This window comes from Neisseria sp. 19428wB4_WF04, from assembly GCF_015235335.1.
In the GTDB taxonomy this organism is placed as follows: Bacteria; Pseudomonadota; Gammaproteobacteria; order Burkholderiales; family Neisseriaceae; genus Neisseria; species Neisseria musculi.
In genome coordinates this window covers 1-40,664 of sequence record NZ_JADGLG010000018.1, presented here as the reverse complement: position 1 = coordinate 40,664, position 40,664 = coordinate 1, and the positions used below count along the sequence as shown (strand labels likewise).

At 55.3% G+C, this 40,664-nt stretch carries 40 protein-coding genes, 2 pseudogenes and 1 riboswitch; of the genes and pseudogenes, 19 read left to right on the top strand and 23 right to left on the bottom strand.

Annotated elements, in window-relative coordinates; translation table 11 throughout:
* Positions 1–165: 165 nt before the first annotated feature.
* The 8 genes and pseudogenes from IR141_RS05820 to IR141_RS05785 form a co-directional block, all read right to left on the bottom strand.
* Entirely contained in the window at positions 166–654 is a 489-nt protein-coding gene (locus IR141_RS05820; protein WP_135034703.1) for a peroxiredoxin, read from the bottom strand.
* A gap of 322 nt (positions 655–976) precedes the next feature.
* Entirely contained in the window at positions 977–1,408 is a 432-nt protein-coding gene (locus IR141_RS05815) for a thioesterase family protein (RefSeq protein ID WP_228068176.1), read from the bottom strand.
* Between the two features lie 19 nt (positions 1,409–1,427).
* Positions 1,428–1,787 carry a VacJ gene (locus IR141_RS05810; RefSeq protein WP_135034701.1) on the bottom strand — a complete coding sequence of 120 codons (360 nt, stop codon included), beginning with the start codon at positions 1,785–1,787 and terminating at the stop codon, positions 1,428–1,430.
* 410 nt (positions 1,788–2,197) lie between these two features.
* Positions 2,198–2,668: a 23S rRNA (pseudouridine(1915)-N(3))-methyltransferase RlmH gene (gene rlmH, locus IR141_RS05805; RefSeq protein ID WP_135034700.1), complete on the bottom strand. Its 471-nt coding sequence runs from the start codon at positions 2,666–2,668 to the stop codon at positions 2,198–2,200.
* 325 nt (positions 2,669–2,993) lie between these two features.
* Positions 2,994–3,212: a SlyX family protein gene (locus IR141_RS05800; RefSeq protein WP_135034699.1), complete on the bottom strand. Its 219-nt coding sequence runs from the start codon at positions 3,210–3,212 to the stop codon at positions 2,994–2,996.
* On the bottom strand, positions 3,212–4,558 hold the full coding sequence (locus IR141_RS05795) for a Na+/H+ antiporter family protein (RefSeq protein ID WP_135034698.1): 1,347 nt from the start codon (positions 4,556–4,558) through the stop codon (positions 3,212–3,214). The genes IR141_RS05800 and IR141_RS05795 overlap by 1 nt, the downstream gene beginning before the upstream one ends.
* Positions 4,559–4,922: 364 nt before the next feature.
* Positions 4,923–6,222 (bottom strand): annotated as a pseudogene (argA, locus tag IR141_RS05790) (amino-acid N-acetyltransferase).
* 22 nt (positions 6,223–6,244) lie between these two features.
* Positions 6,245–6,664 carry an MJ0042-type zinc finger domain-containing protein gene (locus tag IR141_RS05785; RefSeq protein WP_135034697.1) on the bottom strand — a complete coding sequence of 140 codons (420 nt, stop codon included), beginning with the start codon at positions 6,662–6,664 and terminating at the stop codon, positions 6,245–6,247.
* 208 nt (positions 6,665–6,872) lie between these two features.
* Between IR141_RS05785 and IR141_RS05780 the strand changes: the two genes are divergently transcribed.
* On the top strand, positions 6,873–8,408 hold the full coding sequence (locus tag IR141_RS05780) for an MFS transporter (protein ID WP_135034696.1): 1,536 nt from the start codon (positions 6,873–6,875) through the stop codon (positions 8,406–8,408).
* 239 nt (positions 8,409–8,647) lie between these two features.
* On the opposite strand, the gene IR141_RS05775 is transcribed toward IR141_RS05780, so the two are convergent.
* The 3 genes from IR141_RS05775 to clpS all read right to left on the bottom strand — a co-directional run bounded on the left by IR141_RS05775 (position 8,648) and on the right by clpS (position 11,957).
* Positions 8,648–8,833: a hypothetical protein gene (locus tag IR141_RS05775; protein WP_135034695.1), complete on the bottom strand. Its 186-nt coding sequence runs from the start codon at positions 8,831–8,833 to the stop codon at positions 8,648–8,650.
* Positions 8,834–9,356: 523 nt separating this feature from the next.
* Positions 9,357–11,642 (bottom strand): ATP-dependent Clp protease ATP-binding subunit ClpA, encoded by a 2,286-nt coding sequence (gene clpA, locus IR141_RS05770; protein WP_135034694.1) that lies wholly within the window; start codon positions 11,640–11,642, stop codon positions 9,357–9,359.
* Positions 11,643–11,957 (bottom strand): ATP-dependent Clp protease adapter ClpS, encoded by a 315-nt coding sequence (gene clpS, locus IR141_RS05765; protein WP_135034708.1) that lies wholly within the window; start codon positions 11,955–11,957, stop codon positions 11,643–11,645.
* 240 nt (positions 11,958–12,197) lie between these two features.
* Here clpS and IR141_RS05760 point away from each other — a divergent pair, with 240 nt between their 5' ends.
* The 5 genes from IR141_RS05760 to IR141_RS05740 all read left to right on the top strand — a co-directional run bounded on the left by IR141_RS05760 (position 12,198) and on the right by IR141_RS05740 (position 14,151).
* The gene (locus IR141_RS05760) at positions 12,198–12,401 is read left to right on the top strand and encodes a cold-shock protein (RefSeq protein ID WP_002217533.1); all 204 of its coding nucleotides are present in this window, start codon (positions 12,198–12,200) and stop codon (positions 12,399–12,401) included.
* 93 nt (positions 12,402–12,494) lie between these two features.
* A complete protein-coding gene (locus IR141_RS05755) occupies positions 12,495–12,704 on the top strand; it encodes a DUF1653 domain-containing protein (RefSeq protein WP_209304409.1) in 210 nt (69 codons plus the stop codon).
* 71 nt (positions 12,705–12,775) lie between these two features.
* Complete coding sequence (gene smpB / locus IR141_RS05750; protein ID WP_135034693.1) at positions 12,776–13,222, top strand: SsrA-binding protein SmpB; 447 nt, start codon at positions 12,776–12,778, stop codon at positions 13,220–13,222.
* A 60-nt stretch (positions 13,223–13,282) separates the two neighbouring features.
* Entirely contained in the window at positions 13,283–13,735 is a 453-nt protein-coding gene (locus tag IR141_RS05745; protein WP_135034692.1) for a hypothetical protein, read from the top strand.
* Positions 13,736–13,815: 80 nt separating this feature from the next.
* Complete coding sequence (locus IR141_RS05740; RefSeq protein ID WP_135034691.1) at positions 13,816–14,151, top strand: hypothetical protein; 336 nt, start codon at positions 13,816–13,818, stop codon at positions 14,149–14,151.
* Between the two features lie 414 nt (positions 14,152–14,565).
* Here the strand turns inward: IR141_RS05740 and IR141_RS05735 are convergent, their stop codons facing one another.
* Positions 14,566–16,734 carry a primosomal protein N' gene (locus IR141_RS05735; RefSeq protein WP_135034706.1) on the bottom strand — a complete coding sequence of 723 codons (2,169 nt, stop codon included), beginning with the start codon at positions 16,732–16,734 and terminating at the stop codon, positions 14,566–14,568.
* Positions 16,735–16,979: 245 nt separating this feature from the next.
* Here IR141_RS05735 and rarD point away from each other — a divergent pair, with 245 nt between their 5' ends.
* Positions 16,980–17,894: an EamA family transporter RarD gene (gene rarD, locus IR141_RS05730; protein ID WP_135034690.1), complete on the top strand. Its 915-nt coding sequence runs from the start codon at positions 16,980–16,982 to the stop codon at positions 17,892–17,894.
* A gap of 80 nt (positions 17,895–17,974) precedes the next feature.
* Here rarD and ribF read toward each other — a convergent pair whose 3' ends face one another.
* Both ribF and tal read right to left on the bottom strand, forming a co-directional pair.
* Positions 17,975–18,904: a bifunctional riboflavin kinase/FAD synthetase gene (gene ribF, locus IR141_RS05725; protein WP_135034689.1), complete on the bottom strand. Its 930-nt coding sequence runs from the start codon at positions 18,902–18,904 to the stop codon at positions 17,975–17,977.
* Positions 18,905–19,338: 434 nt separating this feature from the next.
* Complete coding sequence (gene tal, locus IR141_RS05720; protein ID WP_135034688.1) at positions 19,339–20,394, bottom strand: transaldolase; 1,056 nt, start codon at positions 20,392–20,394, stop codon at positions 19,339–19,341.
* Between the two features lie 82 nt (positions 20,395–20,476).
* Here tal and IR141_RS05715 point away from each other — a divergent pair, with 82 nt between their 5' ends.
* The 8 genes from IR141_RS05715 to raiA all read left to right on the top strand — a co-directional run bounded on the left by IR141_RS05715 (position 20,477) and on the right by raiA (position 27,544).
* Complete coding sequence (locus IR141_RS05715) at positions 20,477–21,451, top strand: SIS domain-containing protein (protein WP_135034687.1); 975 nt, start codon at positions 20,477–20,479, stop codon at positions 21,449–21,451.
* Between the two features lie 474 nt (positions 21,452–21,925).
* Positions 21,926–22,330, top strand: a complete 405-nt coding sequence (locus IR141_RS05710) for a hypothetical protein (RefSeq protein ID WP_135034686.1) — start codon at positions 21,926–21,928, stop codon at positions 22,328–22,330.
* A gap of 277 nt (positions 22,331–22,607) precedes the next feature.
* Positions 22,608–23,144 (top strand): HAD family hydrolase, encoded by a 537-nt coding sequence (locus IR141_RS05705; protein ID WP_135034685.1) that lies wholly within the window; start codon positions 22,608–22,610, stop codon positions 23,142–23,144.
* Positions 23,141–23,719, top strand: coding sequence for an LPS export ABC transporter periplasmic protein LptC (gene lptC, locus IR141_RS05700; RefSeq protein WP_135034684.1), 579 nt, complete (start codon positions 23,141–23,143; stop codon positions 23,717–23,719). Before IR141_RS05705 ends, lptC begins: the two co-directional genes overlap by 4 nt.
* A complete protein-coding gene (gene lptA, locus IR141_RS05695; RefSeq protein ID WP_135034683.1) occupies positions 23,700–24,239 on the top strand; it encodes a lipopolysaccharide transport periplasmic protein LptA in 540 nt (179 codons plus the stop codon). Before lptC ends, lptA begins: the two co-directional genes overlap by 20 nt.
* A 547-nt stretch (positions 24,240–24,786) precedes the next feature.
* Positions 24,787–25,515 carry an LPS export ABC transporter ATP-binding protein gene (gene lptB / locus IR141_RS05690; RefSeq protein WP_135034682.1) on the top strand — a complete coding sequence of 243 codons (729 nt, stop codon included), beginning with the start codon at positions 24,787–24,789 and terminating at the stop codon, positions 25,513–25,515.
* A gap of 183 nt (positions 25,516–25,698) precedes the next feature.
* Complete coding sequence (rpoN, locus tag IR141_RS05685) at positions 25,699–27,048, top strand: RNA polymerase factor sigma-54 (RefSeq protein ID WP_135034681.1); 1,350 nt, start codon at positions 25,699–25,701, stop codon at positions 27,046–27,048.
* A 178-nt stretch (positions 27,049–27,226) separates the two neighbouring features.
* Positions 27,227–27,544 (top strand): ribosome-associated translation inhibitor RaiA, encoded by a 318-nt coding sequence (gene raiA, locus IR141_RS05680; protein WP_135034680.1) that lies wholly within the window; start codon positions 27,227–27,229, stop codon positions 27,542–27,544.
* 492 nt (positions 27,545–28,036) lie between these two features.
* Here the strand turns inward: raiA and IR141_RS05675 are convergent, their stop codons facing one another.
* From IR141_RS05675 to IR141_RS05645, 7 genes are all read right to left on the bottom strand, one after another.
* Positions 28,037–30,919 (bottom strand): valine--tRNA ligase, encoded by a 2,883-nt coding sequence (locus tag IR141_RS05675; RefSeq protein WP_135034679.1) that lies wholly within the window; start codon positions 30,917–30,919, stop codon positions 28,037–28,039.
* 145 nt (positions 30,920–31,064) lie between these two features.
* Complete coding sequence (locus IR141_RS05670) at positions 31,065–31,361, bottom strand: DNA-binding transcriptional regulator (protein WP_054599660.1); 297 nt, start codon at positions 31,359–31,361, stop codon at positions 31,065–31,067.
* A 260-nt stretch (positions 31,362–31,621) separates the two neighbouring features.
* The gene (map, locus tag IR141_RS05665; RefSeq protein ID WP_245231728.1) at positions 31,622–32,398 is read right to left on the bottom strand and encodes a type I methionyl aminopeptidase; all 777 of its coding nucleotides are present in this window, start codon (positions 32,396–32,398) and stop codon (positions 31,622–31,624) included.
* 148 nt (positions 32,399–32,546) lie between these two features.
* Entirely contained in the window at positions 32,547–33,203 is a 657-nt protein-coding gene (locus IR141_RS05660; RefSeq protein ID WP_135034678.1) for a hypothetical protein, read from the bottom strand.
* A gap of 95 nt (positions 33,204–33,298) precedes the next feature.
* Positions 33,299–33,904, bottom strand: coding sequence for a BON domain-containing protein (locus tag IR141_RS05655; protein ID WP_135034677.1), 606 nt, complete (start codon positions 33,902–33,904; stop codon positions 33,299–33,301).
* 70 nt (positions 33,905–33,974) lie between these two features.
* Complete coding sequence (locus IR141_RS05650) at positions 33,975–34,568, bottom strand: phosphoheptose isomerase (protein ID WP_135034676.1); 594 nt, start codon at positions 34,566–34,568, stop codon at positions 33,975–33,977.
* 7 nt (positions 34,569–34,575) lie between these two features.
* Positions 34,576–34,923: a YraN family protein gene (locus tag IR141_RS05645; RefSeq protein WP_135034675.1), complete on the bottom strand. Its 348-nt coding sequence runs from the start codon at positions 34,921–34,923 to the stop codon at positions 34,576–34,578.
* Positions 34,924–34,984: 61 nt separating this feature from the next.
* Here IR141_RS05645 and rsmI point away from each other — a divergent pair, with 61 nt between their 5' ends.
* Entirely contained in the window at positions 34,985–35,854 is an 870-nt protein-coding gene (gene rsmI / locus IR141_RS05640) for a 16S rRNA (cytidine(1402)-2'-O)-methyltransferase (protein ID WP_135034704.1), read from the top strand.
* 651 nt (positions 35,855–36,505) lie between these two features.
* Here rsmI and IR141_RS05635 read toward each other — a convergent pair.
* Together IR141_RS05635 and IR141_RS05630 are read right to left on the bottom strand one after the other, a co-directional pair.
* A complete protein-coding gene (locus tag IR141_RS05635) occupies positions 36,506–37,909 on the bottom strand; it encodes an efflux transporter outer membrane subunit (RefSeq protein WP_135034674.1) in 1,404 nt (467 codons plus the stop codon).
* Positions 37,910–37,966: 57 nt separating this feature from the next.
* Positions 37,967–38,458 (bottom strand): MarR family winged helix-turn-helix transcriptional regulator, encoded by a 492-nt coding sequence (locus tag IR141_RS05630; RefSeq protein ID WP_135034673.1) that lies wholly within the window; start codon positions 38,456–38,458, stop codon positions 37,967–37,969.
* A gap of 560 nt (positions 38,459–39,018) precedes the next feature.
* A riboswitch (PreQ1 riboswitch) is annotated at positions 39,019–39,062 on the top strand.
* A 7-nt stretch (positions 39,063–39,069) separates the two neighbouring features.
* Here IR141_RS05630 and queF point away from each other — a divergent pair.
* The 3 genes and pseudogenes from queF to IR141_RS05615 all read left to right on the top strand — a co-directional run.
* Entirely contained in the window at positions 39,070–39,546 is a 477-nt protein-coding gene (gene queF / locus IR141_RS05625) for a preQ(1) synthase (protein ID WP_135034672.1), read from the top strand.
* Between the two features lie 156 nt (positions 39,547–39,702).
* The gene (locus IR141_RS05620; RefSeq protein WP_135034671.1) at positions 39,703–40,386 is read left to right on the top strand and encodes a 7-cyano-7-deazaguanine/7-aminomethyl-7-deazaguanine transporter; all 684 of its coding nucleotides are present in this window, start codon (positions 39,703–39,705) and stop codon (positions 40,384–40,386) included.
* A 79-nt stretch (positions 40,387–40,465) separates the two neighbouring features.
* Positions 40,466–40,664 (top strand): annotated as a pseudogene (locus tag IR141_RS05615) (IS1595 family transposase); the annotation flags it as partial.

Below are 40,664 nucleotides of genomic sequence, written 5' to 3'. Positions count from 1 at the left end.
TGGAGCGTCTGACTTATTGCTGCGATATTTTTGAGACGGGCAATGATTCTTACCGGATGAAACACCGCTCATAGGGTGGCTCAATTTTAGACCACAACTGTGGCTCAGTTTTGGAATGGAATTGACATTGTTGTTTGACGAAACTTGAAAATATCCGTTTCCGCTTTATTTCGCCAATTCGTTGTCGATTTCCCGGCGCAGGGCGGCGAAGTCGGGCTCGCCGACAAAGGTTTTCAGCAGCTCGCCTTGTTTATTGATAAAAAACGAAGTGGGTGCAACTTTTACGCCGAAGGCTTGGCCGGTTTTGCCTTCTGCATCATACATCACGGTAAACGGCAGCCGGCGCTCGGCAGCATAGTTTCTAACGCTTTCCAAAGGGTCGTAGGGCAGGGAAACGGCGATAATCTGGAAATCTTTGTTTTTATAATCGTTGGCCGTCTGAACCAGCTTGGGCATTTCGCTGACGCAGCCGGGGCATGAAGGGTACCAAAAGTTAACCAAGGTTACTTTGCCCGGCAGATCGGCATTGCTGATGGTTTTGCCGCTTAAATCAGGCAGGGAAAAGGCGGGAACGGGGCGGTTTTGCGGCCAAAGAATGAAAGCAAGCAGTGCCGCCACGATTAGGGCGGCTGCGGCGGTGAGGGTTTTTTTCATCAGAGCTTCCTTAAAGGGTGGGTTTGGGGCAGGCGGCAGTACAGTCGGAACGGCTGCGCCGGATTTCTGTTGCGGTGTAGTGCCTTTACCCACAGAGAGCGGTTCCGCAGCCCGGGGCGGCAGAGCCGGCTCCATACCATCTGTGCTGCCTGTATTGTGCCGTATGTCGGGAATGAAGTGAATCCTAAAGTGTATGCGGTGCATTTTCCATCGGAGCTGTGCCGGTAAGGGTAGCGGGCAGGTATATTTCCGATGCCGGGCGGCAGGCCGGAGGCGGTAAAGGTAAAACAGTATGGCGGGTGCAGCGATGCTGCTGCGGAAATTAAATGGTTTTGTTATCTGCACAGGCTTGGGCGGCGGGTTGTCGGTAAAGTTGCCGGGACAGCAGGGCAGCAAACTCAAACGGCAAGTCGGCCGCAGCGCCGCTTTCGGCGCAAACCGATGCCAGCGTAACGGCGGCTTGGGCGGCCGCCCGGCCGTTTTCGGCGCAGCGGGCGGTTTGCTCGAGCATCACTCTGCGTTCGGATGCGGCGCGTACGCGGGTGTCCACGGCCAGCGTTTGCCCTTCGCGGGCAGCGCGCAGATAGCGTATATCGATACGGGCAACCACCAGTATGATGCCCTCAGGCAGGGGCAGCAGGCGGTGCTGCCCGAAAAAATTCCAACGCGCTTCCTCAAAAAATTCGAGATAGCGCGCATTGTTCACATGGCCGTAGCCATCGAGATGATAGTTGCGTATGGGTATTCGGGTCATGGCAGAGGCCGTCTGAAATTCAATTGAGGGTGATGGGCTGGAAAATTTCTCGCCCCAGCGGCTCCTGCTCCAAATCGGTGAGTACGGTGGAGAGTTGGATGTCGAACCATTCATTGAAAATGCCGGAATCCAAATCGGGCCACAGGCTTTCGTCTTCACACCAGTCGGCCAGTTCGGCAGCGAAAAGCTGCTCGTGGCGGTTTTCGATTTCGTCCCACACTTCATCGGCGGTTTCGCAGGGGCGCACGAGATAGGAATTGGCATCGGCCTGCAAATCTTCGAGACGGATGTTTTCGGGGCTTTCGGGCAGTGATTGCAGCCAGTGCCAAAACGGCTCGAGGGGAATCAGCAAAAATACGCTGCGGTTTACTTCATACATGGCGGGTGTTCCTGCAAACAGACGGGGGAAATAATATAGCAAAGGGGGGCGAAAAGCTATAAGGCGGGCAGGCCTTTGCAAAATTCAAAAAGCATCGCAATGAGTTTGCCTGTCGTTATTGGCCGCGCAGGTTCGCTGCGCTGCCCCGCGCTGCCCCGCGCAGGCGTTGGTTGGATGCTAGGCTTTCAAGTATTTGTTTGAAATAAACTTTAATTTTTCATTCGGATTTCATCCTGCGTGGGAACGATGGTATTGAGCCTTTCAGACGGCATGGCGGTGTTTTTGCAAAAAACGCTGACAGCGGGGGTTTTTAGGCCGTCTGAAAGAGCCGGGGTTCGGCAGGAAACCGTTTTGCAGTGTTTCAGACGGCCGAACCGGCAGAATATGCTGCAAGGTGGCGGAAACAGCGGCTATCCGCGGTGATAGGGGTGGTTGTGCAGAATCGATACGGCGCGGTAGAGCTGCTCGGTGAGCAGCACGCGCACCATGCCGTGCGGCAGGGTGAGGCTGGAGAGGCGCAGCATCAGGCGCGCCTGTTGTTTGAGCCGGTCGGTTATGCCGTCTGCGCCGCCGATAACGAAGCAGACGTGTTCACCGTTGCGCTGCCAGTTTTCCAAATGCTCCGCCAGCCCTACCGATGTGGGGGCTTGACCGCGCTCATCGAGCACCACTAAAAACGCGCCGGCGGGTATGGCTTCGAGTATGCGTTTTTCTTCTGCAGTCATGCCTTGGGCGGCATTTACGCCGGCGCCGCGTTTTTCGGGTTTGATTTCTTTTAAGGTGTAGCAGATGTCGCGGCCGAAGCGTTTGGCGTATTCGCTGACGGCTTCATCGACCCAGCGCGGCATTTTGGTGCCGACAGCCAAAACGGTGATGTTCATAAAGGATAGCCTTTCTGCCCGGCAAAATCTTGTTTGGTTGCGGTCGGCTTGATGGGTGATGTTTTCAGACGGCCTGAGGCCTTTGCAAAAAAGCCGTTTGAATCCTGAATTTATTTGTATTTCGTCATACTCGGGCTTGGCCTGAGTCTCTCTTTTTCTGCTAAAACAAACAGATGTTCGGGTCAGGCCCGAGTATGACGCAAGTGTTTTAAGGTATCGGAAAGAATTTTGCAACGGCCTCGGCCTTGATAAGGCGCAGCGGCAGCGGATACCAAACAGGCCGTCTGAAAGTACACATAATGGTTCAGACGGCCTGGCGGCACATTTAATAATGCGGCGGGATTTCGTCTGCCGGATTGTATGCGGCATTGCTGCCTTCGCCTCCCTTTTCTTGCAGGCGGCGGTAGAGCAGCCTGAGCTGCCCCTGCTGCAAATCCAGCGTTTGCTGCATTTTGGCAATGGTGTTGCTGAGGCTGTCGATTAAATCGGCCTGCAGCGCGGTTTGGATTTCCAACTCGATGATGCGGTTTTCAAGATTCTGCATCACAACACCATGGCGGCAATCCAGCCCGACACCATCAGCGGCAGGTTGTAGTGTAGAAACGTGGGGATAACCGTGTCGCGCATATGGTCGTGTTGGCCGTCTGTATTCAAACCGGCGGTGGGGCCGAGGGTGGAATCGGATGCGGGCGAACCGGCATCGCCCAGCGCGCCTGCCGTGCCGATAATCGCCAGCGTTGCCATCGGCGAGAAACCCATGCCCACGCACAGCGGCACATAAATCGCGGTAATAATCGGCAGGGTGGAAAACGAGCTGCCGATGCCCATGGTTACCAACAGCCCCACCAGCAGCATCACAAAAGCGGCCATGCCCCTGCTGCCGGCAAACATATCGGCTGAGGCTTTCACCAGCGGCTCAATCTGGCCGGTGGCCTTCATCACTTCGGCAAAACCCTGGGCGGCAATCATGATAAAACCGATCATCGCCATCATTTTTACACCGTTGTTAAACACGGTATCGGCTTCGCCCCAGCGCACCACGCCGGCGGCCATAAACACGGCAAAGCCCACCATCGCGCCCAGCAGCAGCGAATCGGCCCACAATTGCACCACAAACGAAACCACAATCGCCGCCAACGCCACCCAGCTGCGGTAGGCCGACATTTTCGGCTGCACCATTACCTGATGGTTGGCCGCCACATCGGCAGAAGTGTTTTGATAGGCGCGCGGGCGGCGGTAGCTGAAAAACACCGCAATCAGCAGACCGGCCACCATGCCCAAGGCGGGAATGGTCATGGCGTGAATCACGTTCACATTATCCACATTCAGCCCCGACTTGTTGATGTTGCCCACCAGAATCTGTTTCAGAAAAATTTCACCGAAGCCGTAGGGCAGCCACATATAGGTGGTTACCAGGCCGAAAGTCATCAGGCAGGCGAGCAGGCGGCGGTCGATCTGCATACGGTTGAACACCAACAGCAGCGGCGGAATAATCAGCGGGATAAAGGCGATATGGATAGGAATCAGGTTTTGGCTCATGATGCTCATGGCCAAGAGGGCCAGCAGCAGCCCCCATTTCACACCGCTGATGCGGCCGGGCACATTATCGCGCACATGGTTGGCATCCAAACGGCGGATTACCGCATTGGCCAGCGTTTGCGGCAACCCCGAATGGGCGATGGCCACAGCGAACGCACCGAGCATGGCATAAGAAAGCGCAATCTGCGCGCCGTTGGAGAGGCCGGTTTGAAACACTTTCATGGTTTCCGCCAAGCCCAATCCGGCTGCCAAGCCGCCGCAGAGCGCACCCAGCAGCAGGCTCAACACCACATGTACGCGCGCAAGCGACAGCGCGAGCATCACAAAAACCGCAATCACTACGGCATTCATATCGGTTTCTCCATAAAAACAGCGGCAGAACAGCCGCCTCATGACGAATTTTCAACCGGTAGGATTTTACCTGCGGGCGGAAAGGTTTACAAATTTTACAATCCGGTCAAACGGTATGCCCCGTCAATTCGGCCGGCCAACCTGATTGAAACGGATTTTCCACAAAGCGGCAGGCGCATCGTGCAGCGTGGTGCCGGTCTGTTTTGCAGGAATGGCAATGCCGGCCTGCCCAGTTGCCATCGGCGGCATCTGTAGCGCAGCTGCGTGTTGCTTTGAGTGAAGGGCTGTCAGCAGGGTGAGGCATTGCCGCAGCAGGGTGGGCGGGTTGGCCGCAGGGGCGTAAACAGCAGCGTTTCAGACGGCCTCAAACGCCGGTGTCTATATGATAGACAAACACTTTCGATTGGCGGCCGCTTTCGCGGTATTCGCTCAGGCGTTTGGGCGGCAGGGATTCTCATGAGGCCGTCTGAAAGCCGCGTTCGAGAAACCACTCGCCGGTGTGGGTGGAGAGGGCGTAGAGGGTATGGATGTTGCGGCTGCGGGCTTGCCCGATCAGGTGTTCGAGCAGCAGCCCGTCGTAGCCGCTGTCTCGGGCTTCGGGAGAAACCGCCGGGCAGGCCGATTCGCCGATGCCGGTGGTGGCAAAGGTTTTGAGGGCGACAGCCGTAAATGCACCGGTCGTGTTCCAACACAGAAAATCCGCCGATGTGGTTTTCAAGATATTCGCGGCTGCGGTGCCGTAAAATGCCTTGCTCTTCGAGCGGACGGATAAGGGCGGTGATGTCGGGAATATCGCCGGTTTGCGCCTGCGGGATACTCATCAAGGCGCTGCCTGCCACGGAAGTGCCTACACCGTGGCGCGTAAATAGTTCGGCAATCAGGCCGCCGTTTTGGCGGCCGCTGAAAATATGGCTGTGCTTCACGCCGTTTTCCACAGCGTTGATGGCCGACTGAAGCGGCCTGCGCTGGTTGTTTTGCGCGCGCCCGCTGCTGAGCAGGGCGCGGGCTTCCTGAGCGGAAAGGTTGGGTAAAACCTGCCTTTTTTGTTTAAAATTCCTTATTGTTCAACCAGATAAATCAGTTTTTCGGCTTGTTGGGCGATGGCGGCGGCTTCAGCGGTATCGCCCATGCTGAAATTGAAGGTTTTGCCGCTGAGCGAATAGCCGAGCGGGCTGATTAACACCGGGGCGCCATCGTTGGGGCGTTGGCGCACGGCTTCGGTGTCGATTTTGCGCACCATGCCGGTACAGCCCATGTTGATGCTGTTGATAACGCCGAGCGGGCGGGCGGAGACAAAGTTGCCGCCGGCAATGCACACGGGCTTGCCGCGCAGTGGGGTTGGGACGCAACAGAAGGAGAGGGCGGCTTCCAGATTGCTGCGCACCATGCCGCAGGCCTGCTTGACGTGGGTGAGCGTGGTTTCATCGGTGATGCACCGCCCGTTGCGGTATTGCGGGCGGAGGCCGTGTGCCTGCAACAGGGTATCGATTTGTGTGCGCGAACCGTGCACCACAACCAGGCGCACACCTAAGCCGGCAAGCAGGTTTAAGTTGGCGGCGAGTATTGGAAGGGGGGGTGGAGAGCAGGCTGCCCGCGATGCCGGTTACCAGCGTTTTACCGCGCAGGTAGTGGATATAGGGCGCGGCTTCCCGAAAGCTGCGGATAAAATCAACGGGAGCGGCCGTCTCAAAGCATCAATATCAAATAAAAAAGCTGCATAATCAACACGGTGAGCGCGGTGAGTACGGCCAAAGTCCAGTTAAAGCCTTCTTTTGACAGATCCGGAACCTTGCTGTGGACGGCCCGGGCGTTGGCAGCGGGTTTGGTTTCGGCGGGTATCATGCTGTCGAGCAGGTCGGCGATTTCGTTTTTCGACAAGGCCTTGTGTTGGCGCACGGCAGAGCCTATGGACCGCACCAGTTTGGTGTCGGTAGCGGCGCCCGGCAGTTGTTCGGGGGCGGCCTTGTGCGGGGTGTTGCTGATGTGGTGCTTGGCTTGGAAGAGGCCTTCGCATTTGGTGCAGACCACGAAACCTTGCGCCAGGTTCAGTTGGGTGTCTTTAACGGCAAGCCGTGCTTTGCAGTGGGGGCAGACGCAGATGGGCATAAGAGTGATTGAAGACGTTTATTTATAGAAGCAGCTATTTTAAGATTTTTCAGACGGCATGGGAAGCTTGCACAGGGTTTGGCCGTTTTTCGGGTCGAACGGCCGCAGGCCGTCTGAAACAAATCTTTTCAGACGGCCTGTATGCTTCGTTGATACAATAACCGTTTTATTTTTATGTGGCCGTGTGTTTTCGGATTAAGTGTTTGATATGCAGCAGAATTCTTCTAAAAATTGGCTGGCTGCGGCGGCCGTCTACACAGACCGCCGCGCAGTTGCACTGTTTTTTCTCGGCTTTTCGGCAGGTGTGCCGATTTTGCTGATTTTTTCCAGTTTGTCGCTGTGGCTGCGCGAAGCGGGGGTGGAACGCAGCACGGTAACGATGTTCAGTTGGGCGGCTTTGGCCTATTCGTTCAAATTTGTGTGGGCGCCGCTGATCGATTCATTGCCGCTGCCGTTTTTCACCCGTGCGCTGGGCAAGCGGCGCGGTTGGCTGTTGTTTTCGCAGGTGATGGTGGTTGCGGCGGTTTGCAGCATAGCCATGATTAACCCTGTCGGCAATACGGCATTGGTTTATATGGCAGCCGGCGCGGTGTTGCTGGGTTTTTCATCGGCCACGCAAGATGTGGTGATTGACGCCTACCGTATCGAAACGGCAGCAGACGATATCGCAATGCAGTCGGTAACGGCCGCCACTTATAACGCGGGCTACCGCGTAGGAATGATTGTGGCGGGCGCGGGCGCGCTGTTTTTAGCGGCGAGACTCGGTTCGCACGAAAACGCTTATGTATATGCAGCCTGGCGGCAAACTTATTTCATTATGGCCGCCGTAATGGGCGTCGGGGTAGCGGCAACGCTGCTGGTACGCGAACCTGCCGCATCGGCGCAGCATACCGCTTCGCGCTCCACCGCCGACAATCTGCGCCTGCTGCTGCTGTTTGCTGTATCTGTGGGGGCGTTTGTGGCGGCGTTCTCGCAATCGGGCAAGGTGTTGCCGCAGGGAGGGGGGCCGTTGGCGGCCTTCGGTTGGGAAGCCGTACGCCTGCTGCTTTCCGCCGCTGCCGCCGCCTCAGTGGGCGCAACGGTGGTGAAAAGCGGTGTGGTGCCTAAAAAGCTGGCCGCAGACACCTGGATACAGCCGATTACCGATTTTTTCGAACGCTACGGCAAATCGGCGCTGCTGCTGTTGGCCTTAATCGGCGTTTACCGCATTTCCGACATCGTGGCAGGTGTGATTTCCAATGTGTTTTATCAGGACATGGGCTTCAGCAAAGAAGAAATCGCCGCAGCGGTGAAAACCTTCGGCGTGGTGATGGCAGTGGCCGGCGGTTTTCTCGGCGGGTTGTTGTCGCAGAAATTCGCCCTGATGAAAATGATGATGGCAGGCGCAGTGCTGGCGGCACTGACCAACCTGCTGTTTGTGGTACTGGCCTACCGTGGGCACGATGTGGCGTTTATGTATTTGGCGGTGGGGTTCGACAACCTCGCCGCAGGCTTGGCGGGCGCAGTGTTTATCGCCTTTTTGTCGGCGCTCACCAATATCCGCTTCACCGCCGTGCAATATGCGGTTTTCAGCTCGCTGATGACGCTGTTGCCCAAAACTTTAGGAGGCTATTCAGGCGCGATGGTCGATAAAATCGGCTACCCGGGTTTTTTTACACTAACCGCGCTGTTGGGTGTGCCGGTATTGCTGCTGGTGTACTTGGCCGAGAAAAAACTATTCGCCAAAAACAGCAGCGGGGAATAAGGCTGCCGCAGCAAACCCGTTCGCGCCGGAAAACACCTTAGGCCGTTTGAAAAAGCATCTTCAGGCCGTCTGAAAGGCTTAAATACCGCCATTTCCGCATAGGCGGGAATCCGGATAGAATAGCGCAGAAATACAATAATTAAAGTGCATAATAATTAAAGTGTGGTCTATTTTGATCTGCACTTTAAATTAGTTGGTTGTTTAGTCTAACTTTTAGAGTACAGAGCATTTTACTTTGTTTATAAATTACATTTACCTTTGTTCCATTTGGGCACTTGGGTGCCGCATATCCCATAATTTAATAATTCATATTCCTTGTTTTTCATACAACTTTCAAAAGTATATACAACATCTAAAATAATATGCCCTTCTGTATCTTTTTCTCCTTTAATGCTAAATTTATTCAGCTGTTTATCAATATTCATTCCTCCACAACTTTGTATATCTTTCCAATATTGTTCTGAGTCGGTATATCCAAACCGCCCCTTTTTTTGGAAAAGGGCGACATAAGGCTATTCCTCTCCTTTATCTTGGCAAAACACCATTTGTTGAGTGTAGAAACAACTATCAGCATAAAAACAACTATCAGAATAAAAACAACCTGTAATGGAGCTTATTAATAATAAAGGAAAAATAAAATTTAGTTTCATTTTTCCCCATTAATTACATTAATTATAAGAAGGAAATTAAATTGATGTGGTGAGAATATGAAAGCGATGGGTAACAAATATATTTGGAACCCCGCTTGTACGGGTGGTGACGGGCTTGCGGCGGGTTGATAAAGACAGATAAACTTTTCCGCACTATTTTGCGGGTTCTGCCCAGGTTGCAAACTGCTTGAGCAGAAAGCGCGGGCATCCTAGCCCCCGACACTTGAGTCCGTCTGAAAACAAGTTGGTGTTTTGTTTCAGACGGACTCTGTTTTCGCAGCGGCTCTCCAGACGGGTGTTACACCGCCGCAGCTGCCGCTTTGCGCGGCGCGGTTTTCTTAAACTTCAACACGGTTTGTTCTTTAGTCGCATCCCAGTCTATGCGCACGGAGCCGCCGTCGGTAAGGCGGCCGAACAGCAGCTCGTCGGCCAACACTTTGCGGATTTTTTCCTGGATCAGGCGGTTCATCGGGCGGGCGCCCATCTGAGGGTCGAAGCCTTTTTCGGCCAGATATTTGCGTAGTGCGGGGGTAAATTCGGCTGCCACTTTTTTGTGGAGAAGCTGCTGCTCCAGTTGCAGCAGGAATTTATCCACAACTTTGGCAATCACGGCTTCGTTTAACGGTGCAAACGGAATAACGGCATCCAAACGGTTGCGGAATTCGGGCGTAAACAGTTTGTTGACAGCCTGCATTTCATCGCCCCGCCCGCGTTGTCCGGCAAAACCGATGGTGGGCCTGCTCAGGCTTTCTGCTCCTGCGTTGGTGGTCATGATGATGATTACGTTGCGGAAATCGGCACGCTTGCCGTTGTTGTCGGTGAGTGTTCCGTAATCCATCACTTGCAGCAGTATGTTGAAAATATCGGGGTGGGCTTTTTCGATTTCATCGAGCAGCAGCACGCAAAACGGCTGCTTATTGACTGCTTCGGTGAGCAGCCCGCCCTGCTCGAAGCCCACATAACCCGGCGGTGCGCCGATCAGGCGTGAAACGGCATGGCGCTCCATGTATTCCGACATATCGAAGCGTTGCAGCGGCACGCCGAGCGAGAGGGCGAGTTGGCGCGCTGCTTCGGTTTTGCCCACGCCGGTGGGGCCGGAAAACAAAAAACTGCCGATGGGTTTGTCGGGCTGCCCCAAACCGGAGCGTGCCATTTTCACAGCAGCCGCTAAGGCTTCGATGGCGGCATCCTGCCCGAATACCTTGTTTTTCAAATCGCGGCTCAAATATTGCAACATTTGTTTGTCGCTGTGCGATACGGTTTTTTCGGGAATGCGCGCTATTTTGGCCACCACCGTTTCGATTTGGGCTTTGCCGATCACTTTTTTCTGCTTGGATTTGGGCAGAATCTGCTGGGCGGCTCCGGCTTCGTCCATCACATCTATGGCTTTGTCGGGCAGAAAACGCTCGTTGATGTGGCGGGCCGACAATTCGGCAGCGGCCTCCAGCGCGCCTGCGGTGTAGCGTATTTGGTGGAAATCTTCAAAGGCATTTTTCAGGCCGTGCAGAATCTGCACGGTTTCGGCGATGCTCGGTTCGATGATGTCGATTTTCTGAAAACGGCGGCTTAAGGCATGGTCTTTATCGAAAATGGTGCGGTATTCGTGGTAGGTGGTGGCGCCGATGCAGCGCAGCCGGCCTTTGGCCAGCGCAGGCTTGAGCAGGTTGGAAGCGTCCATTGTGCCGCCCGAGGAGCTGCCCGCGCCGATAATGGTGTGGATTTCATCTACAAACAACACGGCATTGGGGATTTCCGCCAGTGCTTTTAAGACGGCCTTGATGCGCGCTTCGAAATCGCCGCGGTATTTGGTGCCGGCCAGCAGCGCGCCCATATCGAGCGAAAACACGGCGGCATTGCGAAGGGTGTCGGGCACTTGGCCTTTCGCAATCAAATGCGCCAAGCCTTCGGCCAGTGCAGTTTTGCCTACTCCGGCCTCGCCCACCAGCAGGGGGTTGTTTTTGCGGCGGCGGCAAAGGGTTTGCACCAAACGCTCCATCTCGTGTTTGCGGCCGATTAAAGGGTCGATGCGGCCTGCCTGCACCTCGGCATTGAGATTGACGGTGTAGTCGGCCAGTGCGTTGCCGCTGTCTGCGGTTTGGCTGTTGCCGTATTCTTCTTCACGGCCGCTGCCGTTGCTGCCGCCTTCGGGTGTGATGCCGTGGGCGAGACAGCGCAGCAAATCGTAGCGCGTAACCGATTGCAGTTGCAGAAAATACACTGCATGGCTGTCGGTTTCGTCCATCAGTGCCACCAGCACGTCCATCGGTTTCACTTCTTTTTTGCCGGCCGACTGCGCGTGTATCACCGCCCGCTGCAACACGCGCTGAAAGCCGAGGGTAGGCTCGGTTTCGGTGGTGTCGAACAGGTGCGGCGGCAAAGTGGGGGTATTGTCTGTCATGCTGCTGATCAGCTGTTCGGTAAGCACGCCGCAATCCGCGCCGCAGCGCGTTAAGATGCCGGCCACGTCTTCGCTTTGTTCGATGAGCGTCAACAGCAAGTGTTCCAAGCTGATCAGCTCGTATTTCTGTTTGCGTGCATCGGTGTAAATCTGTTGCAGAATCTGCTCGAGTTCGGCTGAAATCATTCAAATTTCCTCAACAATACATTGCAGCGGGTAGCCTTCGAGCCGTGCCCGCTGTAAAACCTGCTGTTGTTTGGTATCGGCGATATCGCGGGTGTAAATGCCGCAAAGCCCCCTGCCTTCGTGATGCACCAGCAGCATCACGGCAACCGCGCGCTCTTTGGGCAGCATAAAGATACCGGTGAGCACTTCCACCACGAAATTCATGGTGGTGTAGTCATCATTGAGCAGATAAACGCCATACCGTTTGGGCGGAGTGGTTTTCATACGGCCCAACAGTGCGGTTTCGGCATCGCGGCGGGTGTGGTTTTGGCTCATATTAATTTTTAACATACAGTTTCAGGGCGGTGTTGATGTTGTTTTTTGCTTTATTTTAATAAATTTCGATATTTTTCCCAATCTCCCCTTGACTGTGCCATACAACATAGGTAAAAAGTGCTCTAAGCAGAGCTTGGCATCTAAAAAAGCATATGGGTTTGGAGAAGCTCGAAACTTTTGGTTTTTATTATGTTGCCTGAATTTTGCTGTTTTTGTTAATTTTTTAGTATAGGAAGTTCAATGGCAACCGGTATTGTTAAATGGTTTAACGACGCTAAAGGTTTTGGTTTTATCACCCCCGATGAAGGCGGCGAAGATTTGTTTGCCCATTTCTCTGCCATCAATATGGAAGGTTTCAAAACTCTGAAAGAAGGCCAACGCGTTTCTTTCGATGTAACCACCGGCCCCAAAGGCAAACAAGCCGCCAATATTCAGGCTGCTTGATTCAGTTGGGCCGGAGTGTTCCGGCTTCAATTCAAGAAGGTATGGCGGGTTGTAAAACCTGCCATTTATTTTTGCTTGTTTTTCAGACGGCCGATGATGAATACAGTCAAGCCGGGAATCTACCGCCACTATAAAGGCAATTTATACGAAGTACTCGGCACCGCCCGCCACAGCGAAACCGAAGAGCTGTTGGTGGTTTACCGCGCCCTCTACGGGGATTACGGCTTATGGGTGCGCCCCGCTGCCATGTTTGCCGAAAGTGTTGGCGGCGTTTTGCGCTTTAGCTGCATACGCGGATTTTAAAACGCTTTCAGACGGCCTTTTGCTACAATAGGCCGTCTGAAAAAAGCAACCTTGTCGGAATATCACACACCATGAGCATCGCCAACAACCGCAAAGCCTTTCACGATTATTTTATCGAAGACCAAATCGAAGCCGGTTTGGTGCTCGAGGGCTGGGAAGTGAAAGCCGTCCGCGCAGGCCGCGTGCAGCTCAAAGAGAGCTATATCCATTGGAAGAAAGACGCGTTTTATCTGGTGGGCTGCCACATCACCGCGCTGCCGGCCGCCTCCACCCATGTGAAGCCCGATCCGGTGCGCCCGCGCAAACTGCTGCTGAAACAGCCGGAAATCAACAAACTAATCGGCAAAACCGAGCGTGCGGGCTACACCATTGTGCCGCTGAACCTGCATTACAGCCGGGGCTGTATCAAAATGGATATCGGCCTGGCCAAAGGCAAAAAGCAGCACGACAAACGCCAAAGCCTGAAAGAAGCCGACTGGAAGCGCGAGAAACAGCGTTTGATGAAAAACGCGGGTTAGCGGCTTCTGCCTCTTTCCAGGCCGTCTGAAACGTTCAATCGATATGACTAAGGAAACACGATGAAACACCCAATCAAAATATTGTCTTTAGCCTTAACGGCGGTCGTTTTAAGCGCGTGCGGCAGCACCAAAGTCAGCGTGGCAGAAGGGAAGGCCGGCGAGCTGGAAAGCATCAGCCGCATCTGCATCATTCCTAACGCCAAACGCACCCCGAAAGGTTTGGAAAACGTGATTGCCCGTTCGCTGAAAAAACACGGTATCGACAGCGAAATCGTCAATGTTTCAGACCGTAAACGCCTCTACACGCCCGAATGCCGTTACAACCTGCGCTATGTTTCGGCAGGCAGCCCACAGATGATTGAAAAAATTACCATTATTCTGCGTACGCCTGATTATGGTGTTGCCACCATAGGCTATAATGTCAGCGATGATCCTGCTTGGCGCAGCATGCCCGATTTGCAGAAGCAAACCAACGGCATCATTGCACGCCTGCTGGGTAAAAACACGCAATAATTTACACCTTACCCTTCAGACGGCCCGCACAACCAATCATGCAGGCCGTCTGAATACTTATCCGCACCGGAGTCTGCACCATGCCCCAAGCCTCGCTCGCTTTGCCGCTGTTTCTGATTGTTGCCGGTGCCGTGTGGTTTCTCAAAACCACCGGCATTCTGCCTGCCACCGCTACGCTGGTTGCCATCGGCCTGGTTGTTGCCGGTGCCGCCGTATTGGTGATGGACGGCATCAACAAGCAGTCGGTCGTGTCCGGCCCGCTTTTAATTTATATCGGCGCGGCGGTTTATTTGAAAAGCCGCTATCTGCTGGGTATCGCGCCTTTGGCGGCACTGGGCATGATGGTATTGGGCTGCCTGCTGCTGCTTTCCCGCAGCAATATCGTGCCGCACAAACGGGTGAAACTGCCCGAATGACAACAATAAAATTTTAATAAAAAAATATTTTGATTGTTTTTATACTGTTTTGCCGGAGTGGCCGGCGCCATCAGGCAGGATATTCCATTAAGCTGCCCGCAATCGTTATGGATAAAACAGCATGATTAAAAGAATCCGACCGCACTAAGGCGGGGCGGCCGCACCATTGAGCGAAATAGTGCCCGTAGCCATTCTTACCGCCAAATTGCCGCCGTTTGCGCCCCCGAATATGCCGTTGCCGAAAGGTTGCGATATCAGGCCGTATCAAGGCCGTCTGAAACGGGTTTTCAGACGGCCTTGATATATAGCACCGGGTGTTTTCGGAGAAGCCCTGCCGGCCGGGCGGCATCTTCTGATTCGGGTGGGCAGCGCATCGGGCGTGGTGTGCCGTTGCCGCACATCCGGCTGCGGTGATCACATCTCTGCAGGGTCCACATCCACCGACCATCTGATTTTACTGTCGCGGTATTGCTGCAACACCTGCACCCACAGGCTTACGGCGCGGTGCAGGCTGCGGCGGTCGGCAGATTCTAAAAACACTTGGGCGCGCTCGCGTTCGGCCAGGCGCACCATAAACATCGGCGCGGGGCCGAACACGGACACGTCTGCGCCGATGAACGGCTCGGTTACGGATTTGATATCATTGAGAAAATCCATTGCATCGGCCACTTCGGCTGCATCGGCGCGGATGGCCGTCTGAAAGGCAAACGGCGGCATCTGCAACAGCTCGCGGCCGGCCAGTTCGGCTTCGGCGAAGGCGGGATAGTTTTGCGCTTTCACGGCGGCGAATACGGGGTGTTCGGGCAGCCGGGTCTGTATCAGCACCTTGCCGGCAGTCTGCGCACGCCCCGCACGGCCGGACACCTGCATCAGCTCGGCAAACAGGCGTTCGGGGGCGCGGAAGTCGGCGCTGTAGAGGCTGCCGTCTGCATTGAGCACCACCACCAGATTCAGGCGGGCGAAGTCGTGGCCTTTGGCGAGCATCTGGGTGCCGACCAGCACATCGATTCCGTTGTCGGCAATGCGGCGGTATAAATCGGCCCAATTGTGTTGGTGGGCGGTGCTGTCGCGATCGACGCGGGCGATGGCGGCTTCGGGCATCAGCGCGCGCAGGGTTTCTTCAACGCGCTGTGTGCCTTGGCCGACAGCGGTCAGATCCTGGTTGCCGCATTCGGGGCATTTGTAGGGGATGGGGCTGCGGTAGTCGCAATGGTGGCAGCGCAGTTGGCGGGCGCGCTGGTGCAGCACCATTTTGGCCGAACAGCGCGGGCAGCCGGAAACATGGCCGCAGTCGCCGCAAAACAGGGCGGGGGCGAAGCCCCGGCGGTTGAGGTAAACCAGCGACATGCCGCCCTGCCGGTAGTTTTGCTGCAACAGTTTGAGGGCTTGCGGCGAGAAGCCGTTGTCGAGTTTCAGACGGCCGGTGTTTAAAATTTCCACCTGCGGCGGCCGGGCGGCGGTATGGGCGCGCTGGGGTAATTCCAACAGCCGGTAAGCACCGCTTTGCGCTTTGTGCCAGCTCTCCAGGCTGGGGGTGGCGGAGCCGAGCACTATCGGGCAGCCGCTCTGCTTGGCGCGCCACACGGCCAAATCGCGGGCTTGGTAGCGCAGCTCGTTATCTTGTTTGAACGAGCCGTCGTGTTCTTCGTCCACCACAATCAGGCCAAGCTCGGGCAGCGGCGTGAACACCGCCAGCCGCGTGCCGATAACCAGCCGGGCTTGGCCGAGTAGGGCGCGCAGATAATCCTGAGTGCGCCGGCCTGCTGCGGTTTGGCTGTGCAGCACGGCAGCGGGCACACCGGCAAACCGTGCCCGCACCCGCTTGAGCAGCTGTGGCGTGAGGTTGATTTCGGGCAGCAGAAACAGCACCTGCCTGCCCGCTGCCAACACTTCGGCCATCACATCGAAATACACTTCGGTTTTGCCGCTGCCGGTGATGCCGTAAAGCAGAAACGGCTGAAAAGTGCCGCAGGCGGCCTGCACGGCCTGCGATGCGGCCTGCTGGGCGGCGTTGGGCATATGTTCGGACGGGTTCAGCTTCGGTGCGGCGGCGTTTAAGGCCTGTATCCAGCCTCGGGCGGCCCATTCCTGCACAAGCTTGGGCGCTTGGGGGTGGATGCGTTTTAAGGCCGCCATTTCGAGGCCGTCTGAAAACAGCGCCTGCCACAATGCGTGTTTTTTATGGAACCGCTGCGGCGGCGGTGTTTGCGCCCTGCCGCTTTGGTTTAAGGCGTAAAACAGCGGCGGTTGCGGCATTTCAACGGGTTTGGGCTCTTTCAGCCCCGCCGGCAGCGCGGCAAATACGGTTTGGCCGGTGGGGTAATGGTAATAGCGCGCAACAAATCCAACCAATTCGCGCCAACGTTCCGGCAGCCGGGCTTCTTCGGTAAAAGCCGTTTGCACGGGCAGGATTTTCTCAACTGCTATGCTGCTTTCCACGCCGCTTGCCCACACCACGCCCGCTACCGTTTTGCCGCGAAACGGCACCGCCACCCGGCAGCCGGCGGGCAGTGCGGTCGGGTGGCGGTAGGTGAAGAGGCCGTCTGAAACCGGCACGTTGAGCGCGATGTGGTGCAAAATCATGCGGGCATTATAAGCGATATGGCGGCTTTGCTGAATGCGGCGCGGCGGCACGGCTTCGGGCAGACAGGGTGAATCTGCTTGATTGGCGTTACGGCGTTGCTGCGCCGCAGTTCAAAGAAAACGGTTTGGCAGGCCGCCCGGGCGGCGGCGGAACCGGTTTGCATTCTCTGAGCTGCCTGCCGCCGGCTGCTTTTTACCGAAAATCAAGCAGATTCACTATAATGGCGGTTTTTTATGGCTTTGTTATGAATCCCGCGCATTCCGCCCGAGAAACCCGCAAAGGCATTTGGTATGCCGTTGGCTGTTATGCTGTTTGGGGGCTGTTTCCGATTTATTGGTATCCCGTCAGCCGGGCGGGCATGGCGGCAGAGCAGGTGTTGGCACAGCGGATTGTGTGGTCGGCACTGTTTGCCGTGGCGGTGCTGCTGTTTACCCGCCGGCAGGGTGAGTTTGCCGGCGTGTTCAGACGGCCGCACATTCTGGCCGCACTGTTTTTGAGCGGGTTCTGCATCGGCGCAAACTGGCTGGTGTATTTGTGGGCGATTGCCAATCATCATGTGCTCGATGCCAGCTTGGGCTATTTTATGTCGCCGCTTTTCAGCGTGTTTCTCGGCCGCGCGGTGTTGAAAGAAAGGCTGGATAAACAGCAGGCGGCTGCGGTAGCACTGGCGTTTGCGGGGATGGTGTGGCTGGCGTTGCCGGCAGGGCAGGTGCCGTGGGTGGCGCTGCTGCTGACGCTGACTTTCGGATGCTACGGTTTTATCCGCAAACTTGCGCCGGTGGGCGCTTTGGTGGGGCTGACTTGGGAAACCCTGATTCTGCTGCCCTTTGCGCTGGGTTATTTGGCACACCATTATGCGGCAGGCAGCCTGCAGTTTGCCGGTTTGGGCGCGTTGCCGCTGGCAGTGCTGCTCGGTTCGGGCGTGGCCACCACCGTGCCGTTATTGATGTTTGCCGCCGGTGCGCGGCGGATTCCACTCTCAATGCTCGGTATGCTGCAGTATTTTTCGCCTGTGCTGCAATTGGCGGCCGGCCTGTTGCTGTTCGGCGAGACTTTTGATACCGGCCGCTTAATCGGCTACGGCTGGGTATGGCTGGGCGTGGCGCTGTATTTGGCCGCCGCATGGCGGCAGCACCGTGCCGCAGGGCATCGGGTGTGAATGCCAGGCGCTGCATGGGCGGGCGCGATATTGCGGGCAGGATGCTTGAAAACCCGAGACGTGGGATGTCCCGGCGGGCGTTAAGCCTTCAGCCAGTTTTTCGCGGCATCCATATCCGCCCAAATCTGCAGCTTCAAATCTTCGATACTGTCGAATTTTTTTTCATCGCGCAGTTTGTGCAGAAAGCGCACACTCAAACGCTGTCCGTAAAGGTTTCCCTGAAAATCAAAAAGATGCACTTCCAGCTTTTGGCGGCGCGATGCCGACACGCTGGGGTTGAAGCCGAAGCTGGCCACGCCGCAGCGTTTGCCGAAACTGCCCTCGGCCTCCACCACAAACACACCGTTTAAAGGATAGCGGTGGTGCGCAAGCTGCACGTTGGCGGTGGGGCTGCCCAGGGTGCGCCCGAGCTTGCTGCCGTGTTTGATGCGGCCGCCGAGTGTGTAGCCGCGGCCGAGCAGTTTGCGGGCGTGTTCCAAGCGGCCGTCTGAAAGGGCTTGGCGTATGGCGGTGCTGCTGGCGCGGATATTTTCTACCAACACCGAAGGCGTGCGCTCGGTAATCATGCCGGGTTGGTTTTGCAGCATCTCGAAGCTGCCTTTGCGCCCTGCACCGAAGCGGAAATCATCGCCGATTAACAGATATCGGGTGTTCAGGCTCCCGCGCAGAATGCTGTCGATAAAGGCTTGCGCGCCCATGCCGGCAAAGGCTTGGTCGAAACGCAGCACCCACACAGCATCGACACAGCCGGTTTCGCGCAGCAGTTGCAGTTTGCTGCGCAGGGGGGAAATGCGGTAAGGCTGCTCCCGGCCGCTTTGGCGGGCGAAAAATTCCTGCGGTTGCGGCTCGAACACCACCACCGCAACAGGCAGGCCTCGGCTTCGGGCTTCTTGCTCCAGCCGCTGCAGGATATGGCGGTGGCCGAGGTGGACGCCGTCAAAATTGCCGATGGTAACGGTGCTGCCGTGGGGGAAGTGGGGCGGCATGTGCCGGCCGAACCAGATTTTCATAGGCGTTGTTCTGCGGTGGGGTGTCAAAAGGGCGGTATTGTAAGCCGATTCGGCAGCTTTCGGAATACGGCGCAAAACTTGTTTGGGCAGGGCGTTGCCTTGCCGGCAAGATATTAAGGCCGTCTGAAAATATTTTCAGACGGCCTTTGGGCAAAACCCGCAGCGGCCGTTTAACGTCTACGTTACCGCCGGCGGAAAAACCGGGTTTGGCGCAGGCCGGTATTTTCAGGTTTCAATATGGTTGTACACGGTTTCTCAAAATAACCGTGAATCCGCTTGGTTTTTGATACAGGGCAGCAGGCCGCAGACGATACGGAGCGGGGGGGGCGGCTCTGCTGCCGTTTGGGGCGGCCGGCAAAACCGCTCTCTTGGGGCTGGGGCGCGGCAGAGCCGTAACGGTGGAAATCAGGCGGGTTCGCGGTTTGCTGAATCTGTTAAGCCAGCGGCTCGAGCAGTTTGGCAAATGCTTCTTCAAACTGCTTGAGGCCGTCTTCCTGCAGGCGCAGGGCGAGGGCTTCGAGATCGATGCCGAGTTGTTCGGTTTCGTCTAAAACGGCAAGGGCTTCGGGCAGGCCGGCGGTGAGCGCGGCGGTGGCGGTGCCGTGGTCGGTAAAGGCTTTCAGCGTGGCATCGGGCACGGTGTTGACGGTGTCGGGGCCGATGAGGCTGTCCACATAGAGCGTGTCGGGATAGGCGGGGTTTTTCACACCGGTGGAGGCCCACAGGAGCTGCACGGGGCGGGTGCCCTGCGCTTTGAGCGCGGCAAAGGCTTCACTGCCGAAAAACTGCTGCCAATCCTGATAGGCGGCCTTGGCCAGCGCAACTGCCGCTTTGCCTTGCAGGGATTGCGGCAGGGTGGGGTCGAGCGCGCCGTCTATGCGGGAAATGAAAAAGCTGGCCACCACGCTGATGTTGTGTACGGGCAGGCCGGCGGCCAGGCGGGCTTCGATGCCTTTCACATAGGCGGCATAGGCTTTGAGGGTTTGTTTGCGCGAAAACAGCAGGGTGAGGTTGATGCTGAGGCCGTCTGAAACCAACTGCTCCAATGCGCAGAGCCCTTCATCGGTGGCGGGCACTTTAATCATCACGTTGGGGCGGCTGATGGCTGTGTGCAGGCGTTTGGCTTCGGCTGTGGTGCCGGCGGTGTTGTGCGATAAATCGGGGGCGACTTCCAGGCTTACAAAGCCGGCCTTGCCGCCGCTTTTTTCATATTTGGGAAGAAACACATCACAGGCAGCCTGTACATCGGCAACGGCCAGCGTTTCGTAGATGGCTTTCGGGCTGCGGTTTTGCTGTTTCAGCGCGGCGATTTCGCCGGTGTATAAGGCATCGCCCGCAAATGCTTTTTGGAAAATGGCGGGGTTGGAGGTAACGCCGCACACGCCCTGCCGCATCATTTCGGCCAGCCCTCCGCCCTGCACCAGTGAACGCGATAAATTGTCGAGCCAGATTTGTTGGCCTAATGCTTGAACGTCCGATAAAATAGTCATCTCTGAAATCCTTGTTATTTATTGAGAAAGTAATGATGCTAACCCGATTCGCCGTATTTGGGTAGCCCTGCGGAACACAAGCATGGAAAATTGCAAACAATATCTGGACTGGGCGCGCGAGGTTTTGCGCATCGAAGCCGAAAGCCTGCATGAAATCGCCGCCGGGCTTGACGGCGGTTTTACCCGCGCTGCTGCCGCGCTGCTGCAATGCAGCGGCCGCGTAGTGGTGATGGGTATGGGCAAATCGGGGCACATCGGCCGCAAAGTGGCCGCCACCCTGGCTTCTACCGGCACGCCCGCGTTTTTCGTCCACCCCGCCGAAGCCGCCCACGGCGATTTGGGCATGATCGTTGACGGCGATGCGGTGATGGCCATTTCCAATTCGGGCGAGAGCGATGAAATCATTGCGGTTATTCCTGCGCTCAAACGCAAAAACATTACCCTGATTGCGATTACCGCGCGGCCGCAGTCCGCTATGGCGCGCCATGCCGACATCCACATCACCGCCGCCGTGTCAAACGAAGCCTGCCCGCTGGGGTTGGCGCCCACTTCCAGCACCACCGCCGTGATGGCGTTGGGCGATGCGCTGGCGGTGGTTCTGCTCAAGGCACGCGGGTTCACGCCCGATGATTTCGCCCTCAGCCACCCCGCCGGCAGCCTCGGCAAACGCCTGCTGCTGCGCGTGGCCGACATCATGCACGGCGGCGGCAGCCTGCCGGCTGTGGCGGGCGGCACTTTATTGAAAGATGCGATCGTTACAATGAGCGAAAAAGGCTTGGGTATGCTGGCCGTAACCGATGGCTGCGGCCGTCTGAAAGGCGTGTTTACCGACGGCGATCTGCGGCGGCTGTTCCAGCAGCGCGATAATTTTGCCGGGCTGGTGGTGGACGAAATCATGCACACCGCCCCCAAAACCATCGGCGCCGACAAACTCGCCGCCGAAGCCTTGAAGCAGATGCAGCAAAACCACATCAACGGCCTGCTGGTTGTGGAAGAAGGCGGCCTGCTGGTGGGCGCGCTGAACATGCACGATTTGTTGAAGGCGGGAATCGTGTGATGCGGCAGTGTGTTGTTCAGACGGCCTTGAATCATGCGGTGTGCTGTGCGGTTTGCCGCGCAGCCGCTTTGGCACAACGGCGGCACCGGTTTGCCTGGTTGCACGGGCTGTATTCTTTGCGGCACGGAGCCTTGTGTTTGATTGGATGGATCGGCTGTATTCATTTGCCGGAGTCGGTATGAAGAAACCCTATTGGCTGTTCATCGGCTGTATGCCGGCAGCCGCCGCTGCCGATAAAGAACGACCGGTTTTTAACCGTTAAAGCCGTATCGTTCCTCAACGGCAGCAACACGTTTTGTATGAAATCACGGCGGTCGGGCCGGAATCGGGCGCAGAGGTGCGGTATGCGGCGGATACGGTGCGGCAAAGTTCGCGGCAGGCCTATTATTTGGAGGTGTGCGGCCGCCGGCCGCCGCTGCAAATCATCAGCAACAGCCATTGGGTTCAGAATGCCGCCGGCAGGCTGGTGGCGTGTTGGACCACAACATACCCGAAATATGCGGCAGCGAAGAAGCCCGCCAAGCCCGTGAAAACGGCGTGAACCAAAGCCGCCCGACCCGCAAAAATGTGCGCATCGATGAGAGCAGCGTCAAAAACGGCGTGATGACCGTGGCCTACACCTTAACCGACCGCGATTTCAACGATATTGCCACCATGCTGCCGTTTGCGGTGAACGTGATGAAAAGAAGGGTAACTGCCATCGTGCGCCGCCCCGAAGGCGGGCTGCTGCCGGGCTTGCAGACTGCAAGGTTCACCTTGCGCGACCGGCACGGCAAAGCCATGCCGCCTGTGGATATTTTACCGCCGGACTGTATGCCGCAATCTGCCGCCGAGCCGCAGGAGGGCGAAGGCAGGCCGCGCCGTCAAGCCAAAGGCTGAGCCTGCACGCTCCGCCGGTTTACACTTTCAGACGGCATTTAAAATTTATGGTGCTAAAATAAAACCCTGATATTTGTTGGGCCGTCTGAAAGCTTTATATCGTGAATCGATTTGCCCTGTTGCGGCCTTGCGCCTTGTATTGCCGGCAGCCTGCCCTGAGGCGGCAATGTGCGGATTCGCGGCGGCCTGTCAGATGAGGCCGCAACGGTACGGCTTGCCCGCTCCACCGTTTTAACTAACCCGATGTATTTTATCTGTTTATTATCAAGAATACCCCATGCAAACCCTATCCCCTGAAATTCAGGCGCGCGCTGCCGCCGTCAAACTGCTGATTATGGACGTGGACGGCGTGCTTACAGACGGCCGCATTTTCATCCGCGACAACGGCGAAGAAATCAAATCTTTCCACACGCTTGACGGTCACGGCCTGAAAATGTTGCAGGCTTCCGGTGTGCAGACGGCCATTATCACCGGACGCGATGCCCCTTCGGTGGGCGTGCGCGTGAAGCAGCTCGGCATCGGCCACTACTATAAGGGCATACACGACAAACGCGCCGCCTATGCGCAGCTGCTTGCCGAAGCGGGCGTGGTCGAACACGAATGCGCCTTTATCGGCGATGATGTGGTCGATCTGCCCGTGATGGTGCGCTGCGGCCTGCCCGTTGCCGTGCCGGAAGCGCATTGGTTTACCCTGCAACATGCAGCCTATGTTACCCGCAAAAGCGCAGGGCAGGGCGCGGTGCGCGAGCTGTGCGACCTGATTATGCGGGCGCAGGGCAAACTTGAAGCCGCTTTGCAGGAGTATGTGCAATGATCAGGCTGCGACACGGCTGGCTGTTTCCACTGGTGTTGGCGGTTTGCCTGGGCGGCCTTTCTGCCTGGCTGGGGCGTATCAGCCAAATTGATGTGGAAGAAGCCGCCCTCAATCCCAACGAGCCGCAATATTCGATGACGGGCATCAACGGCAAACGTTTTGACGGGCAAGGCCGTCTGAAAGAAAGCCTGAGTGCCGAAACGGCTTGGCAATTGCCCAAAAGCAGCAACATCACCTTTGAAAAACCCGAGCTTGCCCTGTATGACGGCGGGCGGCTGCTCTATACGGTAAAAAGCAACGAAGCAGGCTACCACACCGAAAGCCGCAAAGTGCAGTTTCAAAACGAAGTGGTGCTCACTAAAAACGCCGATGCCCAACGCCCCGCCGGCATTTTGAAAACCAACAGCCTGACCGTTGATACGCAAACCGAAACCGCCGAAACCCAAGAGGCTGTCGAATATCAGTACGGCGACTCCCACGGCACGGCAAACGGCTTGGTATATGACCACAAACAAGGTTTCTTAAACCTGCCTTCACGTGTGAAAGCCATTATTTATGACCCAAAAAACCTGTAAAACCGCCGCGCTTGCCGTTTTAGCCCTTATGGCCGCCGCCCCTTGTGCGTTTGCGCTGGAAAGCGACCGCCGGCAGCCGATTCAAATCGAGGCCGACCAGGGTTCGCTCGACCAGGCCAACCAAGTGACCACGTTCAGCGGCAATGTGATTATCAAGCAGGGCACGTTCAACATCAGCGCAGGCAGCGTGCGCGTGTCGCGCAACAGCAAAGGCGAGCAGCAGATGAATGCCGCCGGCAGCCCCGTGCGTTTCAGCCAAACGCTCGATGACGGCAAAGGCATCGTGAAAGGACGGGCCGACAATATCGATTACTCGTCTGCCACCAATATCGTGAAGCTCACAGGCAATGCGCGGGTGGAGCGGGGCGGCGATGTGGCCGAGGGTGCCGTTATCACCTATAACACCCGCACCGAAATCTACACCGTGCAGGGCAGCAAGGCTGCCGGCGGCAAAAGCGGCAAGCGTGTAACCGTGGTTATCCAGCCGTCCGGTGCACAATCCCAGGGCAGGAAAAAATAATCTTCGGCCGTCTGAAACTCCCGGCAGGCGTGCCGCCCTGTTTTTCAGACGGCCGGGGATTGTATAAAACCCGCGCCGGCATTTGAAAACATCCGCATGATGCTTGGGCTTGGTTAGGGCATCTTCATTGGTTCCGCAGAAATAACATACAGCAAACCGCTTGTCCGGCCGGGGCGTTGCCGTGCTTCACCCCGAAGCGGGTGGGTGTTCGGCCGTGCAAACGGCAGCAGAACCGGTTTGGTATGAATATATTGTTTGGAAATTGCCGCTTGGTGCCGCCTGTCTGTGCAGCTTGTTTTGCGCTTCATTCGAGCGCTATCCGCTAGGCGAGCGGCACAGCACCGGGCATAAAGGCTCGGAAACTTCAGATGGTATTTTTGGGTTGAGCGAAGATACCGCCCTTGAGGTTGCCGGCAGATACCGTGAGGACGGTTGCGGATAAGCGGATACGCATGAACAAGTAATACAAATCTTCACAAAGATTAAAATAAACTTTCAGACGGCCTAAAAACCGATTACAATAGTAACCATCACAAAGAACACACATATGAGCCAAAGCCGCTTAAACGTACAAAATCTGCAAAAAACCTTCAAAAAGCGCCAAGTGGTGAAAAACTTTTCGCTGGAAATCGAAAGCGGCGAAGTGGTCGGCCTGCTCGGCCCCAACGGTGCGGGTAAAACCACCAGCTTTTACATGATTGTGGGGCTGATTGCCGCCGATGCCGGCAGCGTTGAGTTGGACGGACGGGAAATCCGCCACCTGCCGATACACGAACGCGCCCGTTTGGGTTTGGGCTATCTGCCGCAGGAAGCATCGATTTTCCGCAAGATGACGGTAGAGCAGAATATCCGCGCTATTTTGGAGATACGCCTGAAAAACAAAAGCGAAATCGATGCCGGGCTGGAAAAACTGCTGGCCGACCTGAATATCGGGCGCCTGCGCAACAACCCTGCGCCTTCGCTTTCGGGCGGTGAACGCCGCCGCGTGGAAATCGCCCGCGTGCTGGCTATGCAGCCGCGCTTCATCCTGCTTGACGAGCCGTTTGCCGGCGTTGATCCGATTGCCGTTATCGACATTCAGAAAATCATCGGCTTTTTGAAAAACCGCGGCATCGGCGTGTTGATAACCGACCACAACGTGCGCGAAACCCTGCGCATCTGCGACCGGGCCTACATTATCAGCGATGGTGCCGTATTGGCTTCCGGCCATCCTGAAGAATTGGTCGGCAACGAGCAGGTGCGAGCGGTGTATTTGGGCGAAAACTTCAACTATTAAGCCGCCGGCCGGCAGTTTGAGCAATTAATCCGGCCCGGTGCAAACCGCACATTACGCTTTTATGGCGGATTAAATGGAAACTGATACGGCATCCCCACTTTTATGCACTTATTTGTATGGTTTGCGGGTATGGCCTTGTTTTGATTCGAATTTAATCCCCATACTCAAGAAGAAAATAAAAATATGAGTCAAAACATAGGATTAAAGCTCAGGCAGACCCAGCAGATCAACCAGCGGCTGCAACAGTCGCTGCGCATACTGCAAATGTCGGGATTGGAGCTTGAGCGCGAAGTCGGCGACTGGCTGCAGGAAAACCCGCTGCTGGAGTGTGCCGAATACGATGAAGCGGCCGAAGCCGGATTTGACCGCATCTCTGCCGCACAGCCCAAAACCGGCCAAATCGGCGGTGATGATGCGGAAAACGTTTGGGCCACCATTGCCGAGGAAGAAGGCTTCAACACTTATCTGCACAAACAAGTGTGCGAACATCCTTTGAGTGAGGCCGAAGCGGCGAGGGTGCATATCTTGATCGATTTTCTCGATGAGCAGGGCTATTTCACCGACAGTTTGGAAGAAGTGCTCGAGCATACGCCGATAGAGTGGATGCTGGAAGAGCAGGATATGCACAAAGCACTTGATTTGCTGAAAAGTTTTGATCCGCCCGGTGTGGGCGCCGCCAATCTTGCCGAATCGCTGCTGCTGCAACTGATGCGTCTGCCCGCATCGCCCGCGCTTAGTCTTGCCGTCAAAATCGTGCAGCTCCACCTTGACGATTTAGGCCGCAGCCGCCAGCAAAACACTGCTAAATTCCGCAAACATTTTCCCGATGCCGAAGCCGCTACTCTTCAGACGGCCTTGGATCTGATTGCCAAGCTCAATCCTTATCCCGCTTACGGTTTTGCTGCTGCCGAACCCACCGCCTATGTGCAGCCCGATATTTGGGTGAAAGAAACCAAAAGCGGCTGGTCGGTGATCACTAACGAGCGCGTGTGGCCGAAAGTACGGCTCAACAGCGAATATTGCGAGCTGCTCAAACAGGCGGGCGACATTGGCCCGGAGTGGAAAGAGAAGCTCAGTGAGGCGCGCCAGAAAATCGACAGCCTCGAGCTGCGCAAAAGTACCGTGATGCGGCTGGCCGAATATATTGTTGAAAAACAGGAAGATTTTTTCGTGTTCGGCGAAATCGGACTCAGCCCCATGCTGCTGAAAGATGCTGCTGCCGCGCTGGGCGTGGCCGAAAGCACCGTGTCGCGCGCGGTTAATCACAAATATTTGGCTTGCCCGCGCGGGGTGTTTGCGTTACGCTATTTCTTCACACAGGCCGTTGTTGCGGAAGACGGTGAAAGCGTCAGCCAAAGTGCGGTGAAGGCCGTTATCGCGCAGCTGGTGGAAAGTGAAAACAAACAAAAACCCTATTCCGATGATGCGTTAAGCAGGTTGTTGAAGCAGCAGGGCATTGATATTGCCCGCCGCACGGTAGCCAAATACCGCGAATCGCTGAATATTCCCAATGCGCACCAACGCCGGCCGTAATGTGCCGGCCAAAACCGAACCGGCCGTCTGAAACAATGAATCTGCATCAGCAAAACTTTTCAGACGGCCTATATTGCAAGTGGACGCGAAAAACCGATTTATCTGCGGCCGCACAGCCGGCAATACGCCGATTTCCGCCGCCTGAGCGGGCGGCACAATCCAACCGAAGGAGTAAGCCATGAATCTGAAAATTACCGGCCTGAATTTCGATGTAACCGAAGCCGTCAAAAACCATGTGGCCGCCAAGCTCGAACGCATCAACCGCCACGCCGCCAATGTTATTTCGGTAGCCATCACTCTTTCGGTGGAAAAGCTCAACCACAAGGCCGAGGCCGATGTGCATCTGGCGGGTAAGGATCTGCATGTGGAAACCATTGAATCGGATATGTATGCCGCCATCGATGTGTTGATGGACAAGCTTGACCGCGCCGTGCTGAAACACAAAGAAAAAAGCAATGATGTGCGCGCCACCCCCAAGCCTGCGCCGACAGCCTGATAAACGTTTGCCGTAACATGCAATAAAAAATCCCCCTTTCAAATTGCGCCCCAACTGCCGGATATTGAATCCGACTTTTGGGGCGGTTTGTTTTGAGGGATGGGAAGCAGATTTATCTGTGTGGGTAATTTTGAGGCAGCCATACCGGAATATGCCGCGTCATCATGTGAAATATGGCGGGCGGGCATGATGCATCTGCTTTGTTTCCGCTTCGGCGTTGCTGCGCCATAAGGCCGGAGTCTTTGCAAAATTCAAAAAACACCAAAAGAAAGTTTATCTGCCGCCATTTCTGTGCAGGCGGAGTTTGGCCGCAGTATCCGGGTGTTTAAGCGGTATGCCGGTATTTCCCACCACTATCCCCGCCTGCGCGGGAACAATGATGCTTGATCCTTTCAGACGGCCTTAAGGTATTTTTGCAAAGCGTTTCCGGCATCCCGGCAGGGTTGGGTTGAGAAATCCATGCCGGGGCGGCTTTTGCGCGTGAAGCGGCCGCTAGCTTTCCAGCTTAGCCGACTGCGCTTTCACTTTGGCCATTTTTTCCTGCAGCTCGGCCAGCTCGGCTTGGTCTTTCGCCACCAGATGGGTGGGGGCTTTTTCTGTGTAGCCGGGCTTACTCAGTTTGGCGTTGAGTTTGTCTAAAGCCTTTTGCAGTTTTTCTGCTTCTTTGTTCAGGCGGGCGGCTTCGGCGGCTTTGTCGATTTCCACTTTCAGCATCAGGCGGGCATTGCGGGCGGCTTGGCACACGGCAATCGGAGCATCTTCGCCTTCGGGCAGGCTGTTGACCAATTTGACTTCGGTGAGACGGGTCAGCGCGGGCAGGTATTTCAACATATCGGCCAACTCTTCGCTGCCTTCGATAAACAGGGGCGCCTTCACTCCCGGCCCCAAGCCCATTTCGCCGCGCAGGTTGCGCACGGATTCCACCAAGCCTTTGAGTATGTCCATCTGCTTGAATGCGGCAGGTGCGATGTATTCAGGGTCGGCCTGAGGGAAGGCGCCCAGCATGATGCTGTCGGCGGTTTTGCGGCCGCACATCGGTGCAACGGTCTGCCACAGCTCTTCGGTAATGAACGGAATAATCGGGTGCAGCAGGCGCAAGGTTTCTTCCAATACGCCCAGCAGGGTGGCGCGGGTGGTACGCTGCGTGGTCGGGCAGCCGGTTTGGATTTGCACTTTCGCCAGCTCGATATACCAGTCGCAATATTCGTTCCACACAAATTCATACAGCGTTTGTGCCGCCAAATCAAAGCGGTAGCTGTCGAAGGCGGCGGCGGTTTCGGCTTTCACCTGTTGCAGACGGCCGATAATCCATTGGTCGGCAAAGGTATAGGCCAGGGGCTTTCGGCTGCCTGTTACAGGGTGGGTAACGCCGGGTGCGGCTTCATCGAGGCCGCAATCTTGGTTTTCTGTGTTCATCAGCACAAAATTGGTGGCGTTCCACAATTTGTTGCAGAAATTGCGGTAGCCTTCGGCGCGTTTGAAGTCGAAATTGATGCTGCGGCCGAGGCTGGCGTAGCTGGCCATGGTAAAGCGCAGCGCATCGGTGCCGAACACGGGAATGCCTTCGGGGAAGAGTTTCTCGGTGGCTTTTTTTACCTGCGGCGCTTTTTCGGGGCGGCGCAGGCCGGTGGTGCGTTTCACCAGCAGGTTTTCCAAACTGATGCCGTCGATTAAGTCCACAGGGTCGATCACATTGCCCTCGGATTTCGACATTTTTTTGCCTTCGTGGTCGCGCACCATGCCGTGGATATACACGTCTTTAAACGGCACTTTGCCGGTGAAGTGGGTGGTCATCATGATCATGCGCGCCACCCAGAAGAAGATGATTTCGTAGCCGGTAACCAATACATTGCCGGGGAGAAAGGCTTGCAGCTCGGGCGTTTCAGACGGCCAACCCAAGGTGGAAAACGGCACCAGCGCAGAAGAAAACCAAGTGTCGAGCACATCTTCATCGCGTACCAAACCGCTTTTGCCGGCCAGTTTTTCCGCTTCTTCCTGCGAGCGGGCAACATAGCAGCGGCCGTCTGAATCATACCAGGCGGGGATTTGGTGTCCCCACCACAGTTGGCGCGAGATGCACCAGTCTTGGATATGGTTCATCCATTGGTTGTAGGTGTTTACCCAGTTGCCGGGAATAAATTTCACTTGCCCGCTGTCGACTGCGTGTTTGGCTTTCTGCGCCAGGCTCATGCCGGCAAACTCACTTTCCGGCTCGGCTGCTTTGCTGCTGTCGGGAGTGGCAGACATCGCCACAAACCATTGGCTGGTGAGCATCGGCTCGATCACCGAACCGGTGCGGTCGCCTTTGGGGGTCATCAGTGTGTGCGGCTTCACTTCGACCAAAAGATTTTGCGCTTCCAAATCGGCCACGATTTGTTTGCGTGCGGCGGAGCGGTCGAGGCCGGCGTAGGCGGCGGGCAGGGCAAATCCTTGCTGTGCTTTGCCTTTGTAGTCGAACACTTCGGCATCGGCCAAAACTTTGGCTTCCAAATCAAATATATTGATTAATTGGGTGTGGTGTCGTTTGCCGACTTCATAATCGTTAAAGTCGTGTGCGGGGGTGATTTTCACGCAGCCGGTGCCGAAATCTTTTTCTACATATTCATCGGCAATCACCGGAATGGTGCGGCCGGTAAGCGGCAGCACCAGCTCTTTGCCGATTAAGTGGGCATAGCGGCTGTCTGCGGGGTGTACGGCCACGGCCACATCGCCCAACAAAGTTTCAGGGCGGGTGGTGGCCACAATCAGGCTTTCAGACGGCCTGTCGGCAACCGGGTAGCGGATGTGCCACATCGAGCCCTGTTCTTCTATGCTTTCCACTTCCAGATCCGATACTGCCGTGCCTAACACGGGATCCCAGTTGACCAAACGCTTGCCCCGGTAAATCAGGCCTTGTTCAAACAGGCGCACGAACACTTCGGTTACGACACCGGCGCGGGTGTCGTCCATCGTGAAGTATTCGCGGCTCCAGTCGGCCGAACAGCCCATGCGGCGCATTTGCCCGGTGATGGTGCCTCCGGAGTGCTCTTTCCATGCCCATACTTTTTCGAGAAATTTTTCACGGCCGAGGTCATGGCGCGAAATGCCTTGCCCGGCCAGCTGCCGCTCCACCACAATCTGCGTGGCGATGCCGGCATGGTCGGTGCCGGGCACCCAGCAGGTGTTGCGGCCTTTCATGCGGTAGTAGCGGGTGAGGCCGTCCATAATGGTTTGGTTGAAGGCGTGCCCCATATGCAGCGTGCCGGTTACATTGGGTGGCGGAAGCTGGATGGAGAAAGACTGTTCAGACTGCATATCGGGCTGGAAATAGCCTTTTGCTTCCCAGTTTTGATAATGCCCGGCTTCGATTTCGGCGGGGTTGTATTTGTTTAACATGATGTTTTTCAATGCTGTATTAATCTGTAAATCAAAGCGTGGGATTATAACGCAAAGGCCGTCTGAAACCTATAAAAGGCGTTTCAGACGGCCATAACAAACTGCCCGTCAGGTTAGTGCCTGCGGGCAGTTTTATTTTCTCGGTTCATTTATTTTTCGCTTCGGCCTTGGCTTCTTTTTTCAAAGAGGCATATAAGTCGGGCTGGCGGCTTTTCAGCAGCGAGGCAATCGCAAGATCATCGCGGTTTACTTTAGCCAAGTCGATTTTCTCAATGTGGACCAAACGCAGTAATTCGCGTACGGGCTTGGGCATGTTGCGGCCTGATTCGTAACGCGAACCGCCGGACTGGGTAACGCCGATGCGGCTCCAAAAGTCCATTTGGTTTAAACCGAGTTTTTTGCGGATATCGCGGATATTTTCGATTTTCTCGAACGACTTCATGAAATTCCCTTCATTTGTTGTAAAGATCAATCTGGAAATTACTTATGCAGCGATAATATCTTGAGTGAGAATATTATATTCAGATAAGTATGAATGCTTAGACAGGGAAATCAGGATAAGTTTAATCAGATTTTCTATCAAGCGGTCAAAAAACGCGACAAACGCAATAGGGTGTTTCAACTATTCTTTTAAAACAATAGGTTATTTTTTTAAGTAAAGATTCTAGCTAAAAATATTTTACATAAAAAAACGTAACAAAATCAAGGTTTACCTGTTTTCGGGCTGACGGTGAGGATTTCGCGGCCGGTTTCGGTAACCAAAACTTCGTGTTCCCATTGCGCCGAAAGCGAGCGGTCTTTGGTAACTACCGTCCAGCCGTCTGCCAAAATGCGCAGATGGCGTTTGCCTTGGTTGATCATCGGCTCTATCGTGAAAATCATGCCCGGCTGCAACACCAAACCTTGCCCTTTGCGCCCGTAGTGCAGGACTTGCGGCTCTTCGTGGAAGCCCCGGCCGATGCCGTGGCCGCAGAATTCCTGCACCACCGAATAACCTGCGTTTTCGGCAACCTGCTGGCAGGCGTAACCGATGTCGCCCAAAGTGGCGCCGGGCTTGACCGCCGCGATGCCCGCCATCATGGCTTGGTGGGTGATGTCGATCAGGCGTTGGGCCTGGGGGCTGATTTTGCCTACCGCAAACATACGGCTGGAATCGCCGTGAAAACCGTCTTTTTTAATGGTGATGTCGATATTGAGAATGTCGCCGTTTTTCAGGGGTTTGTCATCGGGAATGCCGTGGCAGATAACGTGGTTGACCGAGGTGCAGCATGATTTGGGGTAGGGCGGGTTGCCGTAATTCAGCGGTGCAGGGTAGCCGCCCTGAACTTCGGTGTGGTAGGTGTAGATCAGCCTGTCCAGCTCGTTGGTGGTGATGCCCGGTTTGACGAATTGGCCGATATAGTCCAATGCTTCGGCCGCCAACCGGCCCAGTTCGCGCATTTTTTCGATTTCTTCGGCGGTTTTGATAACAACGGCCATGGGAATCCTCTTTCTTTTCAGGTGTTGGGATTGGTGTTCAGACGGCCTTTCGGTAGCGTGTGAAAGGCCGTCTGAAAGAAGGTGGCATAAATTGCTGCCGCAGGGTTTGAATAAGGGTGAAAGCCGCTGTTTCAAGTGGGACGGCGGGTTAAAACAGGTTGTCGGTTACTTTGCCGGGTTTGGCAGGTTGCGCAGGGGCGGTTTCTGCGGGTGCCGGTTTTTCGGCTGCGGGTTTGGGTTCGGATGGTTCGGCTGCGGGTTTGGGGGCGGCGGGCTTTTCGGCTGCTTCGATCTGTTGTGCAGGCTTTGGGGCTGCCGTGGGTTGTTCTTTAGGCTGCTCTGCGGGAGCGGCAGGGGTTTCCGGCTGGGCCTGCTGTATGGCCTGCTGCCCGGTTTCTTCGGCCGTTGCGGTTTTCCGCTGTGGTTTGCGGGCTTGACGCGTGGGTTTTGGGGCCGGTGCGGCGGTTTGTTCGGGTGCGGATGCGGCGGTTGGGGTTTCGGGATCGGCATTTGCGTCTGAAGCGGCTGCTTCGGTTTCGGATGCATGCTGTCGGGGGGCAGCCGCTTGTGCTTGAACCGCCGCTGCCGCTACTGCCGAAGCGGGTGCACCGCGGGGCGAGAGCATTTCAACCGATGATGCGGCGGCGGTTTGCGGAGCTTGGGTTTGCTGCTGTGCGGATTCTTTCCGGTCGAATGTCTGCATGATGCCGATTACCACGCCGGCAACGGCGATGAAGGCGATGGCGAAGAGGGCGGCGAGCAGGTGTTTGGGCTTGGGCATGAAGCCCGGTTTGCGGTTGTTCATTGTGTTTTCCGTTTGGCTGATAGAGGCCGTCTGAAAAATCGGTTTCAGACGGCCTTTTGTCTGCGCGGCAGATGCTTTTAAAGCGGCTTAGCTTATCATTTATTGTATGTTTGATAAAGCGTTACCACTTTTTTCACGCCCGGGGTGGTGCGCACGCGTTCGGTAACGGCGGCTTGTTCGGCGGGGGTGAGAATGCCCATCACATAGGTTATGCCGTCATAGGTAACGATTTTCACGCGGCTGGGAACCACGCCTTGGATGCCCAGCAGGGCGGTGCGTACTTTCGATGTGCTCCAAGTGTCGCTGCCCACGTTGCCGAAGGTGCGTTTTTGCGGCGATACGCTGATGTAGTTATACACTTCTTGAACGGTTTGCTCCGAGCGCGCCACTTGTTCTACGAATGCGCGGTCGCTTTCGTTGGCAACATGGCCCAGCAGCAGGATATGGCGGTTGTAGCCCACCACTGAGAGTTTCGGCTCGAAGCCTTCGGTTTGGTTGTTTTGGCGCAGGCGGGGCAGGGCGGTGTTTTTGATGCGGACTTCCATCACGTTGTCGTCGGCCTGGGTGCCGGTGCTGCGGCGGTCGAGTGCGGATGCGCCGCCTACTGCGGCTCCGCCCAATACGGCTCCAACGCAGCCGCTTAACAGCGCGGCGGCAAGAACGGCGGCAAGCAGGGTATGGGCGGGTTGTTGGGTGTTCATCTCGATACGTCCTTTCTGAATGGTTTTCAGACGGCCTTGTGTGCACAGGCCGTCTGAAAGCGGAAAACGGTTATATGCCTTCCAACAGCATGGTGTCGATGCTGTCGCACAGGGCGTGAATCAGCAGGATATGGATTTCCTGTATGCGGGCGGTGCGCGGGTGGGGCACGTTCAATAAAATATCGCTGTCGTTGAGCATGGCGGCGATTTTGCCGCCATCGCGGCCGGTGAGGGCGATAACGTGCATGTCGCGTTCGTGGGCGGCTTTGATAGCTTCGATAACGTTGGCGGAATTGCCCGAGGTGGAAATGCCGATAAGCACATCGCCGGCACGGCCCAGTGCGCGCACCTGCTTGCTGAAAACCTGGTCGAAGCCGTAGTCGTTGCCGATGGCGGTGAGGGCGGAGGTGTCGGTGGTGAGCGCCACGGCGGCCAGCTCCATGCGTTCTTTTTCAAAACGGCCGGTCATTTCGGCGGCGAAATGTTGGGCATCGGCCGCCGAGCCGCCGTTGCCGCAGGCGAGGATTTTGCCATCGTTCATCAAACATTGCAGCATCAGCACGGCGGCCTCGGCGGTGGGTTCGGTGAGAATGTCCGCCGCTTGTTTTTTGGCTTCGATGCTTTCGGTAAAATGGGCGGCTATGCGCTCTGGTAAAGTGGTCATCTGAAAATCAGCCTGTGATGTTCTGCACCCATTGCGGGGTATCGTTGCCCTGAATCAAAACCGCGTCCAAACGGCACGCTGCATGGTTCAGGCGGTGTTGCTGCAGATAGTGCTCGGCACTTTTTTGCAGTTTTAACAGTTTGGCCGGCGTAATGCTGTGGGCAGCGCCGCCGAAGCCGTTATTTTTGCGGTATTTTACTTCAACAAACAAAATCGTGTTGCCGTTTTTGACGATTAAATCGATTTCGCCGAACGGGCAGTGCCAGTTTCGCGTCAGCAGTTTGCAGCCCTGTTTTTGCAGAAATGCGAGCGCGGCGTTTTCACCTGCCGTGCCTTGAGTGTGATTTAAGCGCATTTTGTTTGCTCCCGTTATAATCCGATTTTTCAGACGGCCTTTTGAAAAGCGGTTTGTTATGATGATGCAGAAACATTACCAAAAAGCCTGCGGCAGCCTTGAGGCGCAAACATTATACGTGGTTGCCACGCCCATCGGCAATTTGGCCGACATCACCCTGCGTGCGCTGGCGGTGCTGGAGTGTGCCGATTTGGTGTGCGCCGAAGACACCCGCGTTACCGCGCAACTTTTGGCCGCCTACGGCATACAGGCCAGGCTGTTGAGCGTGCGCGAGCACAACGAACAGCAAATGGCGGGCAAAGTCATCCAAGCGCTTGCAGACGGCCTGACGGTGGCGCAGGTGTCGGATGCGGGCACGCCCGCCGTATGTGACCCCGGTGCGAAACTGGCCGCCCGCGTGCGCGAAGCCGGTTTCAAGGTGGTGCCGGTGGTCGGCGCCAGTGCTGTGATGGGGGCGTTGAGCGCGGCGGGCATTAGCGAGCCGGGCTTTTATTTTCACGGTTTTCTGCCGGCCAAGACGGGCGAACGCCGGAAACTGCTGGCAGCTTGGGCGCGAGCCGAACACCCTGTGGTGGCGTTTGAAACGCCGCACCGCATCGCCGCCGCTTTGGCCGATATGGCAGCGTTGTTTCCCGGCCGCAGGCTGACGCTGGCGCGCGAAATCACCAAAACGTTTGAAACGTTTTTAAGCGGCAGCGTAGCCGATATTCAGACGGCCTTGATTCATGATGCCGACCAAAGCCGCGGTGAAATGGTTTTGGTGCTCCACCCCGCGCCCAAAGAGAAAAACAGCAGTTTGCCTGAAGCGGCGCAAAACGTGATGAAAGTGTTAGCGGCGGAGCTGCCCACCAAACAGGCGGCCGAATTGGCGGCCGAAATCACCGGCGAAAACAAAAAAGCCCTCTACGATTTGGCACTGACATGGAAATAGATCGGGGTGGGTATCGCTTATCCATGAAACAAATAAGCATAAGGCGGCGGGTTGCAGATGGTATCGGCAAGCTGCGCAGAAAGAGCCAAGGCTGCGATGATTTTGAAGCTTGTGAAGCGGATCGGCCGTATGGTGCAGCCACGCTGTTTCCGTTACGGATTGCGTATCCGGCTTTAGAGAACGGTTTGGGTAGGCCGCCGCCGGCAGCGGAATCGGTGCGCACTGCCTGTACTGTCTGCGGCTTGCTGCTTTGTACCCAAACTAAAGCAGGCTTGCCATAGATGTTTTACAGGATATTCGAGGCTGTCTGAAAATATTTTCAGACGGCCTTGTTTGGAATCTGATGGCGGAAAGCACGGCGTGGTTATATTTTTGTTTTTTGCTTGAAAACCTGTTGGGGGGCGAGGGTTGTTGGGAGTGCCGAAAGATATGATGCGGCGGTGTCATGTTTGGAAAGCGTAAAATCGTTAAAACCGCTATTTCAACAACAAACATAAAGTTGCCGGGTATAAAAAAGCACCAAATAGCCGGCCTTGCCCAAGATTGCAGGCCGTCTGAAAATATTGTTCAGACGGCCTTATTCGGGGTTGGAGTGTCGTTGCTCTGCGGCGGCAGACACAAAATCAAACCGATGCCGAAAATGCGGGTTGGCTACTGCGGTATCCGGAATCCGCCGCCGAGACGGGCATGGACGCTGCTCCAGGCGGTCAGCAGATCTGCACGGTGTTGTGCCAACTGCATTTGCTGCTGCAACACTTCGTCTTGTTTTTGCAGGGGAACCAGGCCGTTTTCCAACCCGGCGCGCATACGGCGGGAAGCTGCCGATGCCGATTTCTCGGCAGTTTCTACCATGCGTTGCTGCAGCGCGGTTTGGTTGCGCAGGTTTTGGTAGCTGCCGACTGCATCGGCTGCTGAGCGTATGGCATGGAGCACGGTTTGGTCGTACACGGCTGCCTGTTCGTTAAAGCGGGCGTTGCGTGCCGCCAATTGCGATTGCAGTGCGCCCGAGGTGAAAATGGGCAGGCTGAGTGCGGGCATGATGCCCAGCATGCCGGAGCTTTTTCCGTTGATAACATCAAAAGCGTCTATGTGCGCCAACCCGGCCAGCAGCCTCAGTTCGATGTTCGGATAAAAAGCCGCTTTCGCTGCGCCGATATCTTGCGCCCGTGATTCCAGCAGGGCGCGTTGGGCGGCGATGTCGGGCCGTCTGCCCAGCAAATCGGCGCGGATACGGTTTACTGCCAGCACGGGCGCGGCCGCCTGCGGCGAAGGCTGCCAGTTCTGCAGAGCCTCGGGAGAGTGCCCTGCCGTTACCGCCAGGCTGTTGCGTATGCGCGAGATATTGTGCATCACTTGCAGCCGCTGCATTTGCAGTTGCTGCTGCATCTGTTGGGCTTGGTAAAGTGCGGACGGGGGAAGAATATCCGCCTGTATGCGCTGTTTTAATAGCTTTTCTATGCTTTCAGCCACCTGCAGGCGTTTTTGCAGGGCTTGTCGTTGGGCTTCCAGTGCCTGCCAGGCAAAATATTGGGCGGCTACGGCATGGGCCGTTTCCAAACGGGTGTGTACCGTTTCATAGGCGGCAGCTTGGCTCCGACCCAAAGCAGATCGGATGCGCGCTTTGTTTTGCCCCCAAAAGTCGAATGCCCAACTGCCTTGCAGGGCTGTTGCGGCCATCAATAGGGTATGGTCGGTGTTGGCTATACCGGATGCGGGTTTGGGGTTTACATACCCCCCTATGCCTTGGGATGACAGGCCGATTTGGACTCTGCTTGCCGCACGGTTCACACCGAGTTCGGCCTGTGCCTGCTCGAAACGCGCCCGGGCGATCCGCATTTGCGGGGCGGTGCGGACGGCCTCTTCGATCAAACGGTTGAGTTTGGGGTCGCGCAACTGCATCCACCAGTCATCGCGTATTTCGCGGGCGGATTCTCCTTGCGGTAATGAATAAGCCGTTGGGGTGTCCAACGGCACTTGTTTGCCAAACGGCGCACAGGCAGCGGCGAGCAATAATCCGAGCAACGCCGCGCTGCGCGCAATCAGGGTAAATTTCATTAAGCTATCCGTTTTGCTTTCGCTTGGAGCAGCATCGTAATGGTAAGAAAAGGGCAATCAACCGAGTTTGGTCAGCAGTTTGCCTAACAGATGTTGCAGTTGGGCGTAATCTTCATTGGTAAAGTCTTCCCAAGCCTCACTGCTCCTGCTGGAAATCTGCGGCCAGATTTTTTGGATAAAGGCTTCACCTTCAGCAGTTAATTTTAACACGATTTGGCGGCGGTCTTGCTGGTTGATGTGGCGTTCTACCCAGCCGCGCTCCACCATTTCATCGGAAAGGCGGGTGGCGCTGGTGCGGGTTAGATCCATCAGATCGCTCAGGCGCGAAGGCAGGATTTCGCTGTTGGGGCTCACATAAACCGCCATCATGGCAAACCACAGGTTTTCGTTGATGCCGAATTCTTTCAAGCTGTCGTTCAGATGGCTGCTCAGGCGTTCTGTAACAACGCGCAGCAGGCGGCCGGATTGGGTTTGCTGTTCGGAAAACTCAGGCAGGCGCCCGGATAATAATCTGAGCGCATTAACCAGTTCTGCTTGTGAAAAACTCATTATATTTCTCTTCTCAAATGATGTTGGCAGTTAAATAATTTTGATAAATGCAGTTATCTGCTTTTAAATTTCTATAAAATTGCCGTTTTCTACATAAAACCGGCAATTTTTAATTCAGTTGGAAATATTTTATATATTATTGTTTATAGTTTCTTAAAAAACAGATAATCGGTTTGTCTTTCTTACAAGCGGATTGCTGTTGTCATAAAAATGCTCTGCATAACCTAAATGGGGCGGGAAACCAACCGTTTGTCTGCAAACCTAAGTGATATTTGAAATTTTTTAGTGGGGCTGCCGAGAGGCAGTTTGTTTTGCTTTTTTAGAGTGGGTTGGTTATGCATAGTTCGGTGGAAAACATATCTTTACGCATTATGCATTTATAAAAAGCAGACGGAATTTTAAAAATTTTTAAATTCAATAAATTGACTGGGCTTATGGGGCGGATAATGAAAAAACGGATTTCGAAATTTCTGTTTTATAAACTATTTTTAACAGTTCTGCCGGGCGTTTCTGCTTGCCGGCAATACACATTCTGCTCTTTTGTATTAAAATACAGGGTTTACGTTGTGGTTCGCGATCTCCCACATTAAAAAACTAAGGAACTTTCATTTATGACCCGCAGTAGCAACGAACTGCACGGCCTTACTTTGCTGGGCAGCGGAAGTGTTTCGTATCTTACCGAATATGCGCCCGAAGTTTTGGAGGCATTCGACAACAAACACCAAGGCAATGATTATTTTGTCAAATTTATCTGCCCTGAGTTTACCAGTTTGTGCCCGATGACCGGTCAGCCGGATTTTGCCACCATCTATATACGTTATATTCCCGCTGAAAAAATGGTGGAAAGCAAATCGCTCAAGCTTTATTTGTTCAGCTTCCGCAACCACGGTGATTTTCACGAAGATTGTGTCAATATCATTATGAAAGATTTGATTGCGTTGATACAGCCGAAGTATATCGAGGTTTGCGGTGAATTTACGCCGCGCGGCGGAATTGCTATCCATCCGTTTGCCAACTACGGCCGTCCCGGCACCGAGTTTGAGCAGTTGGCCAAAACCCGCCTGTTTGCCCGTGATGCACACGCGTGAATGCGTGCAGCGGCGTTTCTGCATCTAACCGGCAATGTCTGAATACTGATTCATACCGATTAAAAATCAACAACTGCCTGCTTGAGGATTCGGTAGGAAGGCCGTCTGAAAAAAGCAGCGTGCCGCCGAAGCCCCTGTTTGGGAAACGAGAGAGTGATGGTTTATCGATTTAATGCTGCGCAATTGCGAAAGGCCTTGGTTTGGCTTGCTTTTTTTCATATTTTGATTATTGCAGCCAGCAATTATCTGGTGCAGTTTCCGTTTGAAGTGTTTGGATTCCACACCACCTGGGGGGCATTTACGTTTCCGTTTATTTTCCTGGCTACCGATTTAACCGTGCGCATTTTCGGCCGACATCTTGCCCGCCGGATTATTTTTTGGGTGATGCTGCCGGCTTTGGCGTTGTCGTATGCAGTATCGGTGCTGTTTCACGAAGGCGGCTGGACCGGTTGGGCTGCATTGGCTTCGTTCAACGGCTTTGTCGGCCGCATCGCATCGGCCAGTTTTGCCGCGTATGCGCTCGGGCAGCTGCTGGATATTTTCGTATTCAATAAATTGCGCCGCTTGAAATCTTGGTGGATTGCACCCACAGCCTCGACATTTTTGGGTAATGCGCTGGATACGTTGGTTTTCTTCGGCGTGGCATTCTATGCCGGCAGTGATGCGTTTATGGCGGCTAACTGGCAGGAAATCGCTTTTATTGATTATTTGTTCAAACTTGTTATCTGCACGCTGTTTTTCTTGCCGGCTTACGGTATTTTGTTGAATATGCTGGAAAAAAAGTTAACTGCGCTCAAGCTGCAAGACAATCTGGCGGAGATGGCGGCCCAAGAGCCTTGATGGTATGACCGGTCTGTTTAAAAAATAGGGGCTGTACTAGATAACTAGGGAAATTTAACTTCAGGTTAGAATAATCCCTATGAGAAAAAGTCGTTTAAGTCAGTACAAGCAAAACAAACTGATTGAACTATTTGTTGCAGGTGTTACCGCCCGCACAGCGGCGCAATTAGTTAGCGTCAATAAAAATACCGCTGCCTATTACTTCCACCGTTTGCGCTTACTTATCTATCACAACAGCCCGCATCTGGAAATGCTTGATGGTGAAGTAGAAGTTGATG

Excerpts from the sequence above, each read along its gene's own strand:
- clpA (WP_135034694.1), bottom strand. The coding sequence starts at position 11,642 with ATGATTTCAGCCGAACTCGAGCAGATTCTGCAACAGATTTACACCGAT.
- IR141_RS05620 (WP_135034671.1), top strand. The coding sequence starts at position 39,703 with ATGGTTTATCGATTTAATGCTGCGCAATTGCGAAAGGCCTTGGTTTGG.
- IR141_RS05820 (WP_135034703.1), bottom strand. The coding sequence starts at position 654 with ATGAAAAAAACCCTCACCGCCGCAGCCGCCCTAATCGTGGCGGCACTG.
- rpoN (WP_135034681.1), top strand. The coding sequence starts at position 25,699 with ATGAGTCAAAACATAGGATTAAAGCTCAGGCAGACCCAGCAGATCAAC.
- IR141_RS05650 (WP_135034676.1), bottom strand. The coding sequence starts at position 34,568 with ATGACCACTTTACCAGAGCGCATAGCCGCCCATTTTACCGAAAGCATC.
- IR141_RS05635 (WP_135034674.1), bottom strand. The coding sequence starts at position 37,909 with ATGAAATTTACCCTGATTGCGCGCAGCGCGGCGTTGCTCGGATTATTG.
- smpB (WP_135034693.1), top strand. The coding sequence starts at position 12,776 with ATGAGCATCGCCAACAACCGCAAAGCCTTTCACGATTATTTTATCGAA.
- IR141_RS05810 (WP_135034701.1), bottom strand. The coding sequence starts at position 1,787 with ATGTATGAAGTAAACCGCAGCGTATTTTTGCTGATTCCCCTCGAGCCG.
- IR141_RS05645 (WP_135034675.1), bottom strand. The coding sequence starts at position 34,923 with ATGCGCTTAAATCACACTCAAGGCACGGCAGGTGAAAACGCCGCGCTC.
- lptB (WP_135034682.1), top strand. The coding sequence starts at position 24,787 with ATGAGCCAAAGCCGCTTAAACGTACAAAATCTGCAAAAAACCTTCAAA.
- IR141_RS05745 (WP_135034692.1), top strand. The coding sequence starts at position 13,283 with ATGAAACACCCAATCAAAATATTGTCTTTAGCCTTAACGGCGGTCGTT.
- queF (WP_135034672.1), top strand. The coding sequence starts at position 39,070 with ATGACCCGCAGTAGCAACGAACTGCACGGCCTTACTTTGCTGGGCAGC.
- raiA (WP_135034680.1), top strand. The coding sequence starts at position 27,227 with ATGAATCTGAAAATTACCGGCCTGAATTTCGATGTAACCGAAGCCGTC.
- IR141_RS05675 (WP_135034679.1), bottom strand. The coding sequence starts at position 30,919 with ATGTTAAACAAATACAACCCCGCCGAAATCGAAGCCGGGCATTATCAA.
- IR141_RS05715 (WP_135034687.1), top strand. The coding sequence starts at position 20,477 with ATGGAAAATTGCAAACAATATCTGGACTGGGCGCGCGAGGTTTTGCGC.
- IR141_RS05655 (WP_135034677.1), bottom strand. The coding sequence starts at position 33,904 with ATGAACACCCAACAACCCGCCCATACCCTGCTTGCCGCCGTTCTTGCC.
- IR141_RS05775 (WP_135034695.1), bottom strand. The coding sequence starts at position 8,833 with ATGAATATTGATAAACAGCTGAATAAATTTAGCATTAAAGGAGAAAAA.
- IR141_RS05795 (WP_135034698.1), bottom strand. The coding sequence starts at position 4,558 with ATGAATGCCGTAGTGATTGCGGTTTTTGTGATGCTCGCGCTGTCGCTT.
- IR141_RS05785 (WP_135034697.1), bottom strand. The coding sequence starts at position 6,664 with ATGCCCATCTGCGTCTGCCCCCACTGCAAAGCACGGCTTGCCGTTAAA.
- IR141_RS05760 (WP_002217533.1), top strand. The coding sequence starts at position 12,198 with ATGGCAACCGGTATTGTTAAATGGTTTAACGACGCTAAAGGTTTTGGT.
- rsmI (WP_135034704.1), top strand. The coding sequence starts at position 34,985 with ATGATGCAGAAACATTACCAAAAAGCCTGCGGCAGCCTTGAGGCGCAA.
- lptC (WP_135034684.1), top strand. The coding sequence starts at position 23,141 with ATGATCAGGCTGCGACACGGCTGGCTGTTTCCACTGGTGTTGGCGGTT.
- rlmH (WP_135034700.1), bottom strand. The coding sequence starts at position 2,668 with ATGAACATCACCGTTTTGGCTGTCGGCACCAAAATGCCGCGCTGGGTC.
- clpS (WP_135034708.1), bottom strand. The coding sequence starts at position 11,957 with ATGAGCCAAAACCACACCCGCCGCGATGCCGAAACCGCACTGTTGGGC.
- IR141_RS05630 (WP_135034673.1), bottom strand. The coding sequence starts at position 38,458 with ATGAGTTTTTCACAAGCAGAACTGGTTAATGCGCTCAGATTATTATCC.
- IR141_RS05705 (WP_135034685.1), top strand. The coding sequence starts at position 22,608 with ATGCAAACCCTATCCCCTGAAATTCAGGCGCGCGCTGCCGCCGTCAAA.
- IR141_RS05660 (WP_135034678.1), bottom strand. The coding sequence starts at position 33,203 with ATGAACAACCGCAAACCGGGCTTCATGCCCAAGCCCAAACACCTGCTC.
- lptA (WP_135034683.1), top strand. The coding sequence starts at position 23,700 with ATGACCCAAAAAACCTGTAAAACCGCCGCGCTTGCCGTTTTAGCCCTT.
- IR141_RS05735 (WP_135034706.1), bottom strand. The coding sequence starts at position 16,734 with ATGATTTTGCACCACATCGCGCTCAACGTGCCGGTTTCAGACGGCCTC.
- map (WP_245231728.1), bottom strand. The coding sequence starts at position 32,398 with ATGGCCGTTGTTATCAAAACCGCCGAAGAAATCGAAAAAATGCGCGAA.
- IR141_RS05780 (WP_135034696.1), top strand. The coding sequence starts at position 6,873 with ATGCAGCAGAATTCTTCTAAAAATTGGCTGGCTGCGGCGGCCGTCTAC.
- tal (WP_135034688.1), bottom strand. The coding sequence starts at position 20,394 with ATGACTATTTTATCGGACGTTCAAGCATTAGGCCAACAAATCTGGCTC.
- rarD (WP_135034690.1), top strand. The coding sequence starts at position 16,980 with ATGAATCCCGCGCATTCCGCCCGAGAAACCCGCAAAGGCATTTGGTAT.
- ribF (WP_135034689.1), bottom strand. The coding sequence starts at position 18,904 with ATGAAAATCTGGTTCGGCCGGCACATGCCGCCCCACTTCCCCCACGGC.
- IR141_RS05740 (WP_135034691.1), top strand. The coding sequence starts at position 13,816 with ATGCCCCAAGCCTCGCTCGCTTTGCCGCTGTTTCTGATTGTTGCCGGT.
- IR141_RS05800 (WP_135034699.1), bottom strand. The coding sequence starts at position 3,212 with ATGCAGAATCTTGAAAACCGCATCATCGAGTTGGAAATCCAAACCGCG.
- IR141_RS05670 (WP_054599660.1), bottom strand. The coding sequence starts at position 31,361 with ATGAAGTCGTTCGAGAAAATCGAAAATATCCGCGATATCCGCAAAAAA.
- IR141_RS05755 (WP_209304409.1), top strand. The coding sequence starts at position 12,495 with ATGATGAATACAGTCAAGCCGGGAATCTACCGCCACTATAAAGGCAAT.
- IR141_RS05815 (WP_228068176.1), bottom strand. The coding sequence starts at position 1,408 with ATGACCCGAATACCCATACGCAACTATCATCTCGATGGCTACGGCCAT.